We start from the raw sequence: 55,119 nt of genomic DNA, 5'->3' as shown, positions 1-55,119 counted from the left end.
TACCGCCTCCGCATGCTCCTCATCACCGGTGGACTCGACGCCTCACCCCACACTCAACTCTGAAGAGCCTCTTTAGCGGACAGCCCAACTCCCCGTTCTCCCAGGCGACCGAGTCAGTGATGGGCCTAGGATAGTTGCGCTGGCCACAACGCATCTCGCGTTCATCAATTTCGAGGAGAACCATGTCTGTCAACGCCTCCACTACTGTCAAGGCTCCGTTGGAGACCGTGCTCACGACCTTCGTCGACGAGGCATTCGTTCGTCACGTGAGCGACCGCGCTGGTACACAGCTCGAGTCTTTCGAGGTTTCCGGTGACGTCAACACGGCTTTCACCGTGACCACCGTGCGCACCATGTCTCCGGACAAGCTGCCCGACATGGTCAAGAAGTTCGTCAAGGGTGCCGTCAAGCTCAACCAGGTGGACACCTATGACGCCCCGGCGGCGGACGGTTCCCGCACGGTCCGCACCGAGATCAAGGCGCACGGGCTGCCCGTGGGTGCCAACGCCACTCAGACACTGAAGCCCGCCGGTGAAGAGACCGTGATCGACGTTGTCGGTGACGTGGTCGCCAACATTCCGCTGGTCGGTAAGAAGATCGCTGCCGCAGCCGAGCCCTACATCGGTAAGGCACTGACCCTGCAGGCGCGCGCGGCCGAATCCTGGATCGCCAAGCACTGATCGCCAAAGCACGGTATAAGCACCGGGGGTCGCTCATGCGGCCCCCGGTGCTTAGTTGGTGAGACTATATGATGACCCAAGACATTCGCAGATCGATAGGAGTTTGGCATTGAATGTGGCCATGAATAACCCGTCACGGGCGGGCAGTGTGGGATCGTTTCTGCGCCGTGACACCACCGGCGGTTTGCTGCTGCTGATCGCCATGGTGGCAGCTCTGGTCATCGCCAATTCACCGCTGGGTGACTTCTATTTCGGCGTGCGTGACGCCCACGTGGGCATCGGTGTTCCCGGCTTCGATCACACCGTGGGCGAGTGGGCTGCCGATGGGCTGTTGGCGGTGTTCTTCTTCCTCACGGGCCTCGAGCTCAAGACCGAATTCGTCAATGGTGAGCTCCGCAATATCCGCAAGGCCATGCTGCCGGTGGTGGCCGCCGTTGGTGGAGTCATCGCACCCGCGTTGATTTATCTGGGTATCAACATCGCCGCCGGTGCCGAGTCCACAGCCATGCATGGCTGGGCCATTCCCACGGCAACCGACATCGCCTTTGCCGTCTCTGTCCTGGCAGTCGTGGGTTCGGCGCTGCCCACCGCCATGCGCACCTTCTTGCTGACCCTGGCCGTGGTGGACGATCTGATCGCGATCCTCATTATCGCGTTCGTGTACACGGAGTCCGTGCGCGTCCTGTTCCTGGGCGGTGCCGCGATCCTGCTCCTCATCTACTGGGTGCTCACCCACAAGTACGCCAACTGGTTCATGGCCAAGCACTGGGCCGCTTGGGTCATTCTGCTGCCCATTGGTGTGGCCACCTGGTGGTTCGTGTACGAGGCCGGCGTGCACGCCACGATCGCCGGTGTGCTGCTGGGCTTCATGGTCCCCGTCATGAAGACCACGCCTCACGTGATCCGTCACGAGGACCCCGAGATGGGCCTGGCTCCAGCCCTTGAGCACCGTTTCCGTCCGCTGTCCAACGGTCTGGTCATTCCGATCTTCGCGTTCTTCTCCGCCGGTGTGGCCGTGGGAGGCATCGACGGCATCAAATCTGCGGCCGCAGATCCCGTGGCCCTGGGGATCGTTGCTGGCCTGCTCATCGGTAAGCCCGTGGGTATTTTCGGCGCTGCATGGCTCATGGACCGGTTCAGTCCGGCGGTCAAGGACAAGGACTACACCTGGTTCGATCTGTTCGGCATGTCCTTCGTGGCCGGTATCGGATTCACGGTGTCCCTGCTCGTGGCCGAGCTGAGCTTCGGCATTGGCAGCCCCCACAACGATCATGCCAAGGTGGGCATCCTGTTCGGTTCCATGCTCGCGGCGGTTATCGGTGGCGGCATCCTGCTGGCCCGCAACGCCAAGTACAAGAAGGTTCGCGCTCACGGCGTGGACCCGGACGTCTACGACGACTAGTCGTCCCGCCCCTCGTGGGCGGGTGGCAACACGGAAGAACGGCCGGTCAGAACCTCAAGGGTTTTCACCGGCCGTTCTTCATTCTCGGGTCGTGGAGAGGGTCTCGACCCTCGGTCCAGTCAGCTCGTCTGAGCCTTCGACGCCGCCTGGTTCACCGCATCCTCCAGGGCCACCCAGCTGAGCATTGCGCACTTCACGCGCGCCACGAATTTTGAGACCCCCGCGAAAGCAGCGGCATCTCCCAGGATTTCCTCATCCGGAGCTACCTGCCCACGGGATCGGAGCATCTCACGGAAGTGCTCAATCATGGCCTCCAACTCGGGAAGACTCATGCCGGGCGCCATTTCGGACAGAACCGACGCCGCCGCCATGGAGATTGAGCACCCTTCACCGTTCCATTCCACGGACTCCACGGTCGGGTTCTCGCTCGTAGTCACTGCCACGCGCACCGTGATCTCGTCACCGCACGTGGGGTTGTACTGGTGGGATACCCCACTGTGGTCACCGGCTGAGGAAACATCCTGCTCGGTTTCCCCGCTGCGCTTGTGGGAATGTTCCAGGATGATCGTTTGGTACAGCTGGTCCAGCTCTGCGCTCATGCGCCCTCCGCCCGGAAGTAACCGCGAACGCGCGAGAGCTCGTCAAGGAAGCGATCGACGTCGTCGGTGGTGTTGTACAAATAGGAGCTCGCGCGCGTGCTGGCCGTGAGGCCCAACTCGCGGTGCAACGGTTGGGCGCAGTGGTGCCCCACGCGTACGGCGATGCCTGCCACGTCCAGAAGCTGCCCCACATCGTGAGCATGCACTCCAGCCACGTCAATGCTGACCAAGCCCACGCGTTCAACTCCCGGCTCGGGCCCGAGGAGACGGACACCATCGATGTCTGCGACGCCACGGGCCAATCTGGCGCCAAGCTCGGCCTCCCAGGCCTCGGTCCGATCCATACCGATCTTCTCGAGGTAGCGGACTGCCTGGGCCCATGCCACGGCCTGGCTGATGCGTTGGGTGCCCGCCTCGAAACGGACCGGCGAATCGAGGTACTGGGCGTGCTCCGTGGTGACCTTGGTGATCATGGAACCGCCCGTGAGGAACGTGGGCAGCGCATTGAGCAGCTCACGACGTCCGTAAAGGGCGCCGATGCCCGTGGGGCCCAGCATCTTGTGGGCAGAGAACACAGCGAAGTCCACGCCGAGCGCCGGGAAGTCAATGGGCATGTGGGGCACGGACTGACACGCGTCCAGCACCGTGAGCGCGCCGACCTTCTGCGCCTGAGCCACGATGGCGGGCACATCGGTGATTGCCCCGGTCACGTTGGAAACGTGGGTGAACGCCACGAGCCTGGTTCGGTCCGAGAGGACGTTGGCAACGGCTTCCGGGGAGATCAGGCCCCGCTCGTCCACCGGGACCACGCGCAGGGTCGCACCGGTTCGTGCCGCAAGTTCTTGCCACGGGATCAAGTTGGCGTGATGCTCGGCCTGGGTGGTGACGATCTCGTCACCGGGGCCTACCCTGAAGCGCTCAGAGTGTTCGGCCCCGTTGGAACCCGCGGTCGCGTTGGACATCGCGTAGCTCAGCAAGTTGAGGCCCTCGGTGGCGTTGGAGGTCCACACCAATGAATAAGGGTCGGCACCGACAAACCGCGACACCGTGCTACGGGCATCTTCGAAGAGGTCCGTGGCCTCCACGGCCAGCGTATGAGCCCCGCGGTGTACGGCCGCGCGGTGACGCAACGTGAAGTCGCGTTCGGCATCGGCGACCGCCAGCGGTACCTGCGAGGTGGCGCCGGTGTCCAGGTAGACCAGCGGGTGACCCGCCACCTGCGTTTCGGTGAGCAGCGGAAAATCCTGCTTCAGGTGCAGGACCTGCTCATTGTCCAGCGGGGTAGTGGTCATAACTCCTTCTCACGAGCTCTCGCTCATTGGCTAACGAACCGGCCGTCTCCACCGTAGTCGCGCGCGTGGGCGGTGACTAATGATCGTTACGCCAGGTTGAGCCCGCTGATTCTGCGGAGTTGTCCCGCCGCGTTGTATTTGCCGGGGGTGGAGATCTACCCGGCTGATCCGGTGGATCTGGCAGTTCTAGCGGTTCTGGCGGTTCTGGCGTCAGGACAACTTCGCGTGGAAATGCTGCTGGGTGTCGACCAGGCCCTTCTCCGTCAACATCTCCACTGCGTCAGCAGCGTCACTGATCAGCAGGGGCAGCTCCTTGGACTCCATTCCGGAGAAGCGCTTGAGCACGTAGTCCGCGGTGTCCATGCGTCCCGGCGGGCGGCCGACACCCACGCGCACTCGGACGTAGTCCTTGGTCCCCAACGCCTTGGTAATGTCCCGCAGCCCGTTATGGCCACCTTCTCCCCCGCCGCGCTTGAGCTTGACCGCACCGTAGGGAAGGTCGATCTCATCGTGGACGACCACCAGATTATCCAGCTCCAGGTCGTAGTACTTGAGCAGAGAGGACACCGGACCACCGGAAGTGTTCATATAGCTCATGGGCTGAGCCAAGACGAGGCGAGGCGCCCCGGGGCTCATCCGCGTTTCCGCCACTGCCGCGCGGGATTTGTGAGCGGACAGTTTGGCGCCCGCGCGGTGAGCCAGTTCGGCCAACACCATGGCACCCACGTTGTGTCGTGTCCCCGCATAACGGTCACCGGGGTTTCCCAGCCCCACCACCAATGTGCGATCAGCCACGAGGCGCCTCCTTCAGTTATCCGCAGCATTCCCGTGCTGCCCTCAGATGTCTCACCACAACGCTCATTCCACCGGGCACGATCGCCGTTCCCATGCGGCGCACTGTGGATCCGCGTTCAAAGAAACACGGCGGCAAGCACCCGTGGGTACCTACCGCCGTGTTCAATCACTTCACTGCGCGGACCAACAAGTCAGCGCCGTCAAGGAAATACTTACTCTGCGTCCTCGGCGGGAGCCTCTTCAGAGGATTCCGCACCCTCGGCAGCCTCTTCGCCCTCTTCCGGCTCCTCGCCCAGGTCCTGCTGGACGGGCTCGGAGACGTTGACCACGAGCAGCTCATCCTCGGAAACAAGGGTGATGCCGCTGGGCAGGGTGATGTCCTTGGCGTAGACGTGCTCGCCGGGCTCGAGGCCCTCGATGCTGACCACAACGGACTCGGGAACCTTGAGTGCGTCCGCCTCGATGACCAGAACGTTTTCTTCCACGTTGTGCACGGCGGTCGGAGCGACCTCACCTTCGATGTGCACGGGGATCTCAACCTCGACGCGCTCGCCGCGGCGGACGGTCAGCAGGTCGATGTGGAGGATCTCGGGACGCACAGCGTGACGCTGAACTTCCTTGATCATGGCCAGGTGGCCGTCACCGTCAACGTTGATTTCGAGCACAGCGTTGGAGTTACGGGAGGCCAGCATCATTTCGTGGCCGGGGAGAATCACGTGCAGGGGCTCGGCACCGTGGCCGTAGATCACTGCGGGGATCTGGTCGTTCTGACGCACGCGGCGGGCGTAGCCCTTGCCGAACTCGGTGCGCAGCGTACCGGGAATGTTGATGATATCCACCATGGTGGAACTCCTTCGATTGTGGGGTATCGGTTCGTCACCACACTGACCGCCGAAAGGTACTCGCACCATTCGTTGAACCGGTCAGCAAACCGACGTGGTGCGGTACCGCATGGCACTCCCGATCCGCCATGTCACGGGAGTTCACGATCCCACCAGCCGTCGTCGATAACGGGGCAGCAAAATAGCCGCCCCCTCGCCTTGGCAACCTGGACAGAATACCACGAGCACTTATCCCCCGAACCGCTCACAGGCTCGTCCCCCGTTATGTACTTATTTGCCCCGGACAGGGGCCGAATGAGCAAAAATCACGCTATCGTGGGGAGCATGAATCTCGGGGGAGATTCCAAGGTGCGGCCGCCTCACATTCACGGTCGCGCAGACGTGGTGCGGAACATCATGCACTCTCGTCGACCGTTTTAGGGGGAGGGAACGACGATCATGTTCAAGGAGCCAACAGTGCGCCACACGCAAGCGATGTGGCGTGAGAAATACCAGCAGACTCTGCGGATATCCGATGCCTTGGCGTTGGCACTGGCATTGGCGCTGAGTCAATTGATCCGCTTCGGTTTAGGCGATGGTTTTCTCCCGCTCGAATCAATTCCCGTTCCGTATTGGCTGGTCGGTGTCATTCTCGGACTGGGTTGGTGGTCCTGGCTGGAACTGCACGGCACCCGCGGTGTGCGACTCATCGGTAACGGGGTTGAGGAGACCAAGCAGGTGGTGACCTCCACCCTGGTCCTTTTCGGCGCCATTGCCATCGTCTCTTACGCCTTCGACATCCCGACGGCGCGTGGTTACGTCCTCACAGCCCTCCCGGTCGGCCTGCTCACTTTGATCAGTGGCCGATTCGTAGCACGACACAACCTCATGCAGCGGCGGTTCAAGGGGCAGGCAATGTCCCGCACCATGGTCATCGGCCGCTTCTCGGGCGCGATAGAGATGGTGGATCAACTGCAGCGCCGCCCTGACGCCGGCTTCAAACCGGTGGCCGTGTACATGCCGCGCTCCCGGCGAGAGCTGCCTGAAGACCTGACGCACGTGGAGCTTCCCGTCAACACGTTGGAGGAAGGCGTGCGCCCCAGCGTGGCCGGTATCGTGCAGGCTTGCTGCGAGAACCGCATCGAGACCTTGGTCATGACCGCCTCGGTACCGCTGAGCACCCGCGAGATCCGACACCTCGGTTGGGCTTTGGCGGACGAGCACATCCGGCTGGTCATGAACACCGGCCTGACGGACGTAGCAGGCCCCCGTATCCACACTCAACAGTTGGCCGGCCTCCCGCTCATTCACGTGGCCACACCACGCTTCACTCGCTCCAAGAAGATGATCAAGCGCGGCATCGACATTGTGGGAGCCTCGTGTACATTGCTGATTCTGTCGCCGGTGCTGCTCGTGCTCGGTCTGATCGTCAAGATGCACGACGGCGGTCCCGCATTCTTCGCCCAAGAGCGCGTGGGTATCGACGGCACTCGGTTCAAGATGCTCAAGTTCCGCTCCATGTACACGGATGCCGAGGAGAGAAAAGCCGCGTTGCTCGCAGCGAACGAGTCAGAGGGAGGAGTTCTGTTCAAGATGAAGGACGATCCGCGCGTCACCCGTCCGGGAAAGTGGATGCGGCGTTACAGCCTGGATGAGCTCCCCCAGTTCCTCAATGTCCTGGGTGGTTCCATGTCACTGGTGGGCCCACGCCCGCCCCTGGCCTCAGAGGTGGACCAGTACGAGAAACACGTCTACCGCCGGCTTCGGGTACGTCCGGGAATCACCGGCCTGTGGCAGGTCTCTGGTCGCTCCGACCTGGATTGGGAACAATCGGTCCGGTTGGACCTCTACTACGTTGAAAACTGGTCCCCGGTTCAGGACATGATCATTCTGCTGCGCACTTTCAAGGCGGTTTTCGCCTCCGACGGCGCCTACTGACCTTGAACTGATACCTCGCCCACCGCATTCATTGACCGCTGGCGTTGCCCGTCATCTCTCACGAGGTGACGGGCAACGCCAGTTAAGCCCAAGAGAATTGTCTATGTCCGAAATCGAAAGTTTGCTGCCTCGAAATGCTCTCGTGACCGGGTCCCCATGATTAATCCCGTTAAATTCCTGAAAGTTGTCTAGAATCCTTATGCCCCCCTTTGCCCGAGCGCCCCCGCGCACCATCCCCCAGTTAGGCCATTCGTGTGATCTCCCCCAGTAAGACAGCCCTGCCCGCTGCCGTTACGGCCGCCATTCTGACGTTCACCTCATTCATTCCGGCAGTTGCCGCGGAAACTCCTTCAGAGAATCTCGACCCCGATCGCGGAAACGTGGTTTCGGTTGAGACCGAGGAACTTGAAACGGTCGTCGAAGATCCCAAACTCCCCAGCGCACCACCCAAAACCGGAGACAAGAATCCCGGCGCGACCATGGGTCAGCGCATGAAGTCAATTGAAGAAACCACCAACCTCTCCCCCGAGTCAGAAGCTGAACTCGAGGAGGTCGAGAAGGAACTCGACATCAAGCCCGCGCCGGCGGCGTCGGCTTCGGTCGGGGCCGTGACCCCGGAAACCAGGGAAAGCGCGGAGGCCGATCCGTCCAGCACCCAGACTGTGGGCCCGGCCGGTTCGATGTCTCTGATGATCCAGGCCAACACATGGCGCCCCGCGGGCATCATGGGCATGGACGTCTCCGGTTGGCAGCCCACCGTGAACTGGAGCGCCGAGTACTCCAAGGGCGCGCGCTTCGCATACGTGAAGGCCACTGAGGGAACCGGGTACAAGTCCCCCTCGTTCGCATCGCAGTACCGCGGTTCGTACAACGTGGGCATGATCCGCGGCGCGTACCATTTCGCGTTGCCCAGTGTGTCCTCCGGGGCGGCTCAGGCCGACTACTTCGTGAACAACGGTGGTGGCTGGTCCGCGGACGGCAAGACCCTGCCCGGGCTGTTGGACATCGAGTACAACCCCTACTCGAGCCTGGGCAATACGTGCTACAACATGTCCCAGCCTCAGATGAACTCGTGGATCAAGTCCTTCTCGGACCGTTATAAGCAGCGCACCGGGCGCTTGCCCGCGATCTATACGACCACTGATTGGTGGCGGACCTGCACGGGTAACACCGCCCAGTTCAACACTCACCCGCTTCACATTGCTGCTTACAACACCACCAGCGCGGGCACCATGCCCAATGGCTGGTCCACGTACGACATCTGGCAGTTCTCGGCCTCCGGCCCGTTCTCCGGTGATTCCAACCAATACCGCGGTTCCTGGGCACAGCTTCAATCCATGGCCAGTAATCGCAATTACAAGCCCCTGGGCGGACGTGCTCCGAGCACCAACGCCGGCAGCCAGTCCTACACGGTCAAAGGCGGCATCGGTTCCATCTACCGTGCCACCGGAGGCGCAGCCAAGTGGGGCCAGCCCGTGACCCCTGAACGCGCGGCAGCTTCTGGCGGTCGATACCAGGAGTTCCTGCGCAACGGTGTTAAGGCCACCGCGTACTGGCACCCCCGCACCGGCGCGCACATGGTGCGCAACACTTCGAGCATCGGCAACAAGTTCATCCAGAGCGGCCGCGAACGCGGACTCGGGTTCCCGAGCATCGAGGAGCGTTCGATCTCCGGTGGTGCCTACCAGAGCTTCACCACGACCGCCGGTCGCACTCACAAGGTCATGTGGAGCCCGGCCACCGGTTCCAGGACCATCAAGGAGTACGGGGCTATCGGCAAGCACTGGAGCCAGCGCGGCTATGAGCGCGGATATGGCTTCCCCGTGACTGACGAGTACCGCGTGGGCAACGAAGTGCACCAGCGCTTCTCCAAGGGCTACACCGTGCGTTGGTCCTCCGTAACCAACCGCGTGTGGACCACTCGCTAAGAGGTCCGTACGCAAGCGATCAAAAAGCCACCCGCCAGATTCTGGCGGGTGGCTTTTTCATGGGGCGGTTCAGGGGAACCGGACCCCGGTTCAAGTGTTCAGGAGCGACCGTTGAACAGGCTGGTCACCGAACCGTCCTCGAAGACTTCCTGGATGGCACGCGCGATCAACGGTGCGATCGAAATGACTTCCAGGTTCTCGAACTGGTGTTCCTCCGGAACCGGGAGGGTGTCGGTCACGACAACCTTCATGGCACCGCAGTTGGCCAGCCGCTCCACGGCGGGGTCGGAGAACACGGCGTGGGTGGCGGCAATAATGACATCCTTGGCGCCGTTGTCCCGCAACACCTTCACGGCGCCGGAGATGGTTCCGCCGGTGTCGATCATGTCGTCGATGAGCACGCAGGTGCGCCCATCGATATCGCCCACAACCTGCTTGGATTCAGCCTGGTTGGGGACATTGATGTCGCGGGTCTTGTGCACGAACGCCAGCGGGGCACCGCCCAGGCGCTCGGCCCACTGCTCAGCCACGCGTACACGGCCGGTGTCCGGGGACACCACGGTCACGTTGGACTCGTCCACCACGGAGCGCACGTAGTCGCTCAACAGCGGAATGGCCATGAGGTGGTCCACGGGTCCGTCGAAGAAGCCCTGAATCTGCGCGGTGTGCAGATCCACGGACATCAGACGGTCAGCGCCGGCGGTCCTGTACAGGTCAGCCAGCAGGCGGGCCGAGATGGGCTCGCGGCCGCGGTGCTTCTTGTCCTGACGGGCATAGGGGTAGAACGGGCTGACCACGGTGATGGACTTTGCCGACGCTCGCTTGAGCGAGTCAAGCATGATCAGCTGTTCCATGATCCACTGGTTGATGGGCGCAGGGTGGGCCTGGATGAGGAACGCATCCGCACCTCGCACCGACTCGCCGAATCGCACGTAGGTCTCGCCGTTGGCAAAGTCGTACGCGTCGGTGGGGACCAGCTCGGTGCCCAATTCGCGCGCGATGTCCTGCGCCAGCTGCGGATGTGCACGACCCGAGAGCAGAACCATGCGGTTCGACCCTGTATTCGTAATTCCGGTCATGTGAACTCGCTTTCCTCGAAATGCTTGGTGGAGCGCTGGTCGCGTGTCTCGTGCCCGATGTGGACCTGGGATGCGCGGTCAGGATCTTAGGAGCCGTTGGACGCTTCCGCAGCCTTGGCCGCATCGGTTCCGGGACGGTGCTTCTGCACCCATCCTTCCACGATGACCTGGTTTCCCTCAGTGAGCGCGAGCGCACCGGCGGGCACATCCTTACGGACGGTGGTACCGGCACCGGAGTAGGCGCCGTCGCCAATGGTCACAGGCGCAACGTACATGTTGTCCGAGCCCATGCGCACGTGGTTGCCCACCACAGTGCGGTGCTTGTTGACGCCGTCGTAGTTGACGAAGACGGAGGCCGCGCCGATGTTCGAGTGGTCGCCGATCGTCGCGTCACCCACGTAGGAGAGGTGCGGGATCTTGGATCCTTCGCCGATGGTCGAGTTCTTGGTCTCCACGAACGTGCCGATCTTGCCCTTGGCGCCCAGAACGGTTCCCGGACGCAGGTACGCGAACGGTCCCACGGAGGCGCCCGCGCCCAGTTCGGAGTCACTGCCGTGGGTACGAACCACGGTTGCGCCGTTGCCCACGGTCACGTTGGTCAGGGTGGTGTCCGGGCCGACGACGGCGTCCTCAGCGATTCGCGTGGCACCGTGCAGTTGGGTGCCGGGCAGGATGGTGACGTCCTGCTCGATCTCCACGGTGTCGTCGATCCACGTGGTGCGCGGATCAACAACCGTCACCCCGTTGGCCATGTGCGTCTTGAGAGTGCGCTTGTTGAGGTACGCGCCGAGCTCGGAGAGCTGCTCGCGATCGTTGGCGCCCTCGAGCTCCATGTAGTCCGCCATCTTCAGGGCGTCCACGCGGTGGCCCGCCGCGCGAGCCAGCTTGGGAACGTCCGTGAGGTACTTCTCGGCCTGGGCGTTATTGGTGTCCACCTGGGCCAGGGAGTCGCGCAACACGGCGGCGTCGAAAGCGAAAATGCCGGAGTTGACCTCCACGACCGCGCGTTCTTCCTCGGTCGCGTCCTTGAATTCTTTGATCTCCGCGAGCTGACCATTTTCGTCGCGCAGGATGCGGCCGTACTTGCCCGGAGTGGGGTGATCCGCGGTCAGCACCGTCACGGCATTGCCGTTGTCACGGTGATAGGCCACAAAGTCCTGCAGGGTCTGCGCGGTGAGCAGCGGAACGTCGCCGTAGGTTACGACCACAGTGCCGGATACCGGAGCCTCACGGTCCAGAACCTCCAGACCAGCATCAACGGCACTACCGGTGCCGGGAACATCTGACTGATCCGCGACCAGCACGCTGGAGTCCAGCTCGTTGATGTGTGCTTCCACGAGATCCCGCTGGTGCCGGATAACCGCCACGAGCTGTTCCGGGTTCAGTTCCCGCGCAACCCTGAGAGCGTGCCCGACCATGGAACGACCCCCGATCTCATGCAAGATCTTGGGGGTCTTGGACTTCATGCGGGTGCCCTTGCCTGCGGCCAGGACGATGATTGCTGCGGGGTTGGACCCGGCGGTCGCGGCGTTCTGATCGGCCGCGGTATCGACGATGCTCACTGAGCTAACTCCTCGTGGTTGCTCGTCAGGTGGGGGAACCCATCTGCACCTGGGTGGTTCGTGCGTTCCGCCACTAGGACTCGAACCTAGACTCACGGCTCCAAAGGCCGGTGTGCTGCCGATTACACCATGGCGGAGCGTTGCCTTGTGGGCACCGCATTCTCGTGCGCACGTGTGACGCACGAGAAATTACTTTAGCATCCACTCGACCGTGCGTAGACGCTCGACTCCCTCGCGAAGAGCCAGGTATCCGAAGGTTCCGATCACACGCGAGAACGCGCTTCCGACATTCCCCGGCGTTCCAGTTTGTGGCCCTGCCACACGCAGAAGAGCGAGAACATCAACATCCCCGCGACACTGACGTCGAAAACATCCAACAGATATCCCAAGGTGGCGACGGCGATTCCCGATAGTGGCAACCACGGAAATTTCTTCCATTTCTGAATGGACATGATGGAGCCGAGAAGAACGGCCGCGAGCACGGTTCCGACAATGAACGTCACCGTGAAGCTCGGAGAGGTCGGCGTCAACGCGGCAATGAGAACCCCGAGCGCGCCGATAGCCAAAACTAGAAGGCAACCAGTGAAGAACTTGTTCCTCAGTGAGTTCCGGAGCAGTGTTCTACCGCCACCAGGCGACCGTTGGCCATGGCTTCCTCGAAACCAGGCAGCGCCTGTGCGAGATGGTGGGTCTCCCCCGATTTCAGGCCACGTACCAACACGGGAGCGCGTTTGGCAGCGCGCTGCACGAACTCCCACGCTTGGGAATCGGATTGACCCGCGCCGCGAGAACGCGACACGTCCCATGCCAGTGAGGTGACCTCGGGCTCGGTCACGTCCAGGGTGCCCTGATCGAATTCGCGATCCAGGAGTACCAGGAGCATGACCACCTCGTCCACGGTGGTGTGGTTCTGCACGAGCAGGCGAACGTCCTGAGCCGAGGCGGCTTCCGCGAGCGCGGCAACCATTGAATACAGCCGTTGCCGCTGCCGGCCACGGTGGGTGACTCCTCCCAATGCGAGCACGAGCGCTCGCGCGCCCACGCCGTGGGCAAGGACCAGTGCGGAATCGGACTCGGCAATCACGCCTTCATCGGGCATGTCCTCATCCACGGACACCGGTGCGCGCAGGATCAGCGGATCGGCACCGGCCTTGTGCAGCTGTTCGCCTGATTGACGCTGCACCATACTTCCCATGTGCAGGCCTACCGGGCGGTCCGCGCCCAGCGTTATTTCCACGGGCCCCGGGTGCTCGCGCACATGTTCGACGGCGCCTGCCAGATCCTGGGGTGTGTCCAAAACCGTCCCGGCCACGGGGGCGGTCACGTAAGTCTCTTGCATGGGTCAAGTCTCCCACGCCAATCTGACACTTCTCCCGGATGACTCCGTCGCTTGTATCCTGGCCAGCGTGGCACATCTGATTGGCGGAGAGAATCTGCACCTCGAGTATCCGACCAAGACCGTTTTCGACGCGGTCTCCATAGGCATCGATCAGGGTGACCGGATTGGCATTGTCGGGCGCAACGGCGACGGCAAGTCAACGCTGATGCGCCTGCTCGCCGGCCGTATCAAACCAGACAGCGGGCGCGTGACCGTTCGCTCTGGAACCACCGTGGGCATGCTGGACCAGGCGGACACTCTGGACCCGAATCAAACGGTGGGGCACGCCGTGGTCGGCGATGTCCCCGACCACGAGTGGGCCTCGGACGCCAAGGTGCGGGACGTGATTTCCGGCCTGGTCTCTGACGTTGACTGGGACACCGACATCAGCGAGCTCTCCGGCGGTCAACGACGCCGTGTGGCCCTGGCAAGCCTGTTGGCCCAGGACTGGGACGTGATTTTCCTGGACGAGCCCACCAACCACCTGGACGTGGACGGCATCACCTGGCTGGCCAAGCACCTCAATAACCGCTGGTCCAAGAACTCTGGTGCGCTGGTGGTCGTGACTCACGACCGCTGGTTCCTAGACGCCGTGTGCACGGACACCTGGGAGGTGCACGACCGCATGGTCGAGCCCTTCGAGGGTGGTTACGCGGCCTACGTGCTGCAGCGTGTGGAGCGCGATCGTCAGGCAGCGGTGGTCGAGCAGAAGCGCCAGAACCTCATGCGCAAAGAACTTGCATGGCTGCGCCGTGGTGCTCCCGCCCGGACCTCCAAGCCCAAATTCCGCATCGACGCCGCCAACCAACTGATTTCCGACGTCCCCCCGCCCCGTGACTCGGTCTCGCTCTCACGCATGGCCGTGTCCCGGCTGGGCAAGGACGTGGTGGACATCGAGAACGTCTCCGTGTCCTTTGACGGTGCCAACGGCGAAACTACGGTACTCAATGACGTCACCTGGCTCATTGCTCCCGGCGAGCGCACGGGCATCCTGGGCGTCAACGGCGCGGGCAAGTCCACGCTCTTAGGGCTGGTGACGGGCGCGGTGTCCCCCACCTCGGGACGGGTCAAGCGCGGCAAGACCGTGAAGATCTCCACGCTCACGCAGCAGCTGGCCGAACTCGACGATGTGGCCAACGACCGCGTTTCGGACGTGGTCGCCAACAAGAAAACCAGCTACGTGACCGAGGGCAAGGAAATGAGCCCCACCCAGCTTCTGGAGCGACTGGGGTTCACCTCCGCCCAGCTCAAGACTCCGGTCAAGGATTTGTCCGGTGGTCAGAAGCGACGACTGCAGTTGCTCATGATCTTGCTGGACGAGCCCAACGTGCTGATCCTCGACGAACCCTCCAACGATCTGGACACGGACATGCTCGCCGCCATGGAAGACCTCCTGGACACCTGGCCCGGCACGCTCCTGGTGGTCTCCCACGACCGGTACCTGCTGGAGCGCGTGACCGACCAGCAGTACGCCGTGATCAACGGCCAGTTCCGCCACCTACCCGGCGGGGTGGAGGAATACCTGAAGCTCTCGGCCTCGTCCGATTCGGGATCGGCCGCTGGCTCTGCGGGTGCCTCCAACCCAATGGCGGCTACTTCTTCGGGTTCCGGGTCCGACGACGCCGCGACCTCGCCGTCTGAGCCCAAGCTCTCCGGCTCCGAGGCGCGCGCCGCGCAGAAGGAACTGGGCGCCGTCGAACGCAAACTGCAGAAGCTCAACAAGGAAGCCGAGGCTCTGGACGAGACCATGGCCTCCGCGGACCCTTCCGATTTCGAGGGGCTGGGCAAGCTGGCCGCGCAGAAGTCCGAGCTGCAGGAACAGATGGACGAGCTCGAGATGCGGTGGCTGGAGTTGGGTGAGGCGCTCGAGTAAGCCTCGGTTCCTAACCGGTAACCTTGAGACAGAAGACACACAGGGGTGTCTTTACATGCGACGAACGCATCTCAGGGGGAGATATGTCAGAGCACGCGCCCAAGCGACCGGAACTCACCGATGAGCGCCATGAATTCGGCATCGAGGAAATGTTCTTCTCGACCACTGATGCCAAGGGCGTGATCACCAACGCCAACGATGTGTTCGTGCGTATCAGCCATTACGGCGAGGATGAGCTTATGGGCGCGCCGCACAACATTTTGCGCCACCCCGAAATGCCCGCGGCCGCGTTCAAGTTCATGTGGGACGAGCTCCAAGCGGGCCGCAAGTTCTGCGCGTACGTGCGCAACCTGGCCGCCGACGGCGCAACCTACGACGTGTTCGCCACCGTGGTTCCCGTGGGCGATTCCTACCTCTCGGTGCGTACCCGGCCGCTTCGCCAGGATCTGTGGGACGTGGTGTGCGAGCAGTACAAGGCCACCTTGGATGTCGAAAAGGCTCACAGGGATGGCAACTCACGCCATCAGGTAGCCGTTTTGGGCGCCCAAGACCTGGGCGCTCGCGTTGGTTCCTTGGGATTCAGCGGCGTGGCGGATCTGTGCGCTCAGCTGCTGATTGCCGAGGTCCAGGAACACAGCGCGCAGTCCTCGCTCCTCCCCGACCGCCCCGATGCGACCGGCGCGGTAGGACAGCTACTTCACATCACGCGCAACATCGAAGGCCAGGTCACGGGCCTGATCTCCCGACTCGAAGAGTACGGTGCCTTGGTCGCGCGGCTGCGGGCCGCCCATGACGACGTCGCTCCGACCGTTCAGCGCGTCCGCGACCTGCGCGATGCCGTCCACACGGGCACGGACAAATTGGCGCCCGATGCAACCGAGAACCCAACCCAGGACTCGGCCGGTGACGCAGCGGCGTCGTCTTCGGAGGAGACCGCTGCGCTGCAGGAAACCCTGCGGCACCTGGCCGAGGTCATCGATGACCGTGTGGCGACCGCGCTGACCGGATATGAGAATCTGCCGGATCAGCTGGCAGAGTTGGCCGGTGCGATCGACGAGATGCGCGCGGACATTGCCCTGCTGCGACTGCACAATTCGATGGTCGGGCGACTTGCCCTGGAGCTCCTGGACGGCAAGTCCACGCAGGCATTCACCGCGGTTCCGCTGCTGTGTGACGCTCTGACGGAAGGTGCCAACCGAACTGCGTCGCGGGTGGCCAAGGCCCGCGAACTGACGCAGGCAATTCCGGAGATCCTGTCCTCCGCAATTGCCGGTGTGGACCGTTCGCGCCGCCAGCTCAACAAATGGGCGGGGACCACCGAACGCTTCGACAATGCGCAGGACGTGGCCGAAGAACGTGAGTACGTGGAGACGCAGTCTCAGACGGGCTTCGATGAGTTGAACGAGCTGTCCGCGTTGGGTGCCAAGTGCACGTTCCTGACCATGCCGTTCGATGCGGACTCCATGACCGCGAACGTAGCGGGGATCCGTGGGGCTCTGGAGCAGCTGAAGTAGCGAGGCCTTGAGAGAAAGAGGCCGTCCACTTCCGCAATGAAGTGGACGGCCTCAATCAGGCCGCAGCAATGGCGCTGCCCCGAGAGATCACTCGCTCCAGTCGTTGCTCTTGATGATCTCCACGAAGTTGTCGCGCTTAAAGTCCGGGTTGAAATGTTCCAGGACATCCGCGTTCATGTTGCCGAACGTGGAGTGCGGGCGGTGCACGTTGCCGTCATTGAAAGCATTGAGGATCCGGTTCTTGAAGTCCGGACGGGGGTGGGCTTCCACCACGGCGTTGCGCTGTTCGTCGGACAGGTCATCCAAGTGCATACCGAGCACATCGGTTTCCACTCCGGCGCTGACCAGCGCGATCTCCGGAGAGAGGAACTCAGGAACGCCCGGGGTGGTGTGCAGGGCAATGGCCAGCCACGCGTCATGGGCACGCTGCGCGGAAGTGCCGTGATCCAGCAAGAACTCCTTCACAGCGTTCGCGCCGTCGACCTCGAAGCGGAGCTTGGAGTCCATGTAACCGTCGGTCAGACCCATGTCGTGGAACATGGCGCCCGCGTAAAGCAGCTCGTGATCCACGGACAGATTGCGCACCTGTCCCTGGAACGCACCGAAGAAAAACACGCGACGGGAGTGGTGATAGAGCAGATCGTTCTCGGTGTCACGGATGTACTCGGTGACCTCACGGGTCAGCTTGGTATCGGGAACGGAAATGCCTGCAATGGTGTCAGTCATGGTGATGCTCCTTTTCGATAGGTTCATTGATCAGTCTGGTTTCTTTTGCTCCACGAAGCCATGGACATGAAGCCACCAATCCCTGAAATTCGGACATACTGGGGTGCATGCCCCACAACCACCGAGTCGTTTTCCTCGCTTTTCCCGGCGCCAAGATGCTGGACGTAACCGGCCCCGCCGAGGTCTTCGCGGACGCGAATTTGCACGGCGCACAGTACTCACTGAGCTACGTTTCACCGCGCGGCGGCAACGTGCTGACCACGGTGGGTACGCCGCTGGTCACCGAGGCGGCGTCGGCAGCGATGGACAGCGGTCCGATCGACACGCTGATTGTGGCCGGCGGCGAATGCCTGGTGGATCAACCGATACCGGATGAGTTGATCGCCACGGCTCGTGAACTGGCCAACCGTTCCCATCGCGTGGCGAGCGTGTGCACGGGCGCGTTCGTGCTGGCCAAGGCGGGCCTGCTCAACAAGCGGCGCGCGACCACCCACTGGCTGCATACCGATCGGTTGGCTCGCGAGCACCCGGAGATCAATGTGCTCCCGGATGCCCTGTACACCCAGGACGGTCCGGTGTTCACGAGCGCAGGGGTGTCCTCCGGGATCGATCTGGCGCTGGCCCTGGTCAACGCTGATCACGGCGAGGAACTCGCGCGCAACGTGTCTCGCGGCCTGGTGGTCTACATGCAGCGTGCGGGTGGACAATCCCAGTTCTCGGCTGCCCTGCGTTGGCCGAGCCCATCAACGCCAGGCCTGAAGAAAGCCGTCGACGCCGTGACATCGGACCCGGGTGCCGAGCACTCCGTGGGATCGCTGGCCGCGTTGGTGAATGTCAGCGAGCGCCACCTGACCAGGCTGTTCAAAGCGGAACTGAACCTCACGCCGTCGAAATTCATAGAGCACGTGCGCCTGGACTCGGCCAAGGCGCTGCTGGATGCCGGGCACACCGTCACGGAGACGGCGCGGCTCGCGGGCTTCGGCAGCGACGAGAATCTGCGGCGGTCGTTCACCCTGCGCTACGGCCTGGCGCCCAGCTACTACCGCGGCCGGTTCAACACCGCCCGCTGACCCTCTACAGGGCCAGCGGGCAGTGGTTCCATCGTCAGTTGGTTAGAGCTCGACGACCTCGAACTCGAGCAGACTGGCTCCGGTGGCAACGGGCTTGCGATCCTGACCGGCGTGAGCCTGACGAGCGTTACCGTCGCGCCACGCCGCGAAGTCTTCCTCGGTGGCCCACGTGGTCACCACGAAGTAGCGGTTGTCCCCCGCCACCGGGCGCAGCAGCTGGAAGCCTTCGAAGCCCGGCTCGGAATCCACGGAATGCTTGCGCGCAGCGAAGCGCTTCTCGAGTTCGGGGCCGGCACCTTCCGGGACCTCGATGGCATTGATCTTGACGACGGACATTCGCGCCTACCTTTCGGTTGTGGATGTACTTCCGACACTAGCTGCGCCTGATGAACCGGTGCTGGACGACGGTGCCAATTCGCTGGGTTGGAGGAGTTCGAATCGCGATTGACCGTTTCCCGTCTCGGCCGCAACAAGTCGCACACGAATCTCCTGGCCGAACGGTAAATCGACGCCTTTGATGCCGGCCTCGACCGCGGGTTTCCTGATGATGAACCGTCCCTTCTCGCCGGTCTCGTCGACCTCGACCACGGTTCCCGTGAACTCCTGCCCCACGTGCGGGGACAGCATGAACGTCTCCACCATATTCACGATGCCCCGCTCGTAGGCGGACGCCTTCCGGTTGGACGCCTCCATCTCCTTGGGCAACTGCGGCAAGGCAGCCGTGACCCATTCGGGAACCAGTTCTCCTGCGCTCACTGCCAGGCATACTTCACTCGCATAGCGATCGACGAGCCGCCGCAGCGGGGCCGTCACGTGCGCGTAGTGCGTGGCCAGGGCTGCGTGTTGGGCGTTCTCCGGGGTTTCACCGTTGAAGCCCAAATACCCAGCCCCGCGGAACAGCAGGGTGCACGAGTACAGCATGGCAGCGTGGTCGGGGCGTTCCGGGTCCAGGGTGCGCACGAACTCGGGGTAGTCCATCTCGGACGGCCACTCGATGCGCAGCGCCTTGGCGGTTTCGCGAAGTTTCCGCAACGAGGCGTTGTCGGCGGGTGGCAAGGTGCGGAGCAAGCCAACGCCGGCCTCGAGCATGATCTCCGCGGCGGCCATGCCGGTGAGCAGCGAGATCTGAGCGTTCCACCCCTCGACCGGCAGCGCGGAACGATGCACGATGTGCCACTCGCCGTTGGTGGTTTCGACCTCCTGTTCGGGGATCTGCAGGCTCACGCCGCCGCGCTCGTGCTCGATCTGCTCACGGAGTTGCCCCACGGTCTTGAGAAGTTGGAGCGATTCGGAGGCGGTGCCGTGATCGAGGGCCTCCTGCACCTCGCGATAGGTGAGCTGTGCGCGGCTGCGGACCAAGGCCCGTTGGACAGTGCGGGCTGTCTGATGCCCCGTGGCATCCAACGTGAGCTGCCACAGCACCGCGGGGCGCGTCTCGTTCTCGAGCAAACTCGCTGCGTCTTCCGAGAGCTCCGGCGGATGCAGCGGAGTGCGCTGATGAGGTCCGTACAAGGTCTGCCCGCGGACATGGGCTTCCACGTCAATGGCGTCCCCTGGGTTCACGAATGCAGCGACATCCGCGATGGCGTACCAAACGGTGAAACCCGTCTCTGTAGCCTCGATGAACACCGCCTGGTCCAGGTCCCGAGACCCCTCGGGGTCGACGGTCACGAACTCGAGATCGGTTCGATCCAGCTCAGGAAAGCGAGGATTGCTCGCGGCGTGGCGAGCGGCGTCGTGAACCTCGGGCGAAAAGTCCTCGGGGATGTCGAGGTCTTGGCGAAGTTTCTCCAGGCCCTCAACGAGTGGCTTGGGCACGGCTTGAACCTGGTGGGGACGGATGGGCATGCTGTCTCCTCACGTCAGGGGCCGCGTGCGCGGACGCATTGGTCTAGATTGTGCCCCACTCAGGGATCAGTTGGGCACCCTCCACCGGCCCGGAGGTCGAAAAGGCGTGTCGGTGCTCGCGGCGCAGGCCTTTGACCAGGTCCTCCGCAGCGTCAGCGGATTCCGCGAGGAAACACACCGTGGGGCCCGACCCGGAGATCCAGCCTGCGAGCGCCCCCAGGTCTACGCCGTGGTTGAGCAGCGTGGCCAATTCAGGCAGCAGCTCCAGGGCGGGCGACTGGAGGTCGTTGCGGACCCAGGTGGCCACTCCGGGAGCGTCACCGGCGGCCGCCGCGCGCACGAGGGCTGGGTTCAGGGGGTTCGGTTGGGCACTGGCCACTTGGACCTGGGTGCCCCTGCTCGCACGGTCCCATTCCCGGAACACCGCCGGGGTGGACAGCCCCTGATCCTGGGGCACGAAGACCAGATGCAGCTGGTTCGTCGATTCGACGGCACGGAGGTCATCACCCTTGCCCCGGCCTTCGGCCATGCCGCCAAGGTTCATGAAGGGGACATCGGCCCCGAGGTCCGCACCGAGGCTCATGAGCCGATGGTTGCCGAGCCGCGGCTGATCGAGGTGCTTGGCCAGCAGAGCGTCCACGGCAACGAGGGCCGCCGCGGCATCCGCGGACCCGCCACCCATGCCACCGGCCACTGGCACGGCCTTGTCGATACGCAGCTCAATGCCAGGATTGCCGCCGTGGGCAGCACACACCGCCAGCGCAGCGCGCACCGCGAGGTTCGAATCGTCGAGGGGGATATCCGACAAGCGTGCTGCACCGGACTGGATCATCTCCGCGTACTCGCTACCCGGAGCCGGAGACACCGTGACAGCAACGCCACTCCCCCGCCGGGCCACGTGTGTGTTGATCGCTGCGGTCACAGTTTCGCGTACGTCCACGGCAATGAACAGGGTTTCCAGCGGGTGGTAGCCGTCCGGAGTGGGATCGCCGACGTGCAGCGCCAGGTTGGTCTTCGCGGGGGCCGTTGCCGAGGCCCTCAGTCCGACGGGGCTCATGCCTGATTCTCCGTGGTCGGCTCGGCCGGGGCTTCGTAGGATGCTGATTTCTGCTGCTGGCCTGGCTGTTGCTGTGCCCGCGCTTCGGATGCCGGCACCGTTGCCGCGGCCTGCGCAATCCGGGCGAAGGCCTTCTCGTCCAGCTTCTCTCCGCGTTCGATCGGTTCGATTCCGGCGGCGCGCAGGATCTGTTCCGCCCTCGCGCCGGAGCCCGCCCAGCTGCTCAACGCCGCTCGCAGTGTCTTACGCCGCTGGGCAAAGGCCGCATCGATCACCGCGAAGACCTCTTTGCGCAATGACTCATCAACCGGCGGATCACGGCGTTCGAACCGCACCAGCCCCGAGGCGATCTTGGGCGCCGGCCAGAACACGTTCTTGCCGATCACCCCCGCCTTGGAGACCTCCGCGTACCAGTTCGCTTTGACCGACGGCACCCCGTAGACCCGCGATCCCGGTCCCGCCGCGAGGCGATCCGCGACCTCGTCCTGCACCATGACCAGTCCATGGCGCACGGTGGGGAACGTCTCGAGGATGTGCAGCAGCACGGGCACGGCCACGTTGTACGGCAGGTTGGCCACGAGCGCCGTCGGCGGGGTGTCCCCCGGCAGGTCGGTGACGCGCGCGGCGTCCTCGAGCACAACGTTGAGGCGAGAGGCGGCCTCGGGATAGAACCGCTCCACCGTTTCCGGGAGCTGCGCGGCAAGCGGCGGGTCGATCTCCACCGCAGTCACTGCCGACGACGCCGCCAGCAGACCCAGCGTCAGCGACCCCAACCCGGGCCCCACCTCCAGGACATGTTCGTCCGAGGTGAGGTGCGCCGTAGCCACGATCCGCCTGATGGTGTTGGGATCGATCACGAAGTTCTGACCGAGCGTCTTGGTGGGGCGAATGCCCGCTCGCTCGGCCAGCTCTCGAATTTCTGCGGGGCCCAGGAGGGGGCCGTCAAGGCTCTGGTCGGTCACCGGTTCATCCTACGTTGATTGGGTGGTGATCATCCCTCAAGGGAAGTCGAGTGACCGGTGGATTGACGGGGTCCATATGAGGATGAGGGGGGCAATGGGACACCGGTGACATTTCGGGCAGAGGTTCGCATGATCTCGGCGGCCGTGAACATATAGGAAAGAGTTTCGTAGAAATAACCGGGGTTTTAGCGCGTATCTCTTCCTCAAATGTCAGTGGCACTAGGGCCTCATACGTAGGCGTTCACTTGGGCGGTTGGACTCTGTGGATAACGCCCATGACAGTGGCTCACTCAGTAGATTCTGGTCATGTCTGGACCCACTCCCGCATATCGTCCTGATGCGACCACTCTGTATCGCGGCCCTCGACCACTCGTGGCGGAAACAGCCCGCTGGTCCAACCGCACAGAACGGTTGCACCGAGATCCGGAGATGCATCAGCTCGTCTACGGCCATTGGTTCCGAGCGGACGCACCGGTAAGTCACCTACAGCGGACCGTTCTGCTGCAGAGGCAACTTGGTACCCCGAGTTCCATCGTCCGGATCACCGGCACAGCGGCGCTCAAATTGTTGAATCTGCCCGATGGGGACCACTACAAGTGGGCCAACCGAATTTTCGCTCATCCTGAGCCGCCGCGCGGTGGTGAACTTCGACACCATCAGAAACGCGTCCATCAATTGTCATGGGACGGTGATCGAAGGCGTACTTCCCTTGATGACGTGAAGTTGACCAAGTCGTATGGCCTGAATTCGTTTCAGGGACCGTGGGAATCGGTGCTTGTTCACCCCATTGAGGCGTTGGTAGTTGCCGCGCCAATGATGGATCGATGGTCGATCACCGCCGCTCTTGACGCGATGCTTTGCAGCGATCGACTGAAGCGAGTTGGAGCATCCGACCCGGAGGTGTTCACGGTCGAATCCATCCGAGAGGCGTTGGCGTTACTGCCGCCAGCCTCACGAGCAGTCCGAGAAGTTCATCGAGCACTGGCTGATATTCAGTACCCGACCTGGTCAGCGATGGAGACGCTGACGCGTATGCTCGCGCTGGCGTGTGGGATTCCTCGGCCCATCATGAACTTCCGAGTGGAGACTCCTAAGGGCCATAGCATTCTGGATTCCGCCTGGCCCGAGCACATGACCGCGGTTGAGTTCAACGGCCGCGATCACAGCCAAGATCACGCGACGTATAAAGACGAGATGTACCGGAACGAAGTTCTCCGAGATCTTGGGTGGAAGTTGAGAATCGTGTCCTTCGACGACCTGCGCGTTATGGGTCGCCTCGCCGAGTGGCTGACGTGGCTCGGTGGACACCTCGGCGTCGAGCCGGATCTGAGCCGAGTGATCGGTAGAACCATCGAGCCATTTGAGCCGTGGTAACCGCCGCCCAGTGACGTTGGCGTCAGGAGATGGTGGCTCGCACGTACGGAAGCCCTTGCACAACGTGAACATCTAGCGCAGAGGTTCGCGCTTTACACGGGTCAGAAACATCCCTGGCAGAGGTTCGCACCAAAACTGCGGAGATCGCTACGAACCTCGTCCTCAAATGTCAGCGGCCCGGAATCCCTGCGAAACTCTGCCTCAGATGTCACCCGCGTCCGAATTCCCTAGACCGGCCCCTAGAACTGCCCGTACACCTTCTCCGAGTTGGCCCAAATCTGCTGGCACAGCTCCTCGAGATCCGCGGAGAGGATTTCGGCCATGCCGCGCACCGTGTAGTTGACCATGTAGGGGGCATTGGGGCGTCCGCGGAACGGGTGCGGGGTGAGGAACGGAGCATCCGTTTCGGTCAGGATGAGTGAACGGTCGGCTTCGAGCAATGCGGCTTTCAAGGACTTGGCGTTCTTGAACGTGACCGTGCCCGCGAAGGACATGTACCAGCCGTTCTCATTGCAGATCCGCGCCAATTCGGGATCGCCGGAAAAGCAGTGGAACACGGTGCGTTCGGGTGCCCCGACCTCGCGTAGAACGCTCACCACGTCGTCGTGGGCTTCTCGGTCGTGGATCTGCATGGCCAGGTCATACTTCTTGGCGAATTCGATGTGTGCCTTGAAGGATTCTTCTTGCGCCGCATACCCGTCTTCGGAGGTGTGCACATGGTCCAGTCCGGTCTCCCCGATGCAGCGCACGCGATCCTCGGTAGCCAGTGCCTCGATCTCCGCCAATGCGTCGGACAGAGAACCGGAGGCGGCGAGCGGGGGCGCCTCGTTCGGGTGCAACGCCACAGCAGCCAACACACCCGGTACGGACTGCGCGGCGGAGACGGCGAAGCGCGACGATTCGACATCACAGCCGGCCTGGACAACGCCGCGAACGGAAGCGGTCTGCGCGACATCCATCGCGTCCATGACCGACACCCGAACCAGTCCGTCCTGCATATCCAGGTGGGTGTGGTTGTCCACCACCGGGTGCGCCAGTGGCTCGGGTAGTGCGGGGAACTCGACGTTGCGGCGTCGACCGTCGCGGTCGGTGAGCGCACGACGCTCGGTTCCTTCACCGCTCTCCACCGAATCCGGCAATTGGTACCACTCGGACGAATAGGCCGCGGGAGTGGTTCCCGGTTCGGGCTGAGGGCGCTGCTGGGTGTCCCACAACGTGGTGGCAATAGGCGTTTCGATCACCCGCCCACGATACGTCGGGCACGGCCGTTGAAACACCCCGATCGAGGCACGCCCGTTCAACATGGCCCATGGGCCGGTTCTATGCGAGAGAATAAGAACCAATCACTCAACTTACACAGCGATTTCTCACGAGACGAGGAACCATGGAGCAGTTCTCCACTTACACCCAGGCCATTCTGGACCGCATGAATTCGGTGATCGATGGCAAGCCCACCGAGACCCGCACCGCGCTCACGGTTCTGTTGGCCGGAGGGCACCTGCTCGTGGAGGACGTCCCCGGTGTGGGTAAGACCATGTTGGCCCGTACTCTGGCGGGCGCCATCGGCGGCTCGGTGAGCCGAATCCAGTTCACCCCGGACCTGCTGCCCACCGACATCACGGGCGTTTCGGTCTACGACCAGGTGCGGCGTGAGTTCGAGTTCAAGCCGGGCCCGGTGTTCGCGAACCTGGTGATCGGTGACGAGATCAACCGTGCTTCGGCCAAGACCCAGTCCGCGTTGCTGGAGGCCATGGCCGAATCTCAGGTGACCGCGGACGGCACCACTTATCAACTGGCCACCCCGTTCATGGTGGTCGCCACGCAGAACCCGGTCGAGATGGACGGTACGTTCCCGCTCCCCGAAGCCCAGCGCGACCGTTTCACCGCCCGTATTTCCATGGGCTACCCGGACGCTGACGCCGAGGTGCACATGCTCGCCGGCCACGGCTCTGGGTCCCCGCTCAAGGACCTGCAGCCGGTCGTGGACATCAATCAGGCCACCCAGTTGGTCGAATATGTCCGTTCATTGCACGTCTCAACCGCTGTGCGCCGCTACATCGTGTCCCTGTGCCAGGCCACGCGTCACCACCCGCACTTGCGCCTGGGCGCCAGCCCCCGCGCGGCACTCCAAATGCAGGCGGCAGCTCGCGCCGAGTCCGCTCTGGCCGGCCGCAACCACGTGCTTCCGGACGACGTCAAGGCCATTGCCGTCCCCGTGCTCGCCCACCGTCTGCTGCTCGAGCGCCGTTCCGGTACCGACAGCGCCCAGGACGTGGTGCGCGCCATTCTCGACGACGTCCGCGTACCCACCGAAGACGGCTCCGGCACTCGATGAGCAACGCCGCCCCCACTGCCGAGGCACGGGTCGATTCCCGCGCCAAGTTCACGGTGCGCGGCTGGTGTTTCCTGGTCGCGGCCGTCGTGTGCCTGGCCGCCGCCACGTGGCTGGGCCGCAAGGACGTGCTCGCGCTGTCCTTGTTCCTGGGCATGCTCCCCCTGTTCTCCTCCCTCGCGATGTGGCTGATTAAACCTCGCGTACTGCTCAAACGGTCCGTGGATCCGGCCCTTGTCACGGTCGGCGACGCCGCCTCGGTCGCCTTGCGCGTGCGGCGTCGTTCGCAATTCGGTTCCCGACGCCGCGCTGCCGCCTCCGGCTCGACCACTCACGATCGCGCGGCGGTTGAGGTGCACGAGAAGGTGGACCCGCAGCTGGGCAAGGACCAGGATTTCTCGGTTCCCGTCTCTGGCGTGCCCGTGGAGTACACGGTGCGCCCGCGGCGTCGTGGAATGCATGAATTGGGTCCGGCGACCGTGCGGGTCCAGGACCCCTTCGGCGTGGTGACCGAGCTGCTGGATGTGGCCGAACGCACCACCCTGCAGGTGGCCCCGGACACCGAAGACCTCACCGAACTGGGCGCGTCCCGGGTCCGCGAGACCGGTGGTGACCCATCCCGCCGCGCCATGCCACAACCCGGTCCGGACAACGTGACCACCCGCGAGTACCGCCACGGCGATCCCATGCGACGAGTGCACTGGGCGGCGTCGGCAAAGCACGGCGAGCTCATGGTGCGCCAGGAAGACCCGCGCAGCACCCGCAAGGCCGTGCTCGTACTGGACATGGCGCAGGAACACTGGCCCGGCGAGCGCGTCTGGGCGGGCATCCTGCCCTCCACCGAGCAGTTCGAATGGGGCGTTCGCGCCACGGCGTCCATCCTGGATCACCTGACCCGGCGCGAGACCGTGGTCTACGCACTGGATGATCAGGGCCGGGCGCTGCCGCACGGTGACATGGAGAGCACCGATCAGCGTGACACGTCCGTCACGGACAACACCGCCATCGAGGTGGTGCACGGTTTGGCGCAGGCCGCACTCGTGTCCCGTCCCGAACCGGATGCCGCGACCGATCCGCTGACCACCCGCTTCGAGCGTGAAGCACTCACCCACCCCCTCTTACTCATTACGGGCAAGCTGTCCCCAGAAGCTGCGCGCCGCTACGTGACAGCGGCCAAGGCCAACGTGGCCGGTTCAGTGATCATGGTGCTCGATTCGCCCCTGACTCGTCCCGAGAGCGCTGACATTCTGGAAACCTCCGGTTGGTCCGTGGTGCTCGTGAGCCGCTGGACGGACATCGACGCCGCGTGGACCTCCATCCTGGACGGCGCCACCCTTCTGGACCCGCCGCCCTCCGCGCCCGGGGTCGAACAGTTGAACATGGACCACGTGATGGGGCACTTCCGATCGAGGACAACCGCATGAGCCACACCGCCGCACCGGCCACACCACGGGGTAATCACGAACCTGTCGGGCAGGTCGAATCTCCGGAAGCATCCGCCGCATCGACGGGCCCCGAACAACCCCGGAACCAACGTGCACCGCGCATGTCGATCATCCCGCTGCACGTATTGCTCTTGGCGAGTATCGCCCTGGGTTGCGTGGGCATGGCCGGGGCGCTCGCCGGTTTCTGGTGGGTCCTGCCCGTGGCCGTCACCGTGGTGATTGTCCTGCTGGTCACCGCGGCCGCACGTTGGCTCCGACTGCCCTCTGCCGTGGTGACCGTTCTGGGCCTCGCTGCCCTGCTGCTGGCGCTCACTGTCATGCACGGGAGCGATCACGCTCTTCTGGGGTTCATTCCGACTCCTGAGACGTTTTCCGCTGCGGGGCAGCTGTGGAGCGAGTCCGGCTCGTTCGTGTCCCGACAGTCCGCGCCGTACGGGCAGAATGCCGGTCTCGCCCTGGTCCTGAGCGCTCTGGTCGGCCTGGTGGCCGTGTTCATGGAAACTGCTTTGCTGGGTCTGCGCATGGCAGGCCTGGCGTGTGTGGGCATCTTGGCACTGCTCGTGGTGCCCGCGCTGACCCTGCCTGGCAGTGTTTCGATGTGGGGCCTGGGTGCCGCGATCATCGCAGCACTGGCCCTGCTCGCGGGTTCTCGGTTGTGGGGTGCCACCCGGCAACAGCGCATCGCTCCGACTCCCGGCGGCCTGCCACGGGCATTGTTGGTGATTGTGGGTGTCCTGGGCGTGACCCTGCTCGTTCCCACCGTGATGCCCGGCTTCTTCAGTGGCGCGTTCCCACAGGGCAGCTCGTTCAATGCCGAACGCGCTGCGGGCGTGGGACCGTTGCGCGCGGTCGGACAGGATCTGCGCGACAGTGAACGAGTTCAGCGCTTCAGCTACACCACCTCGGACGGCCAGCCCAAGTACATGCGCCTCATGGCCCTGTCCGACTTCTCACAGTCCGAGTTCTTCCCTCAGACCGACAACCTGGAAGAGGGTCTGGACGGCATTGCTGACCCCGAAACCAATCCGGTCTCCCGCGAGAACTCCGTCACGACCAAGGTCACGTTCGAGGACTACAGCGAGCACTGGCTCCCGGCCCCGTACGCACCTACCGAGTTCTCCGGTATCGGCAACGAGGGCTGGTCCTGGAACCCCCGTGTCCTGTCGGTCTACAGTGCGGCGTCGGACATGTCCGGGGGCACGTTTACTGTGACGTCCTCGGCGCCGCAGGCGACACCCGAAGCGATGCGTTCCGCCGCGTCTTCGGGCGCCAACGATGAGATGGCCGACTACATGCGGCTCCCCAACGACATGCCCGAGTCGATCAGCGATGCTGCCCGCCAGCTCACGGACGGCGCTGAGAACGACTACGACCGGGCTCTTGCCCTGCAGAACGGACTGCGCGACAGCTTTCAGTACGACGTGAACGCCCCGCTCGCCCAGGGCTATGACGCCGGGGGCATGGACAGCATGGAGCAGTTCATGGAGACCCGCACGGGGTATGCCGGTCATTTTGCCCCCGCAATGGCTTTGATGGCGCGCGAGGTCGGTATCCCCGCACGCGTAGCGGTCGGCTACTTGCCTACCGCCCCGGTCGAGGACCCGCAGGGGGGCGAGCACTTCGAGGTGGGAACCGGCGATGCGCATGCCTGGCCCGAGCTCTACTTCCAGGGTGTTGGGTGGGTGCGTTTCGAGCCCACTCCCGGCATTCCCACGACACCTGAGTACGCCCCCGAGTCCGGTAACGAACCCGGCGAGGATGCGTCCGGTCAGCCTGATGAGACACCCAGCGAAGAGCCTTCGCAGCCGCAAGAGCCGACCTCGGAATCCACTGACGAGCAGAGCCAACCACCCGCTCCGGAGACTCCTGAACCGGAGGAGGCCCAGCAGGACACCAACACGGGCCTCATGATTCCGATCTGGGTTCTGGTACTCGGCGGCGTGCTGCTGCTTCTTTTGCTCCTGGCGGCACTGCCCCGGCTTGTGCGCGGACGACGCCGCCGGGCTCGGTTGGCAGACATGGCCAACACCTCGCTCTCGCCCCAGGATCGGGCGAATGCTGCCTGGGACGAATTGGAGGACCTGTCCGTGGACCACGGCGGCTCGCCCAAGGACTCGGACACTCCGCGCGTGCGGGCCCGTCGTATGGCGGCCGGTATCCCGGCGGCGTCGGAGGCGGTGGATCGGATCGTCTCGGACGTGGAACACGCCAGCTACGCAGCCCCGGACGCCTCGTGGAAGCCTTCAGCTTCTGCAGCGGACCTCGGCAAGGTGCACGACGAACTCATGCACCGCGCCAGCGGCGGTCAGCGGTTCCGCGCCACGTGGTGGCCTGCCTCGGTTTTCCGGCGCTGATGATCCGTTGCTGATACACAGAGAGCCGCCCGTAGACGGGCGGCTCTCTGTGTATCAACCTGCGGGAAAAACGTCCGTGGTTTACTGGCCTCTATCGAATCATCGTGCTGTTTCTAGCCTCCGATGAAAGGAGGTCGAATGTCAGCGTTCGCCACCATTCTCATCGTGACGTCCGTGATCTTTGTTGTCGTGATGACAGCCGTCATCGTGTTCTTGATCAAGTTGCGCCGTCAGAAAACGTCCGGAACCGGCGCGGCAACGCGGGCCCCCTACGGCCGCGACTTCGGCCACCGGGCAGATCGAACCCAGGATGGGCATCACAGCTGAATCACGGACCCGTTGCCGGGTGAGCGCAGGGACGATCGTCAGCGCTGACCGCGGGCCGCGATCACCGCGTCATAGAGCTGACGTGTGCTCACGCCGGCGTCCGTGGCGATTTGGCGAGCGGCGGCCTTGAGTTTGATGTCGCTGGTAGCCACGAGTTTTTCGACATCGGCCACCAGGTCCTCGGGTTCCGGGGCTTCTGCGGCGGCGGCACCGTGAACGACCACCGCGATTTCACCCCGCACCTGATTGTTCTGGGCCCACTCGGTAAGACCGGCGAGATCATCGCGCAGCACTTCCTCGTGAAGTTTGGTGAGTTCACGGCACACGACTGCCTGGCGATCGCCGCCGAGTCCGTCTCGCAGCGCTTCCAGCATCGCTGCCAGACGATGCGGTGATTCGTAGAAGACCATGGTCCGGCGTTCTTCGGCCAGCGTCTTGAGGTGGGTGGCCCGCTCCCCCGCCTTGCGCGGCAGGAACCCCTCGAACGTGAAACGATCCGTGGGCAACCCCGATACGGCAAGCGCAGCCAACACCGCGGAAGGCCCGGGGATCACGGTCACCCGCAGTCCGGCTTGTGCCGCGGCGCGCGTGACGGGGAAACCCGGGTCGGACACCGTGGGCATGCCGGCATCGGAGAGCACGGCGACAACGTTTCCCGCGCGAACCAGATCCAGGATCTCTGCGACCCGCTCGTTCTCATTATGCTCATGGTGGGTCATCACGCGACCGGTGAAATGAACATCCAGTCCCGCGGCCAGACGGTGCAGCGTTCGGGTGTCCTCCACGGCCAGCACATCAGCGGTGCGGAGGATCTCCAACAAGCGCGGGGACGCGTCCGAGAGGTTCCCAATGGGCGTGCCCACGACCACCACTGCGCCCCGGTCGGAGTGCGCCGGAGAAGACTGGGGGGATTCTTGAGGCGTTGATTCTTGCGAGCTCACACCCAGTACTCTACGAACCCTGTCCAATCGGCGGCTGAGAACCGCCGAAAACCCCGCCGTGAACAGGGGGATTCAGTGTCAGCGCCTACCATGATTGAGTGCATCTGACTGCTTCCCAGCCGGTGACCCGCGGCCCCTCCACAGACCTCCGTGGTCTCTTGCTGCCCGCGGTGACTCAGTTGCCCAGGCTGTGGTGGGTTCCTTTGCTCATCGTGACCGTGTTGGGAGGCGTGCTGCGGTTCGTCAACCTGTCCTGGCCGCCCGCCGTGGTCTTCGACGAGACCTATTACCTCAAGGATTCTTACTCACTGCTGCTCAATGGGACGGAGCAGCAGTGGCCCTCCGATGCGGACGAAGCCTTTGCCGCTGGCAAGCCGCCCGCCAACCTGGATGAGCCCTCTTTCGTGGTGCATCCCCCGGTCGGCAAATGGCTGATTGCCGGTGGTCTCTGGTTGTTCGGCGCGGACGACCCCTTCGGATGGCGTTTCTCCGCCGCATTATTCGGCACACTGTCCATCGCGTTGATCTTCACCGCTGCATGGCTGCTTTTCCGCTCGATCACTTTGGCGACCGCCGCCGGCCTGCTGACGAGTTTGGACGGTTTGCACCTCGTCGAATCCAGGCTGGCCCTGCTGGACATCTTTTTAATGTTCTTCGTGCTCCTCGCCTTCGTGTTCCTCCTCCTCGACCGCAATCACGGTCGACGCCGTCTGGTCGCCCGGTTCTCGCCCCACGGGTTAGGTCCCTGGCTGGGTATCCGATGGTGGCGGATCGCCGCGGGAGTGGCCTGCGGTCTCGCAGTGGGTGTGAAATGGAACGCCCTGTTCATGGTGGCCGCCCTGGGAATTATCACGGTTCTGTGGGACATGAACGCCCGCCGGATCGCCGGTGTGAAGCACTGGTTCTGGGGAGCTGTGATCAAGGACGGGCTGCCCGCCTTCGTGGCCATGATCGGTACGGGCCTGGTGGTTTACGTGATCACGTGGACCGGCTGGCTCACCACTGCCAACGGATATCACCGGCAATGGGCCGAGCAGAACCCCGGCGAAGGCCTCCAATGGCTGCCGCCCGCGTTGCGCTCACTCTGGGAGTACCACGTGGCCGCGTACTCGTTCCATGCAGGCCTCGACAGTGAGCACATGTACATGGCCGGCCCAGCGCTGTGGCCTATCTTGGCTCGGCCCACTTCGTACTTCTACGAATCCCCCGAGCGCGGTGTGGACGGGTGCACCGTGGACTCGTGCTCGCAAGCCATTTTGAATCAGGGCAACCCCGCCATCTGGTGGGTGGGCATCGCCGCGGTCCTGTTCGCGCTGGTCCTGTGGATCGTGAAGCGTGATTGGCGCTTCGGAGGTCTCCTGGGGATGTACGCGGCCGCGTACCTGCCGTGGTTCTTGTACCCGGATCGCACCATGTTCTACTTCTACGCGCTCGCGTACTTCCCGTTCATGGTGCTCATCATCGTGGGGGTCTTGGGCGTCCTCACCGGTCGCGTGGGTGTCGCGCCGTTCGGAGACACCGCTGGAACGCCCACCGCCCGCAATCGCTTCATCTCCCGGGTGTGGGGCCACCGCTGGACCACCGTGGGGCTCGTGTTCATGAGTCTGGTGGTCGTGTGCGCCGTCTTCTTCTGGCCCGTGTGGACCGGGCAGACCATCCCCTACGACCACTGGCGGTGGCGCATGTGGTTCGATTCCTGGATCTAGGCGCTCGCTGATACTCCTCCATCTGGTGCGTCCATTTGGTGCGCCGTGAGAACCCTCGGACGCGTCTGGTGCAGTGTGGGGACCTTCTCGATCCGCTCCAGAGGCTCTAGCGGCACCTCATTCGTCATGCAGGGGCCTTGGGACGCCTCGGGTGCAAGAACGCCGCCCGCCAGTGTCGGCGGGCGGCGTCCTGATGAGAATAGAACGACTAGGCCCAGGGGGCGGAACGGCCCTCGGGATCGCGGTTCGCTCGGCCCTCTGCAGACGGTGCGCCTTGGTTGTCGTGATCCTCACGATCAGCACCCTCGCCAACGGCGGCACGCTCACCGCGGGACGCAGAACGCATCCTCGGACGTGTGATCAGCATGGTCACGAAAGCACCGATCACGGCCAACAAGGCAACGGCTATCGCGGCGTCCATCCAGAACTGCGTGGGGTACAGGCGTATGAGGGTGTCGGTGATCCGGAACGTCCATGAGCCGGCGTCGAAGAACAGCGAATGGAACAGGGCGAAGAACGTCTCCCACGCCAGCACCGCCACAACCAGCAGAACCACCAGTAAGGCAACGGTCAACCATGCCCCGAAGAACAGCGCACCGGAGGCGGCCCCGGGGGCCCGGCGGCGCAGGTAGAGGCAGCTGATCACGCTCAGCACCAGGAGGATCAACGCCACCAGGAAGCCCCACTGGATCACGTGTTGCACGTCGGTCATGTGAGAGACCTCTTGGTCCTGGAACAGCATGCCACCTTCATCGCTGAGCAGACCGCCCAGGTATTCGGGCGGGGCGAAGTTCATGATGTAATCCAGCCCGTAGGACCCGTAGGTCATGCGCTGTTCGGTGCTCATCCCCCAATGATCGGCGGGGAAACCCGGGCGGTGGTACTCGATCCACAAGAACAACGGGGTGGCTACGAGCCGTACCCCCAGGGCGATCAGGAGAATCGGGAACGCCAGCGCCAGGAAGACTTGTTGGATGCGGGGAAATTTCGCCTCGCGGGGACGCTTGACCGCCTTGGTGGAAGAGCTCACCGGGGATATCACCAGTTTCCGTGCCAGTTTTCGTCTGAGTACTTGTCAAAGGGAATGTTCCAGTCACCGTAGCCGTCGTCCGGATCGGCCTGCGGGTAACCGGTGTTGACCACTTCCACCATGTCACCGGGGCGGAACGTGTCAAAAATGTACTTGGCGCCATCAACGGGCATGCCCACGCAGCCGTGGGACACGTTCACGACGCCCAGCACGGGCATAGCCGAGGGCAGCGCCTGGTGAATGAACTCCCCGCTCCACGTCAAACGGGCCACATTCGAGGCGTTGAAGGGTTCGTAGTAGTGCGGATCCCCGGGTGAAAGGTCCAAGGATGAGGGCTTGAATTCATAAGATTCTGCCTGCTCAATGATGACCTTCTTACCCGTTGTTGACGGCCATTCCGGGTTGCCCAGGGTCACGGGCCATTCGCCGGTCTTCTTGCCGTTTTCGTAGGCCACCAATGTCTTGGTGTTGTTGTCCACGTACGCGCGGTGCTCGGGGCCGGTGCTGAAATTTACGGTCTGGTTCTCGTTACCGATCATCCCGTTGCCCACGTCCTTGCCGAGCAATTCGATGGCCACCTTCACCTTGGAATCAGGAGCCCACGGTTCGGTGGGCCGGTAACGGAGTTTGGTGTCCGAGTACCAGCGGAAGGCTCCGTCTTGGTCCCCGCCCCCGTTGACCGTCACGGCCTTCTCGATCTCTTCCTTGTTGAGGATGGGTTCGGATAAATCGAATTCGACGACCTGCCAGAGTCCGTAGGTACCGCCGTCCCGAACGTTCATCCGAACATCCATCTCGTGGGCGGCGTCCACCGTGGAGAAAGCGGAGGTGCCCTCCGCAGTGCGGCCGTTGTTGTCCGCCGAGTACGTCACGGTGTAGGCGGCGTCGAACTCCAGGGGCTTGTTGGAGGTCCATGTGGTGCCGTCCTCGGACAGCTCCCCCGCGGCTTCTTCACCCTCGTCGGAAACCACCGACACGTCCGTCAGCTTGCCCTGTTCCGCTGTCACGGTGACCGGGTCCACGGGGTTGACCATCGCGGTATCCGCCGCCGGGGCCACGGTCACGGTGGGTTCCGCAGCCGCTTCAGTGGCAGCAGAGGCTCCATCAGATGACGAAGCGGAACCTACGCCGTCGCCCCCGGATCCTGTACCGCACGCGGCCAGGGTCAACACGCTGAAACCGGCCAAACCGGTGATGGCGCGCGTGCGCCACGTGCTCTTTCGGTGGGATTGGGGGGCCATGGTGAACCTCACTTCGCGTGGCTGGATCTCATCCAGACTGCCCGGTTACCGCCCCAACAACAAGTTGACTTCGGATGGACTACGGGCGGCGTAGATGGGCGCGCCGCATACTGGGCGGCATGGGTGCGGACCTGAATTCCGGTGCGGCTTGCGGCTTTGCTGAGTGATCCTCGCCGGGCTCTTGGGTTTCACCGGACTCTGCGGGCGCGCGATTGAATGAAACGTCTCGCAACACACGTCCGGTCGTGCCCATTCCGGGGCGTTGCGGTGAGGGAGAGCGACGCCGCGCGGCCGGTTCATCGTCACGCACGGCCTCGACCACGGCGTCCAGGTCGTCGCGGTTCCAGCCGTCCGGGGATTCCAGACGCACTACACGCCATCCCCGAGGTGCGGTCATCCGGTCAGCATGAAACGCGCACAAGTCATATGCGTGCGGTTCGGAACGGGCGGACAACGCCCCGATCACAGCGGTGGAGTCCGAGTACACGTAGGTCAGGGTGCAGACGGCCGCCCGGGAACAGGTCTGGCGGCTGCAGCTGCGCTGAGGAAGATCTTCGCTCATGCGCTTGCTCAGCGTCCCCGGCGGCGCAGCCTGCGGCGTTCGCGTTCGGAGAGCCCGCCCCAAATGCCGAACTTCTCGTCATTGGACATCGCGTAGTCCAAGCATTCTCCGCTCACGGGGCACGCCTCGCACACGCGTTTGGCGTCACGGGTGGAGCCACCCTTTTCGGGGAAGAACGCTTCGGGGTCGGTTTGAGCGCACAGGGCATCGGTCTGCCAGGCGAGTTCACCTTCGGCATCGCCCTCGCTCACGGAGTACAAGCCGGCAACGGCCTGCCATACGGAAGCGTCCACACTCTGCGGATCGTGAACGTCCACGTCGGTGAGGTTCTGGGGAACCGGCGGCTGCGCGGGGGTCTGCGCCACGGGTTCAGAGGGGTCGGCGCTACGGCGATCGGAACGCAACATGACGTCGCCAGCGGATTCGGGGTGAGCGGCCAAGAAGGCGCTCGCAAGATCATCCAAGGTAGTGACTTCCATGGCGGACCCGCCACGTGCCTGATCCACGGGATCAACGAACCAATCCGCGGGGATCACCTCGTGTGCGTTTCCACGGCCCTGCTCGGCGGTGTCCTCGTGATCGTTGAAGTGGCGGCGTGCGGCCTCTCCCATGTCAGTCCTTCCGTCCGACGCAAAAGCGATGTGGTGCCCGTGGCCTGCCCATTCGAGCCGCAGGGAACCAACCGCTTCAGGCGAGGGATTGGTCCGCTCGGCCCGAAGCGGACCCCCTAATTACACGCGTGTAAGTCCCATGTAGTCAAGCTGGGTTCGGAAGACTTGCAGATTTGACCGGCGTGCCGTCAGTGTGGTCAAAGGACCGTCACTTACCCTAAGGAGTTTCCGCGTGAGAAGCACACCGACTACGTTCGCCCAGGCCCTGGGGCAGCTTTCCGAGCGCCCCACACCGGCCCTCATCTGGCGGGACGGACACGATCGCGTGGAACTCTCCGGCCGAGTACTGGTCAATTGGGTGGAGAAATCCGCGAGCCTCCTGGTCGACGAATTGGACGTTGAATCCGGCCAGCTCGTCACCATTTCCTCGCGCCAACACTGGCGCCTCGTGGTTCTGGCCCTCGCAGCGTTGCGAGTGGGCGCCTCGGTCCGCTTCACCGAGAATTCCGCCGACGACGCCGCCGTCCACGCGGCGCTCGAGGGTCACCTCAAGGTCGACGTTCCCGCGGAACACGTCATGGCTGTGGCGGCCCCCGCACTTGCCTTCGCATGTGAACAGCCCACTCCGGATCCGGTCATCGACTTCTGTGCCGAGGTCCGATCATTTCCTGATGTGTACATGGGCTTGGAAGAACCTGAGGACGGCGATCACGCCTTGCCAGAGGTCGGAATCACGCACGGTGAGCTGCTTGCGGAGGCCGCGGGAGCGGCGTCGGCGACCGAGGACTCCACGGTGTACCTGCCGTTGACCGGCGGATGGGACGATCGAGCGCTGCTGACCACGCTCGGGGTATTGCTGCGCGGTGGTGCAGTGCTGCTGGCCGCGAATGCAGCGGATGTTACGCCGGATGTCCTGGCACAGGAAAAGGCTGTCCCGCTGCTGGCCGATTGAGCGAACGAGCCGGTCGTGTGACCCCGTAGATCGACCGGAGCAGACTCAGCCCTGGCTGTGCGGAGAGTCGGGATCGGTGCGGGACCTCGTTGTGGCGTCCGATTCCGCCCGAGCGGTCTCTTCCTTGCGCTGAACCACGGGAATCTGACCCGTAATGAACGCGAACTCCTCTTCGCGGCTGCCCGCGAAATCCGGATCATCATCGAGCTCCTGGCGGAACACCCAGAATCGATACGCGAAGTAGCGGAAAATGGTGCCCAGGATGGTGCCGATAATCGTGCCGGAAATGAAGGATGCCGTGGCCGACTGCAGGCCCAGGATGTAGTAGCTGAAGAACAAGCAACCCATCTCGATAGCCAGACCAATGCCGTTGGCGACCAAGAACTGCACCAGCTCGCGGCGCTTGTTCTCCTGGCGCTTCTCACGGAAGGTCCACAAGCGATTGGCGATCCATGAGAAAAGAATGGCGACCACGGTGGCCACGAACTTGGCCTTGATGTGACTGTCTTCGAACCACGGGGTGTGCATCAGGATCCACGTGAGCGACGCATTGATAACGAACGCCAGGGCGCCCACCACGCCGAACTTCATCAGCTCTTTGACGAACAGGTGCCACAGCGCGTCGGCGCGTTCCATGATGCGATTCACGTATAGTTCTCGGTTTCCGTAGCTCGGGGAAGTCACGCGCGCACTGGGTCTTGCACGCTCATGGGCGATCCGCAGATGTGCGTGATCTACCCGCATATTGAGGTGCATCCTACTCCTAAATAGCTGGTGGCCCGCTGTGGCGATACCCTGGGGAGCGTGAGTTTCCCCATTACAGGTCCTGTCATTGGTGTTGTCGGAGGCGGCCAGCTGGCCCGCATGATGGCACCCGCCGCTACCGAGCTGGGCGTGGAGTTGCGCGTCCTGGCCGAAGGCCCGGATGTTTCGGCCGTTGCCGCCGTCCGTACCGCCCCGGTTGGGGACTACAACGATTTAGATGCCCTGCGACAGTTCGCAGCCGAGGTGGATGTGGTCACCTTCGACCACGAGCACGTGCCCACTGAGCACCTGCGGGCCCTCCAAGAAGCCGGGGTCTCGGTGCAACCGGGCCCGGATGCGCTGGTGAACGCGCAGGACAAGCTGGTCATGCGTCAGGCCGTGGAAAGGCTCGGACTGCCCAACCCGCAGTGGGCCCAGGTGCGCTCCGTCGATGAATTGCTGGCTTTCGGTGAGACCGCGGGCTGGCCCCTGATTCTCAAGACGCCGCGCGGCGGCTACGACGGCAAGGGCGTGTTGAAGCTCGACGACGCCCAGGCCGTTCACGAGGACCCCGTTCCGGCGTGGTTTGCCCAAGCTTCCGAGGACGGACTGTTGGCCGAGGAGGCCGTCCCGTTCACACGAGAGCTCTCCGCTCTGGTGGCGCGCACGCCGTCCGGTGAGACCAAGGCGTGGCCCGTGGTGGAGTCCGTACAGGTCAACGGTGTGTGCGATGAAGTGATTGCTCCGGCACCCGGATTGGACCCGGACGTGGCCGCGGCGGCGTCGGCAGCGGCTATCATGCTGGCTCAGGAACTGGGTGTCACCGGTGTCATGGCCGCTGAACTGTTCGAGATCCCCGGCCACGGTGCCGGATTTGCCGTGAACGAGCTGGCCATGCGCCCGCACAACTCCGGGCACTGGACCATGGACGGCTCTGTCACCAGCCAATTCGAACAACACCTGCGCGCGGTCTTGGACTGGCCGCTGGGCGCTACGGAGCTCAATGCGGACGTGGCCGTGATGAAGAACTTCCTGGGCGGCGACAACCAGGACCTCTTCGCCGCCTACCCCGCCGCCATGGCAGCCGAACCACGCGCCAAGATCCATAACTACGGCAAGTCGGTGCGTCCGGGACGCAAAATCGGCCACGTGAACGTGGTCGGCTCCGCGGATGAGACGGCAGAACTGCGCCGTATCGCCACACGTGCCGCGGGGATCATTCGCGACGGCGAGGACCGCTCGGAGGAGCCCACCCACATTCGTTCCGAGGGCAAGGCCCTCCCCACGTGGGGAGCCACTCCCATGTCCCAGGCCCAGGCCCCGGTGGTGGGTTTGGTCATGGGGTCGGACTCGGACTGGTCGACCATGCACCTGGCCGCGGAAGCCCTGGAAGAACTGGGGATTCCGTACGAAGCAGACGTGGTCTCTGCCCACCGCATGCCGCACGAGATGCTCGAATACGGTCAGACCGCCCACGAACGCGGACTGCGCGTGATCATTGCAGGAGCCGGCGGCGCGGCACACCTACCGGGCATGCTGGCCTCGGTCACGCCCCTGCCGGTGATCGGTGTGCCGGTCCAGCTCAAGACCCTGGACGGCTTGGACTCACTGCTGTCGATCGTGCAGATGCCCGCGGGTGTCCCCGTTGCCACGGTGTCGATCGGCGGCGCACGCAACGCCGGTCTGTTGGCCGCCCGTGTGCTGGCCTCTGCAACGGACACTTCCGCAGCACACCTGCGAGATAATCTTCAGAGCTTTGCGCGGGAACTGTCGGAGACAGCTCACCGCAAGGGCCAGGCACTACGCGACACCGTGCTGCGAGGTGCCAGCACCCAGGAGTAGCAGTACCGCGACCGGTCAATTTTCGGCCGGGATTCAGCCAGGACCGGCACAATGACCGCTGTGCGTCGTGACTTGTCTCAGAGAGGTTCCCAGAATCATCTGATTGAGCCGACCGCAACACCGCCTTCCCCATCAGCACGGAGTTGCACGTGAACGGATCATCCTCCAGCGATGTAGGGGGTACCCCCTACCCGCCCTCGGTCGGGACCTCTCACCCGGAAGAGGTTGAAGCAGAAGAAACCTTCTACGGTGCTTCCGCGAGTCGCAATCCGGGCAGTGGCCCTCGCAAGAAACGGTCCAACGTGGCTGATCCGCTGATCAACCCCAAGTTCGCGGCACCGGCCGATCGCACCAAGCGCGCGTGGTGGCTGCTGGGTGCCACGGCGCTGGTTCCGGGTTCGGCCCAGTTGGTCGCGGGACGCAAAGGTCTTGGACGCCTGGCACTGCGGGTGACCGTGACCGTGTGGGCGCTCATTCTCTTCGCCGCCGTGCTGTGGCTCGTCTGGAAGACAGCCCTGATCTGGCTACTGACCAACTCGATCACCTCGTGGATCCTGATGTTCGGTCTCCTGGCCCTCGCCCTCGGGTGGGTGTTCCTGTGGTTCGACACGCTCCGCTTGATCAGACCGGGGCTACTGACCGACAAGGTACGCCGCGCCGTGGTGATCGTGACCGTGCTGGCCATGCTCATCACCGGCGGCGGCTTGGCCTACGCCGCTCACCTGGTTTCCGTAGCTCGAGGCGCGGTGTCCAATATCTTTGCCGGCGGTTTGCCGTTCGCCCCGGATAACGGGCGCTACAACATCCTGCTCATGGGCGGTGACGCCGGAGACGACCGCGAAGGCCGCCGCCCTGATTCCATGACCGTGCTCAGCGTGGACGCGGATTCAGGGCGCACAGTGACCGTCTCCCTCCCCCGCAACCTGCAGAACGTGCCGTTCCCGGACGACTCTCCGATGAACGACGTGTATCCCAGAGGGTTCAGCTGCGGCGACGAGTGCATCATGAACGCGATCTACACGGATGTGATGCAGAATCACCAGGACCGTTACCCGGACGTGGCCGACCCCGGCGCAGAGGCGACCAAGGACGCCGCCGAGGGTGTGACCGGTCTGGAGATTCACGGCTATGTGCTGATCGACATGGACGGTTTCGAATCTCTGGTCGATGCCTTGGGCGGCATCACCCTGGACGTGGGTGGACGCGTTCCCATGGGCGGTGGCACCAACATGAACACCGGCCTGCCCAACCCGATTCTGGGGTGGATCGAACCCGGGGTACAGCACATGGACGGCCACCACGCCCTCTGGTACGCCCGTTCTCGTGAGGGGGCCACGGATTACGACCGGCAGGCCCGCCAACGTTGCGTGCAGGCCGCGATGCTCAAGCAGCTCAATCCCGTCAACGTGGCCACCAAGTTCGAGGACCTCGCCAATTCGGGTGAGGAAATCATCGAAACGGACATTCCGCAGTCCTCGATCGGTTCGCTGGTCAACGTGGCCATGAAGGCTAAGAACCACGAGCTCGAGTCCTACGCGGTGGGCCCGCCCTTCTACGACCAGTCCTTCCCCACATACCCGGATTTCGAGCTCTTCCAGTCAGATCTCCAGGGCGTGCTCGACAGGGCCACCGACGACGGCGCTGACGCAGCGGCGTCGTCGAACGTGCCGGCGCGTGGCGTGGCCGGGGCGCCGGGCGGAGTGGGCGTGGGCATGTCGGTTCCCGTGCCGGCCTCCCCCGCAATGGTGACCACTGCCGAGGAGCTGTCTCCCAACGGCACCTGTTCCGTGCCGTGACCGAATCCGCGCTGCGCGTTCTGACCTGAGCCGCAGGTCGGTACAGTGGACGCGTGGCAAATATCCTGCAGTCCCAGGAATGGGCAGACTTTCAGCGAAGCATCGGACACCAGGTCGTTCAGGCATCCGGCGACGGATGGCGCTACCTGGCCACGGTCGAGGGCGGGCGCACCGGGCGGTACCTGTACTGCCCGTACGGTCCCGAGGCGGATTCCCCTCAGGCTTTCGACGCCGCCCTGGCCGACCTCACGCGCGTGGCCAAGGAGCACAAGTGCTGGTTCGTGCGCGTGGAACCGGCCAACGCGAATTTCGTGGATGGGCTGGAGACCGAAAAGTCCTCGCTGCGCCGCCGCGGCATGAAGGTGGCCCCGCGCCAAGTTCAGCCCTCTCATACGCAACTCATCGATCTCAGCAAGGATGAGAAAGAGCTGCTCAAGGACATGAAGTCCACCAACCGGAATCTGTACCGGAACATTTACAAGAAGGGCGTGGTTATTGAGCGCTCGTCCAACCCGGAGGACGTCAACTACCTCTTGAAGTTCCTGGACGACACCGCCAAGCGCAAGGACTTCAATCGCCAGCATGACGATTATCTGCGCGCCGTGGCCCGCTCGCTCATGCCGGCCGGTGCCGCCGCCATGTACCTCGCCAAGCTCGAGGACGAACCCATTGCAGCCTCACTCGTGTACGACTCCGCGGATACCCGGACCTACGCCCACGCGGCCATGGATCAGCGCCACCGCAAGTTGTCCGCGGGCATCCCCCTGGTGGTCACCATGATCATGGACGCCAAGGAGAAGGGGCTCGCGTGGTTCGACCTGTTCGGCACCGCACCGGAGGGTGCCGGGCCCCAGCACGAGTGGTACGGATTCACGTCCTTCAAGAAGTCCTTCGGCGGCTCCCCTGTATCTTTCGCCGGCACGTGGGACCTACCTGTGTCCACCGGTGGTTACGCCGCCTACACCGGTGTGCGCCACGCCCGAGAAGCGGCCATCAAGGCTCGGAAGAAAATCCGCGAGCGTAACATCGGGGCATGACTAAAACTGCTCTGATCACCGGTGCCACCGGAGGAATTGGCCGCGCCTTCACCGCTGAATTGCACCGGCGCGGTTACCAGGTGATCATCACGGGTCGGAGCACCGAGAAGTTGACCGAGCTGTCGCAAACTGTCACTGACGGTGCAGCCCAGATTGTCGCCGCAGATCTCGGGACGCAGACGGGCATCGAGACACTCGTGGATGTCATTCGTTCCAACCCGTTGGACATCCTGGTCAATAACGCCGGATTCGGTACGCACGGAGCTTTTAGTGACCTGGACATCGACCGTGAACTCGAACAGGCCACCGTCAACATGACCGCGCTGATGGCGTCGACGCACGAGGCCCTGCAGTCCATGACCGCGCGGCGCACCGGTGCAATCGTCAACATCGCGTCCGTGGCCGGATTCCAACCCCTGCCCTACATGGCCACTTACGGCGCCAGCAAGGCGTTCGTGGACAAATTCTCGCTGGCCGTGGGCGCCGAGGCCCGCAAGTCCGGTGTACTGGTCACCAGTGTGAACCCCGGCCCCGTGGACACCGATTTCTTTGACGTGGTCGGATCGGATGCCGTGAATCTCGGCCGCGCCCTCTCCCCGGAGCAAATCGTGGCTTTCGCCATGACCGCCGTGGACAAGCACCGTTCCCGCGTAGTGGCTCCCCGCGCTTTCCGGGCCATGGAAGCCCTCACCCGTGTACTGCCCGCGCCGTGGGTAACCAGGGCGGCCGCGATCGTCGCCGGGCGCTAGGTCGATGCCGCGCTCACCGCGCGTGAGGTTGCGTTAGAACCCATGGTTACGCCTGAGGTGCCATTAGAACCATGCACGCTGGCCAAAAGGGTCCTGACGGCCCCTGAGATGTTCCCGATGGCCCTATCGACCCGTCAAGTGTCTCGTCCCAGGGTGGCGAGTATTACCAGCGCGCGGCGTCGCGGATGGCTGCGGCACCCTCATCCACAACTCGACGTGCAAAACCGCGGACCTTGCCGCGCTCTGCAGGAGTGGTGCCGTTGGAATCGGTACCGGCGTCGGCGTCGTCCTTTTTCATGAAGGACGGGCGCGTGGGCACGGACACCTTGGGGGCCGAGACCTTGAGCAGGCCCCGAGATTTCTTCTTCTTTTGAGCGGGCTGCTCGCCAGTGTCAGCAGAAGCCTTCGTCTGGGCAGCTGCGGGTTTGGCCGACGTCGGTTGCTTCTTTTGCTGGGGTGCGGCGGGCTGGCGTGCGAGGTCCGGATCGGCGTCGACGGCACTATTGGCCTCTTGGGCCGCGAGGGAACCGGTCTCGGGCGCGACGGGATCACCGTCGCGAGCGGGCTGCGCGGACAGTACCTTGAAGCGGCGCTTCTTCTTGGGTGGGCGCTCCCCGAAAATCTTGTGCCGAGTCTTCTCTGCGCGACCAGCCAACTGATAGGCGCTGACCAGCGGGTATTCCCAGACGCCCAGAACTTCGCGCTGCTCTTCAGCGAGCTCACGCAGTACCACGGACGCGTTCTCGGAATCCGGGTCGCCTGCCACCACGTTGTGAACGCGGCGCTGCTGAAGCTGGACCAGGCCGGTGAGTAGCAGGGCATCGTCCACGCCCAGTTGCCGAGCGCGGTCGGTGAACCCCACGCGGTACAGCATCGCGGACTCGCCGGTGTGAACGAACCATAGATAACCCAGAGCGGTTTCCTGCTCGCCCTCGGCCTGTTCGGTGGCCACGAGGAACACGGAATCCTGGCCCACAGCCTTGAGCAGATCGTCGATGTGTGCGGTGCGCAGACCCACGTTGGCCAGGCTCTGGGTGTTGGCGGAAACGCGGCGCACCTTGACACCGGCTACCTTCAGGCCCGCACGGCAGCGTTCGAGAGTGCCGCTGGACAGTCGCTTCGACAGGTCGCTCTCTGTTTCGCCCAAGCGCACGATCAGTTCGCGCGGGCCGGCCTCGCCCTTGCGGATCTTGTCACGACGGCGATAACCCGCCTCTTCGAGATCGGACAACAACTGCGGGTTGACGGCGGTATCGGGGCTCAAACGCAGTACGGCGCCGCTGTGCTTTTCGCGGGCGTAACCCTGCAGGGCGCCGAGGACCTTGACCAGTTCATGGGGGCTCTTCACATGCAGTGATCGAGCGTCCACCACGGTGTGCTTGTCTTCGGGGTAGATCAGGAGCTGGCCGTAACCGATGGTTTGATTGGCGCGGTTGATCATCACGCGCTCCACGCTGATCTGCTCATCCGTGAGGGCTTCGGCTTCACCGATGCCCCACAGCAGCTGGGGATTCCCGCCGGTCACGCGAACCCTGGCGTCCCACGTTTTCCGGTTGTCACACGGGTTCACGCTCAATGACACGGTGCGTCCTTTCATCAGTCCCCAGCAAACCGTCATACAGCTTAGCTGCGGACAGCACTCGCGCGTGACCACCCGGTGGGGCAATCACGCGCGAGTTCTCGTTTACTCCGAAGAGATCAGTAGGGCAGCGGCGAATCAGCTGTTGCCACGCTCGTACTTCTCCCACTTCTTGGCCACGTGCTCGGCCTCGACCATGCGTACGGTGCCGGACTTTGAACGCATCACGATCGACTGGGTGGTGATCTGGGGACCGCGGTAACGAACTCCGCGCAGCAGGTCACCATCCGTGATGCCGGTGGCTGCGAAGAAGCAGTTGTCCGAGGTAACCAGTTCATTGGTGGTCAAGATGCGGTCAACATCCAGCCCGGCCTCAGCGGCCTTTTCGCGTTCGGCCTCATCGGTGGGTGCCAGACGCCCCTGGATCACACCGCCGGTGGCCTTCACGGCGCACGCGGTCACGATGCCTTCCGGCGTTCCGCCGATGCCCATCATCACGTCCACGCCGGTTCCCTCGCGGCACGCGGCAATGGCGCCGGCGACGTCGCCGTCGAGAATCATGCGCGTACGCGCACCGGTCGCGCGGATTTCCTCCACGAGGCCCTGGTGGCGGGGGCGGTCCAGCACGCAGACGGTGAGCTGGTTGGTTTTCACGCCACGAGCCTTGGCCACGAGGTGCAGGTTCTGCTTGACGGGCAGACGCAGGTCCACCATGTCAGCGGCCTCGGGGCCAACCACGAGCTTGTCCATGTAGAACACGGCGGAGGGGTCGAACATCGAACCGCCATCGGCCACGGCGATCACGGCCAGGGCGTTGTTCATGCCCAGTGCGGTGAGTCGGGTTCCGTCAATGGGGTCCACGGCCACGTCCGAGGCGGGGCCGCTGCCGTCGCCCACCTGTTCGCCGTTGTAGAGCATGGGGGCTTCGTCTTTTTCGCCCTCGCCGATCACCACGGTTCCGTTGAAGCTCACCGTGGACAGGAACGAACGCATGGCGTCCACTGCCGCGCCGTCCGCACGGTTCTTGTCGCCCGCGCCGACCCAGTGACCGCCGGCGATTGCGGCAGCCTCCGTAACGCGGACCAGTTCCAGGGCCAGATTTCGGTCCGCCGCGTTACCTGAAGCGCTACCTGCGGTTGTTTGAGTCGCCATGTTCCTCACCTTCGAGTCAGCTGCGCTCGTGTGTCTCGCGACGCACGTTTTCGCGGGCGAGCACACAAGCCTTGCGTGCGTTTCCAGCATATCCCCGGCTTTGTCCGATTGGGCGGGTATGTCACGGCACGGCACAATAGAGGGGTGAGTGATTCAGCTACGACGCCGCCCCGCAAGCCTGACGAGTCTCAGGTCACCTCCGCTACCCCGGAGGAAGGCGCCCCGCTGCCCCAAATCACCACCAAGCAAGCGGCCAAGATCAACGCGCCCATCCGCGGCATGGTCATCTCCATGGCGGTCTTGCTCATGTTGATCCTGCCGTTCCTGTGGCTGGCGCCCAAGCCTGACGCCCAGCCCTACCGCGCTGATGTGAATGTTTCCGAGGAAGCCGGCTTCGTTGCCGAGCAGGCGGAGTTCACCCCCGCGGCACCCGAGCTCGGCGAAAATTGGACCGCTAACTACGCCCGCTGGGAGGCCAACTCTCAGGACGGCGTTCCCACGTGGAGTGTCGGATACCTCTCCCCCGACTACCGGTTGGTCGAAATGGTGCAGACCGCCGAGTCCAACCCCACGTGGTTGGCTCAGCGCACCGAGTTGATCCCCGTGACTGATCAGAAGGATCTGGGCGGAATCTCCTGGGACATCCACCACCGCGACCCGTCAGGCAAACAAGAAGAATTCACCGCCTGGGTAGGCACGCTCGACGACTCCACCGTGATCCTCACCGGAAAGGCCACCGAGGGCGAGTTCGAGCACGTCGCTAAGACGCTGGCCGAAGGGCGCTGAGGTTTAAGCTAGGAACGCGCCACCGGGGCACGCTCCCGTGACGCACCAACCGTGAGTCGAACCGGGAGCCACCGTGAGCGAAAAGATCCAGCCAAAGATCAGTGACGCAGATAAGCCGACCAGCACGCCCAAGACACCGCAGGATGCTTGGCAGCGTTTGAAGGACGGCAATGATCGATTCATCGCCGGTGAGACCCTGCATCCTCATCAGGATGCACAGCGTCGTAAGGAACTGGAGCACAAGCAGAAGCCGTTCGCGGTGATCTTCGGTTGCTCGGACTCGCGCCTGGCTGCCGAAATCATTTTCGACCTGGGCTTGGGTGACGCCTTCGTAATCCGCACGGCCGGGCAGGTCATCGACAACGCTGTGCTGGGAACCCTGGAGTACGCCATCGATGTACTGGGTACTCCCCTGATCATGGTGCTCGGCCATGACTCGTGCGGCGCCGTGACCGCGACCAAGAACGCCGTCGACTCCGGCGAACTCCCGCGCGGCTTCCAGCGCGACCTGGTGGAGCGCATCACGCCGTCGGTCCTGGAATCCAAGCGCCAGGGCCTGAACTCCGTGCACGAAATGGTCATCGAACACACCAAGCAGACCGCGGCACGCATGTTGGACCAGTCCCGCTCGATCGCCGCCGCCGTCTCCAAGGGCGACGCCGCGGTAATTGGCGTGTTCTACCACCTGGACGCGGGTAAGGCCGAGCTCGTCTACGGCCACGGCCCGTGGTTCCCTGAGCGCGACTGACAGCACCAATAGAACTATGAGGTGGCGGTGGCGTGTCACGGCACGCCACCGACAGCCCGGCCCCGATCCGAGCGCATAAGCTAGGGATCATGGCAGAAAATACTGAGTACCGCATCGAACACGACACCATGGGTGAGGTCCGCGTTCCCAAGAACGCCCTGTACCGTGCCCAGACCCAGCGTGCAGTGCAAAACTTCCCGATCTCCGGCTCCACCCTGGAGCGCCAGCACATCAAGGCGCTTGCTCAGGTGAAGAAGGCCGCAGCCACCGCCAACGAGGAACTGGGTGTCCTGGATGCCCAGCGTGCCCAGGCCATTCGCGACGCCGCCGACGCCGTCGCCTCGGGTGACTACGACGACAACTTCCCCATCGACGTGTTCCAGACCGGTTCCGGCACCTCGTCGAACATGAACACCAACGAGGTCCTGGCCACGCTGGCCACCCGTTCACTGGAGTCTGAGGGCGTGGAGGTCCACCCCAACGACCATGTGAACGCCTCGCAGTCCTCCAACGACGTGTTCCCCACGTCCGTGCACGTGGCCGTGACCAACGCGCTGATCAACGATCTCAAGCCCGCTATGGACGTGCTCGCCACGTCCCTGGAGAAGAAAGCTGAAGAGTTCAAGAACATCGTGAAGTCCGGCCGTACCCACTTGATGGACGCCACCCCGGTGACCCTGGGTCAGGAGTTCGGCGGTTACGCCGCGCAGGTTCGCTACGGCATCGAGCGCATCGACGCTTCCCTGCCCCGCGTGGCTGAGGTTCCTCTGGGCGGCACCGCCGTGGGCACCGGCATCAACACCCCGGACGGTTTCTCCGCCCGTGTGATCGAGCTGCTGGCGGAGGAAACCGGCCTGCCGATCACCGAGGCCCGCAACCACTTCGAGGCGCAGGCCAACCGTGATGGTCTGGTCGAGGCTTCCGGGCAGCTGCGCAACATCGCGTACTCCTACATGAAGTTCATGAACGACATCCGCTGGATGGGTTCCGGCCCCAACACCGGTCTGGGCGAACTGCACATCCCCGATCTGCAGCCGGGTTCGTCCATCATGCCGGGCAAGGTCAACCCCGTGATCTGCGAGGCCGCCATCCAGGTCTCCGCACAGGTCATCGGCAACGACACCACCGTGGCACTGTCCTCCACCAACGGCGCCTTCGAGCTCAACGTGGGTATCCCCGTCATGGCCGCGAATCTGCTCGAGTCCATCCGCCTGATCGCCAACATCTCCCGCGTTGCCGCGGAGAAGATGATTGACGGCCTGGTCGCCAACGAGGAACGCTGCACCTTCCTCGCGGAGGCTTCCCCCTCCATCGTGACCCCGCTCAACAAGGCCATCGGCTACGAGGCCGCAGCCAAGATCGCCAAGCACGCCGTGACCAATAAGGTGACGGTCCGCGAGGCCACCATTGAGCTCGGCTACGTTGACGGTGACAAGCTCACCGAGGAGCAGCTGGACAAGGCTCTGGACGTCACCACGATGACCGGTAACTACTGAGCAAGTAGCCAATTACCGGCTCACAGCTAAAACTTCGGCCCCGCACGATCCGTGCGGGGCCGAAGCATTTTAAAGGTTAGGTCAGGCTTTCCAGCGGGACCAGGCCGCTTGCCGGGAGGTTCCGGCCGCACCGGCCACGGCCGTCCACGACGACGCCGCCGCCACGTTGCGGGCGCTGATCCCCAGGGACTCACCCACGGTTCCGCTCAGTCGCAGCAAAGCTTGGAATGCTTCCGGGTCACCGCTGGCGGCGAGTTGGCGCACTGCTTCCATGGCTGCGCTCTCCAACCGGGCCACGGGTGCCGGTCCGCCACTGGGTTCAGGAATCTCTGTACTCACGAGTCCATCATGGCACCGAGGATCAGCGGCCCACCAGTACGACGTCCAGGGAGTCGTCCGCGTCCTCGAAGCCACGCTTCCAGGACACACCCGGCCAGCGGTACTCAACGTGCCCCTCGTCCGGGCGGTAGTGAGCGGTGAACAGAGTGCCGAAGCCGCCGGAGAAGTTGTCCTGATACAACGGATCGGTCAGGAACTGATCGCGCATCTCATCCGCGGTGATCTCGGTGTCCACGGTGCGGTCCAAGTGCTCGAGACGTTCCTTGGAGAAGAACTGCGCGGCCTTGGCCGGGTACTCGGGCTCCTTGCCGCGGTGGTTGGTCGCGGTGCAGGCGTCGAAGAACTCGGCCTGCTGGCCGGGAGCTACGAACGCGGTGAACTTGTTACCTGAGGTGTCCACCACAGTGATGTTGTAGGACATGGACACCGGCAGATCCCGCAGCCGCTCGCGTGCCTGTTCCGCGGTTTCGGCCACTTCCAGCAGGTAGCGGATCACGATCGGGATTGCGAAGCCCGGGCCCGATCCGGGGCGGCCACCGAACGTCAGGGACACGGCCAGACCGGCGTCGTTCATGCCGTCCAGCAGACCCCACAGGCAGTCACCGGTGCCGATGACCTTGCGCCCGGTGAACTCGCTGGAGTAGACCGTGGCCTCCCACAGGCTGGGGACATAGTCGTAGTTGCGGGTCAGCGAGGTCTCCTCGCCGGTGAGCGCTGCCTGCGAGCAAGCCGGTGCGAATGCGGGAAATTTCCACATGGTCAGGAAGCGTGCCGCGACATCGTCATTGCCGGTCAGCTCCACGAGCTTGCGCCACGTGGGCATCAGCTCGGGCATGTACTTCTCGAGCATCCCGCGGGCCTCTTCCAACTCGGGTCGCGCGTCCGGACCGGACTGGTAGAAGGCGCGGTAGGCCGGCCAGGTCGCGTCGAACAAGGCCTTCCATCGCGGACCCGGCTGGGGCTCGCGGATACCGAACACGGTCACGGGGAATTCGCGCTGGGCAGACCACGACGACGCCACGGCGCCGTAGTTCTCGCCGTTGGTCTCCGTTTCTGTGGCCCGGGTAGCGGTTGCGGTGGAGGTGCCACGAGCCGGGCGGGTGGCGCCACCGGCAAAGTCAATGGTGGGTGCTGTGCGGTAGAAATCGACCCAGTTGATCCGAGGTGAAGCGGTCTCGGCCCAGTTGACGGCGGCCCAGTCAATGGCCGCCCAGTCGATGTCGGTCCAGTGAGCATGGGTACGGGGTGCGGTGGTTTTCTGTTCGCAAGTCATGTGTCAAGGAAACATTGACAAGGGGTGGTCTGTCAAGTTTTTCTTGACGCCGGGTTCATGTGATTCACCTCACGACTCACGGTCTCGCGCCTCACAAACCCCTCCACGAGGCGCGTTCATAGGCCTAGGCTGAGACGGAAGCAACCTTTCTACCGGGCCGTTCGCGGCCACACTCATTCAGCAGGAGCGATTCGTGAAACTTGCAGAACAAATCATCCAGCAGCTCATGGACGCGGGTGTCCAGCGCATTTACGGCGTGGTGGGTGACAGCCTGAACCCCATCGTTGATGCGGTGCGGCGCACCGGAGGTTCCGCCAAGGGCGGCATCGACTGGGTTCACGTCCGCCACGAAGAGGCCGCGGCATTCGCTGCGAGCGCCGAGGCCCAGCTCACCGGCCAGCTGGCGGTATGCGCGGGTTCGTGCGGCCCGGGCAACTTACACCTGATCAATGGGCTATACGACGCCAACCGGTCCGGCGCCCCGGTGCTGGCGATCGCCTCCCATATCCCGTCGCAGTACATCGGTTCTTCATACTTCCAGGAAACCCACCCGGACCGACTGTTCAACGAGTGCTCGGTGTACTCGGAGTTGATCAGCACCCCCAAGCAGTCCCCGGCCGTGGTCAGCTCGGCCATCCAGCACTCCCTGACGGTTCCGGGCGTATCCGTGGTGACCCTGCCCGGCGATCTCGCGGAATCCGAGACCGAAACGGATGCGCGCCCGTTCTGCGTACCGGAACCGGGTGCCGTCGTCCCCTCGGACGCGACCATCGAGCGCATGGCGGCCGCCCTGAACAACGCGAAGGATATTGCGATCTTCGCGGGCATCGGTGTGGCCGGCGCTCACGACGAGGTGATTGCCCTCGCGGACACCCTGGGCGCTCCCATTGGTCACTCACTGCGCGGTAAAGACCAGATCCAGTACGACAACCCGTTCGATGTGGGCATGACCGGCCTGCTCGGCTACGGCGCAGCCGCCGAAGGACTGTACGGCGCAGACGTGATGGTCATGTTGGGCACGGATTTCCCCTACGACCAGTTCCTGCCGGACGTGACCACGATTCAGGTGGACACTGACGCTTCCGTGATCGGGCGCCGCACGGGCGTGGACATTCCCGTGCACGGTGACGTGAAGTCAACCATCCTCAAGCTGCTGCCGGAGCTGAAACGGAAGAAGAACCGTTCCTTCCTCAAGAAGACCCTGGCCAAGCACGACAAGCTGATGAACAAGGCCGTGGGTGCCTACACCCGCAAGGTCGAGAAGATGACGCCCATTCACCCGGAGTATGCGGCGTCGATCCTGGATCAGGTCGCGTCCGACGACGCGATCTTCACAGCGGACACCGGCATGTGCAACGTATGGACGGCCCGCTACATCAACCCGCTGGGTACCCGGCGTGTGATCGGCTCCTACCTGCACGGTTCCATGGCCAATGCACTCCCCCAGGCCATGGGCGCGCAAATGGCTTACCCGGACCGCCAGGTCATTTCGGTCTCCGGCGACGGCGGGCTGTCCATGCTCATGGGCGAGCTACTCACGCTGGCGGCCTACAACCTGCCCGTGACCGTGGTGGTCTTCAACAACTCCTCGCTGGGGATGGTCAAGCTGGAGATGCTCGTGGACGGGATGCCCGATTTCGGGGTGGACGTACCCCAGGCGAATTACGCAGGAATCGCCCAGGCCATTGGTTTGCAGGGCATTCGTGTGGAGAAGCCCAAGGATTTGGAGGGTGCCTTCACCAGTGCCCTGGCACACCAGGGCCCCTCGCTGGTGGAGATCATCACGGACCCCAACGCCCTGTCGATCCCGCCGCAGATCGAGAGCTCCCAGGTCTTCGGGTTCGCCACGGCCATGTCCAAGATGGTCTTCAACGGCGGCGCGGGCGAGGCTGTCTCCATGGCGCGCTCCAACCTGCGCAACATCCCGCGCGGCTGACTCACGCGGGATGTTCCTCCATCCGATGGTGAAAAGGGTGGCGGTTATCACATGAGTTTCGCTATGATCTCATATGAGAGTGGCCCAGGTCACTCTCGCCATCCTTTTCTCCTACGGATCGTCCGGCACGTGCCTGCCGGGAAAGAGGAACTACATGTCCAGCGTGCGCTACGATCACGTCACCTGTCAGTACCCCGGGGCCGAGCGCCCTTCCGTCTCTGACCTCAGCCTCGACATCGCCGACGGCGAGTTCCTGGTTCTCGTGGGCCCCTCCGGTTGCGGTAAATCCACTACTCTGCGCATGCTCGCGGGCCTTGAAGACGTCACGGGCGGTGCCATTCACATCGGCGACGACGAAGTGACCGATACCCCCTCGCGTGATCGTGATATCGCCATGGTCTTCCAGAATTACGCCCTGTATCCGCACATGACCGTGCGCGACAACATGGGTTTCGCGTTGAAGATCGCCAAGGTGGGCGAGGCCGAGCGCAATAAGCGCATCGAGGAAGCCGCCAAGATCCTGGACCTCACCGAGTATTTGGACCGCAAGCCCAAGGCTCTGTCCGGTGGTCAGCGTCAGCGCGTGGCCATGGGCCGCGCTATCGTGCGCTCGCCCCAGGTATTCCTCATGGACGAACCCCTGTCCAACCTGGATGCCAAGCTGCGCGTACAGACGCGCACCCAGATCGCTTCCCTCACCCGCCGCTTGGGCGTGACCACGGTCTACGTAACCCACGACCAGACCGAGGCTATGACCATGGGTGACCGCGTGGCCGTGCTCAAGGATGGTCGGCTTATGCAGGTGGACACGCCCCGTGAGCTCTACGACCGCCCGGCCAACGAGTTCGTGGCCGGCTTCATCGGCTCCCCCGCCATGAATCTCTTCCGTACCACCGTGACCGAGGAAGGTTCGGTGGAGCTCGGGAGTCTGAAGCTTCCGCTCAGCGCTGCCGCTCGCGAAGCACTCACGGGTTCCGAGGTCACGGTGGGCATCCGACCCGAAGACCTGGTGCCCTCGGAGAACGGCCATGGCTTGGCTGTCATTGCCGACATCGTGGAGGAGCTCGGGGCGGACGCGTATGTCTACGGCCACCTCGACCACAGCGCCGATCAGCACGTCACCCCCATTGCCGGTGTGGCCGGCCAAGAAGAAGACACCGTTCCCAACACCGGAACAAGCGAGGACGCGGATGCGAGTCCCATCGTGATCCGCGTGGACGGTCGGCAACCACCGGCCGCGGAGTCCACCGTGTGGGTCAGCACCCATGGCGACCGAGTTCATCTCTTCGACGCCAGCACGGGCGAACGGCTCCCGGACTGATCTCCCGCGTTCATGCCTGTCAACGTCACGCGCTCTCGTGGGGAGCGCGTGACGTTTCTTTGTTTGATGCCTCACCCGTCCACTCGATCAGCCCCTATAGAAAGGCCGCCGACATGACAACAGCCAGCCCCGCCGACATCCCCGTGATCCCTGCCACCATGAAAGCCAGTGTGCTGCTGGCTCCTCATGAACTGGAGCTTCAGGAGCGGACCGTCCCGCACCCCGGCCCGCACGAGGTACTGATCCGCATCACCTCGGTGGGTGTGTGCGGTTCCGACACTCACTACTACGAGCACGGCCGGATCGGAGACTTTGTGGTGGAGAAACCCATGATCTTGGGTCACGAACCCGCCGGTGTCATCGTGGCGGTCGGTTCGGACGTCCATGACCGTCAGGTAGGCCAGCGCGTCTCGCTGGAGCCCGGTATCCCCCAGCCGTTCTCACCCCAAACATTGCACGGGCAGTACAACCTGGATCCGGCCGTCCGCTTCTTTGCCACCCCACCCATCGACGGTGTGTTTTGCGAGTACGTGACCCATCCCGCCCCCTTCGCCCATCCCGTTCCGGACGCGCTCTCCGACGACGCCGCTGCCCTCCTCGAGCCGCTCTCCGTGGGCATCAGCGCGGTGCGCGCCGCTGGAGTAACCCTGGGCGACCGAGTCCTGATCACCGGAGCCGGCCCGGTCGGCCTACTGGCCGCACAGTGCGCCCGATTGGCCGGCGCATTGGACGTGGTAGTCACGGACACCCGCGACGACCGCCTGGTAACGGCCATGAGCTACGGCGCCACCGAAACATTCCGTGTGGACAACGCTCCGTCCCCGGACGAACCTTTCCCCGGAAGCGGTTACACGGTGCTACTCGATGCAAGCGGGGCCGAGCCCGCGATTCTCTCGGGAATGCAGCGGCTGGTACCCGAGGG

48 protein-coding genes, 1 tRNA gene and 1 pseudogene (1 of these 50 cut by a window edge) are annotated in these 55,119 nt (G+C 63.8%); 25 read left to right on the top strand and 25 right to left on the bottom strand.

Going from position 1 to position 55,119, the window contains the following annotated elements; translation table 11 throughout:
• Positions 1-182: 182 nt before the first annotated feature.
• Together ABD283_RS09285 and nhaA are read left to right on the top strand one after the other, a co-directional pair.
• Entirely contained in the window at positions 183-680 is a 498-nt protein-coding gene (locus ABD283_RS09285) for a DUF2505 domain-containing protein (protein ID WP_344224708.1), read from the top strand.
• 121 nt (positions 681-801) lie between these two features.
• Positions 802-2,082, top strand: a complete 1,281-nt coding sequence (nhaA, locus tag ABD283_RS09280; protein WP_344224707.1) for a Na+/H+ antiporter NhaA — start codon at positions 802-804, stop codon at positions 2,080-2,082.
• Between the two features lie 119 nt (positions 2,083-2,201).
• On the opposite strand, the gene sufU is transcribed toward nhaA, so the two are convergent.
• The 4 genes from sufU to ABD283_RS09260 all read right to left on the bottom strand — a co-directional run bounded on the left by sufU (position 2,202) and on the right by ABD283_RS09260 (position 5,610).
• A complete protein-coding gene (sufU, locus tag ABD283_RS09275; protein WP_344224706.1) occupies positions 2,202-2,681 on the bottom strand; it encodes a Fe-S cluster assembly sulfur transfer protein SufU in 480 nt (159 codons plus the stop codon).
• On the bottom strand, positions 2,678-3,973 hold the full coding sequence (locus ABD283_RS09270) for an aminotransferase class V-fold PLP-dependent enzyme (protein ID WP_344224705.1): 1,296 nt from the start codon (positions 3,971-3,973) through the stop codon (positions 2,678-2,680). Before ABD283_RS09270 ends, sufU begins: the two co-directional genes overlap by 4 nt.
• Before the next feature lie 210 nt (positions 3,974-4,183).
• Complete coding sequence (gene pth / locus ABD283_RS09265; protein ID WP_344224704.1) at positions 4,184-4,768, bottom strand: aminoacyl-tRNA hydrolase; 585 nt, start codon at positions 4,766-4,768, stop codon at positions 4,184-4,186.
• Positions 4,769-4,980: 212 nt separating this feature from the next.
• Entirely contained in the window at positions 4,981-5,610 is a 630-nt protein-coding gene (locus tag ABD283_RS09260; protein WP_344224703.1) for a 50S ribosomal protein L25/general stress protein Ctc, read from the bottom strand.
• A 456-nt stretch (positions 5,611-6,066) separates the two neighbouring features.
• Here ABD283_RS09260 and ABD283_RS09255 point away from each other — a divergent pair, with 456 nt between their 5' ends.
• Positions 6,067-7,527, top strand: coding sequence for a sugar transferase (locus ABD283_RS09255; protein ID WP_344224702.1), 1,461 nt, complete (start codon positions 6,067-6,069; stop codon positions 7,525-7,527).
• A 254-nt stretch (positions 7,528-7,781) separates the two neighbouring features.
• Positions 7,782-9,455: a GH25 family lysozyme gene (locus ABD283_RS09250; protein ID WP_344224701.1), complete on the top strand. Its 1,674-nt coding sequence runs from the start codon at positions 7,782-7,784 to the stop codon at positions 9,453-9,455.
• Between the two features lie 98 nt (positions 9,456-9,553).
• Here the strand turns inward: ABD283_RS09250 and ABD283_RS09245 are convergent, their stop codons facing one another.
• The 5 genes from ABD283_RS09245 to ABD283_RS09225 form a co-directional block, all read right to left on the bottom strand.
• Entirely contained in the window at positions 9,554-10,534 is a 981-nt protein-coding gene (locus ABD283_RS09245) for a ribose-phosphate diphosphokinase (protein ID WP_344224700.1), read from the bottom strand.
• Between the two features lie 86 nt (positions 10,535-10,620).
• A complete protein-coding gene (gene glmU, locus ABD283_RS09240) occupies positions 10,621-12,096 on the bottom strand; it encodes a bifunctional UDP-N-acetylglucosamine diphosphorylase/glucosamine-1-phosphate N-acetyltransferase GlmU (RefSeq protein WP_344224699.1) in 1,476 nt (491 codons plus the stop codon).
• Between the two features lie 65 nt (positions 12,097-12,161).
• Positions 12,162-12,233: transfer RNA gene (locus tag ABD283_RS09235), tRNA-Gln, on the bottom strand.
• 126 nt (positions 12,234-12,359) lie between these two features.
• On the bottom strand, positions 12,360-12,662 hold the full coding sequence (locus ABD283_RS09230) for a hypothetical protein (protein WP_344224698.1): 303 nt from the start codon (positions 12,660-12,662) through the stop codon (positions 12,360-12,362).
• 32 nt (positions 12,663-12,694) lie between these two features.
• The gene (locus ABD283_RS09225) at positions 12,695-13,435 is read right to left on the bottom strand and encodes a hypothetical protein (protein WP_344224697.1); all 741 of its coding nucleotides are present in this window, start codon (positions 13,433-13,435) and stop codon (positions 12,695-12,697) included.
• 67 nt (positions 13,436-13,502) lie between these two features.
• On the opposite strand from ABD283_RS09225, the gene ABD283_RS09220 reads away from it, so the two are divergent.
• Both ABD283_RS09220 and ABD283_RS09215 read left to right on the top strand, forming a co-directional pair.
• Positions 13,503-15,347 carry an ABC-F family ATP-binding cassette domain-containing protein gene (locus tag ABD283_RS09220; protein WP_344224696.1) on the top strand — a complete coding sequence of 615 codons (1,845 nt, stop codon included), beginning with the start codon at positions 13,503-13,505 and terminating at the stop codon, positions 15,345-15,347.
• Positions 15,348-15,430: 83 nt separating this feature from the next.
• Positions 15,431-16,861 carry a PAS domain-containing protein gene (locus tag ABD283_RS09215; RefSeq protein ID WP_344224695.1) on the top strand — a complete coding sequence of 477 codons (1,431 nt, stop codon included), beginning with the start codon at positions 15,431-15,433 and terminating at the stop codon, positions 16,859-16,861.
• 87 nt (positions 16,862-16,948) lie between these two features.
• Here ABD283_RS09215 and ABD283_RS09210 read toward each other — a convergent pair whose 3' ends face one another.
• Positions 16,949-17,587 (bottom strand): HD domain-containing protein, encoded by a 639-nt coding sequence (locus ABD283_RS09210; protein ID WP_344224694.1) that lies wholly within the window; start codon positions 17,585-17,587, stop codon positions 16,949-16,951.
• A 107-nt stretch (positions 17,588-17,694) separates the two neighbouring features.
• On the opposite strand from ABD283_RS09210, the gene ABD283_RS09205 reads away from it, so the two are divergent.
• The gene (locus ABD283_RS09205) at positions 17,695-18,657 is read left to right on the top strand and encodes a GlxA family transcriptional regulator (RefSeq protein ID WP_344224693.1); all 963 of its coding nucleotides are present in this window, start codon (positions 17,695-17,697) and stop codon (positions 18,655-18,657) included.
• A 42-nt stretch (positions 18,658-18,699) separates the two neighbouring features.
• Here ABD283_RS09205 and ABD283_RS09200 read toward each other — a convergent pair whose 3' ends face one another.
• Genes ABD283_RS09200 through rsmA form a run of 4 tightly spaced genes read right to left on the bottom strand, consistent with a single transcriptional unit; the run spans position 18,700 to position 22,524 of the window.
• Positions 18,700-18,993 (bottom strand): antibiotic biosynthesis monooxygenase family protein, encoded by a 294-nt coding sequence (locus tag ABD283_RS09200; protein WP_344224692.1) that lies wholly within the window; start codon positions 18,991-18,993, stop codon positions 18,700-18,702.
• Between the two features lie 6 nt (positions 18,994-18,999).
• Positions 19,000-20,505 (bottom strand): RNB domain-containing ribonuclease, encoded by a 1,506-nt coding sequence (locus ABD283_RS09195; protein ID WP_344224691.1) that lies wholly within the window; start codon positions 20,503-20,505, stop codon positions 19,000-19,002.
• A gap of 43 nt (positions 20,506-20,548) precedes the next feature.
• Positions 20,549-21,562, bottom strand: coding sequence for a 4-(cytidine 5'-diphospho)-2-C-methyl-D-erythritol kinase (locus ABD283_RS09190; RefSeq protein ID WP_344224690.1), 1,014 nt, complete (start codon positions 21,560-21,562; stop codon positions 20,549-20,551).
• Positions 21,559-22,524, bottom strand: a complete 966-nt coding sequence (rsmA, locus tag ABD283_RS09185) for a 16S rRNA (adenine(1518)-N(6)/adenine(1519)-N(6))-dimethyltransferase RsmA (RefSeq protein WP_344224689.1) — start codon at positions 22,522-22,524, stop codon at positions 21,559-21,561. Before rsmA ends, ABD283_RS09190 begins: the two co-directional genes overlap by 4 nt.
• A 372-nt stretch (positions 22,525-22,896) precedes the next feature.
• Here rsmA and ABD283_RS09180 point away from each other — a divergent pair, with 372 nt between their 5' ends.
• Positions 22,897-23,898 (top strand): hypothetical protein, encoded by a 1,002-nt coding sequence (locus ABD283_RS09180; RefSeq protein ID WP_344224688.1) that lies wholly within the window; start codon positions 22,897-22,899, stop codon positions 23,896-23,898.
• 239 nt (positions 23,899-24,137) lie between these two features.
• On the opposite strand, the gene ABD283_RS09175 is transcribed toward ABD283_RS09180, so the two are convergent.
• Positions 24,138-25,139 carry a TatD family hydrolase gene (locus ABD283_RS09175; protein ID WP_344224687.1) on the bottom strand — a complete coding sequence of 334 codons (1,002 nt, stop codon included), beginning with the start codon at positions 25,137-25,139 and terminating at the stop codon, positions 24,138-24,140.
• Positions 25,140-25,282: 143 nt separating this feature from the next.
• On the opposite strand from ABD283_RS09175, the gene ABD283_RS09170 reads away from it, so the two are divergent.
• From ABD283_RS09170 to ABD283_RS09155, 4 genes are all read left to right on the top strand, one after another.
• Positions 25,283-26,233: an AAA family ATPase gene (locus ABD283_RS09170; RefSeq protein WP_344224686.1), complete on the top strand. Its 951-nt coding sequence runs from the start codon at positions 25,283-25,285 to the stop codon at positions 26,231-26,233.
• Complete coding sequence (locus ABD283_RS09165) at positions 26,230-27,654, top strand: DUF58 domain-containing protein (RefSeq protein ID WP_344224685.1); 1,425 nt, start codon at positions 26,230-26,232, stop codon at positions 27,652-27,654. Before ABD283_RS09170 ends, ABD283_RS09165 begins: the two co-directional genes overlap by 4 nt.
• On the top strand, positions 27,651-30,029 hold the full coding sequence (locus ABD283_RS09160; protein ID WP_344224684.1) for a transglutaminase TgpA family protein: 2,379 nt from the start codon (positions 27,651-27,653) through the stop codon (positions 30,027-30,029). Before ABD283_RS09165 ends, ABD283_RS09160 begins: the two co-directional genes overlap by 4 nt.
• A 138-nt stretch (positions 30,030-30,167) precedes the next feature.
• On the top strand, positions 30,168-30,356 hold the full coding sequence (locus ABD283_RS09155) for a hypothetical protein (RefSeq protein WP_344224683.1): 189 nt from the start codon (positions 30,168-30,170) through the stop codon (positions 30,354-30,356).
• A gap of 38 nt (positions 30,357-30,394) precedes the next feature.
• Here the strand turns inward: ABD283_RS09155 and rsmI are convergent, their stop codons facing one another.
• Positions 30,395-31,297: a 16S rRNA (cytidine(1402)-2'-O)-methyltransferase gene (gene rsmI, locus ABD283_RS09150; RefSeq protein ID WP_425552824.1), complete on the bottom strand. Its 903-nt coding sequence runs from the start codon at positions 31,295-31,297 to the stop codon at positions 30,395-30,397.
• Positions 31,298-31,395: 98 nt separating this feature from the next.
• Between rsmI and ABD283_RS09145 the strand changes: the two genes are divergently transcribed.
• Positions 31,396-33,003 carry a dolichyl-phosphate-mannose--protein mannosyltransferase gene (locus ABD283_RS09145; protein ID WP_344224682.1) on the top strand — a complete coding sequence of 536 codons (1,608 nt, stop codon included), beginning with the start codon at positions 31,396-31,398 and terminating at the stop codon, positions 33,001-33,003.
• Positions 33,004-33,211: 208 nt separating this feature from the next.
• Here the strand turns inward: ABD283_RS09145 and ABD283_RS09140 are convergent, their stop codons facing one another.
• From ABD283_RS09140 to ABD283_RS09125, 4 genes are all read right to left on the bottom strand, one after another.
• Positions 33,212-34,033, bottom strand: coding sequence for a TIGR01906 family membrane protein (locus ABD283_RS09140; RefSeq protein WP_344224681.1), 822 nt, complete (start codon positions 34,031-34,033; stop codon positions 33,212-33,214).
• A gap of 8 nt (positions 34,034-34,041) precedes the next feature.
• Positions 34,042-35,274, bottom strand: a complete 1,233-nt coding sequence (locus tag ABD283_RS09135; protein ID WP_344224680.1) for a L,D-transpeptidase — start codon at positions 35,272-35,274, stop codon at positions 34,042-34,044.
• A gap of 79 nt (positions 35,275-35,353) precedes the next feature.
• Complete coding sequence (locus ABD283_RS09130; RefSeq protein WP_344224679.1) at positions 35,354-35,836, bottom strand: DUF3499 domain-containing protein; 483 nt, start codon at positions 35,834-35,836, stop codon at positions 35,354-35,356.
• An 8-nt stretch (positions 35,837-35,844) separates the two neighbouring features.
• Entirely contained in the window at positions 35,845-36,447 is a 603-nt protein-coding gene (locus tag ABD283_RS09125; RefSeq protein WP_344224678.1) for a WhiB family transcriptional regulator, read from the bottom strand.
• 232 nt (positions 36,448-36,679) lie between these two features.
• On the opposite strand from ABD283_RS09125, the gene ABD283_RS09120 reads away from it, so the two are divergent.
• Positions 36,680-37,399: a TIGR03089 family protein gene (locus ABD283_RS09120; RefSeq protein ID WP_344224677.1), complete on the top strand. Its 720-nt coding sequence runs from the start codon at positions 36,680-36,682 to the stop codon at positions 37,397-37,399.
• 45 nt (positions 37,400-37,444) lie between these two features.
• Here ABD283_RS09120 and ABD283_RS09115 read toward each other — a convergent pair whose 3' ends face one another.
• A complete protein-coding gene (locus tag ABD283_RS09115; protein ID WP_344224676.1) occupies positions 37,445-38,035 on the bottom strand; it encodes a GtrA family protein in 591 nt (196 codons plus the stop codon).
• 228 nt (positions 38,036-38,263) lie between these two features.
• On the opposite strand from ABD283_RS09115, the pseudogene ABD283_RS09110 reads away from it, so the two are divergent.
• From ABD283_RS09110 to ABD283_RS09090, 5 genes and pseudogenes are all read left to right on the top strand, one after another.
• A pseudogene (locus ABD283_RS09110) lies at positions 38,264-39,373 on the top strand (5-(carboxyamino)imidazole ribonucleotide synthase); the annotation flags it as partial.
• A gap of 72 nt (positions 39,374-39,445) precedes the next feature.
• Positions 39,446-39,985, top strand: coding sequence for a 5-(carboxyamino)imidazole ribonucleotide mutase (gene purE, locus ABD283_RS09105; protein ID WP_344224712.1), 540 nt, complete (start codon positions 39,446-39,448; stop codon positions 39,983-39,985).
• A 149-nt stretch (positions 39,986-40,134) separates the two neighbouring features.
• Positions 40,135-41,781 carry an LCP family glycopolymer transferase gene (locus tag ABD283_RS09100; protein ID WP_344224675.1) on the top strand — a complete coding sequence of 549 codons (1,647 nt, stop codon included), beginning with the start codon at positions 40,135-40,137 and terminating at the stop codon, positions 41,779-41,781.
• Between the two features lie 53 nt (positions 41,782-41,834).
• Positions 41,835-42,818: a lipid II:glycine glycyltransferase FemX gene (locus tag ABD283_RS09095; RefSeq protein ID WP_344224674.1), complete on the top strand. Its 984-nt coding sequence runs from the start codon at positions 41,835-41,837 to the stop codon at positions 42,816-42,818.
• Complete coding sequence (locus ABD283_RS09090) at positions 42,815-43,567, top strand: SDR family NAD(P)-dependent oxidoreductase (protein WP_344224673.1); 753 nt, start codon at positions 42,815-42,817, stop codon at positions 43,565-43,567. The genes ABD283_RS09095 and ABD283_RS09090 overlap by 4 nt, the downstream gene beginning before the upstream one ends.
• Positions 43,568-43,730: 163 nt before the next feature.
• Here ABD283_RS09090 and ABD283_RS09085 read toward each other — a convergent pair whose 3' ends face one another.
• Both ABD283_RS09085 and glpX read right to left on the bottom strand, forming a co-directional pair.
• Positions 43,731-45,149 carry a hypothetical protein gene (locus ABD283_RS09085; protein ID WP_344224672.1) on the bottom strand — a complete coding sequence of 473 codons (1,419 nt, stop codon included), beginning with the start codon at positions 45,147-45,149 and terminating at the stop codon, positions 43,731-43,733.
• 135 nt (positions 45,150-45,284) lie between these two features.
• Positions 45,285-46,298, bottom strand: coding sequence for a class II fructose-bisphosphatase (glpX, locus tag ABD283_RS09080; RefSeq protein WP_344224671.1), 1,014 nt, complete (start codon positions 46,296-46,298; stop codon positions 45,285-45,287).
• Between the two features lie 144 nt (positions 46,299-46,442).
• Between glpX and ABD283_RS09075 the strand changes: the two genes are divergently transcribed.
• The 3 genes from ABD283_RS09075 (at position 46,443) to ABD283_RS09065 (ending at position 49,328) form a co-directional block, all read left to right on the top strand.
• Positions 46,443-47,084, top strand: coding sequence for a DUF4245 domain-containing protein (locus ABD283_RS09075; protein ID WP_344224670.1), 642 nt, complete (start codon positions 46,443-46,445; stop codon positions 47,082-47,084).
• 73 nt (positions 47,085-47,157) lie between these two features.
• Positions 47,158-47,832, top strand: a complete 675-nt coding sequence (locus ABD283_RS09070) for a carbonic anhydrase (RefSeq protein ID WP_344224669.1) — start codon at positions 47,158-47,160, stop codon at positions 47,830-47,832.
• Between the two features lie 89 nt (positions 47,833-47,921).
• The gene (locus ABD283_RS09065) at positions 47,922-49,328 is read left to right on the top strand and encodes a class II fumarate hydratase (protein ID WP_344224668.1); all 1,407 of its coding nucleotides are present in this window, start codon (positions 47,922-47,924) and stop codon (positions 49,326-49,328) included.
• Positions 49,329-49,409: 81 nt separating this feature from the next.
• On the opposite strand, the gene ABD283_RS09060 is transcribed toward ABD283_RS09065, so the two are convergent.
• Together ABD283_RS09060 and ABD283_RS09055 are read right to left on the bottom strand one after the other, a co-directional pair.
• Positions 49,410-49,667 (bottom strand): hypothetical protein, encoded by a 258-nt coding sequence (locus ABD283_RS09060; protein ID WP_344224666.1) that lies wholly within the window; start codon positions 49,665-49,667, stop codon positions 49,410-49,412.
• Positions 49,668-49,689: 22 nt separating this feature from the next.
• The gene (locus ABD283_RS09055) at positions 49,690-50,940 is read right to left on the bottom strand and encodes a C45 family autoproteolytic acyltransferase/hydrolase (RefSeq protein WP_344224665.1); all 1,251 of its coding nucleotides are present in this window, start codon (positions 50,938-50,940) and stop codon (positions 49,690-49,692) included.
• 193 nt (positions 50,941-51,133) lie between these two features.
• Between ABD283_RS09055 and ABD283_RS09050 the strand changes: the two genes are divergently transcribed.
• The 3 genes from ABD283_RS09050 to ABD283_RS09040 all read left to right on the top strand — a co-directional run.
• The gene (locus tag ABD283_RS09050; RefSeq protein WP_344224664.1) at positions 51,134-52,876 is read left to right on the top strand and encodes a pyruvate dehydrogenase; all 1,743 of its coding nucleotides are present in this window, start codon (positions 51,134-51,136) and stop codon (positions 52,874-52,876) included.
• A 154-nt stretch (positions 52,877-53,030) separates the two neighbouring features.
• On the top strand, positions 53,031-54,197 hold the full coding sequence (locus tag ABD283_RS09045; RefSeq protein WP_344224663.1) for an ABC transporter ATP-binding protein: 1,167 nt from the start codon (positions 53,031-53,033) through the stop codon (positions 54,195-54,197).
• Between the two features lie 113 nt (positions 54,198-54,310).
• A protein-coding gene (locus ABD283_RS09040) for an NAD(P)-dependent alcohol dehydrogenase (RefSeq protein WP_344224662.1) crosses the window boundary here: on the top strand, positions 54,311-55,119 show its 5' portion. The gene runs 250 nt beyond the window's last position; the window shows 809 of its 1,059 coding nt (coding positions 1-809); it begins with the start codon at positions 54,311-54,313; the stop codon falls past the right edge of the window.

Origin of the sequence: Kocuria atrinae (assembly GCF_039531425.1) — a bacterium.
GTDB classification, from domain to species: domain Bacteria; phylum Actinomycetota; class Actinomycetes; order Actinomycetales; family Micrococcaceae; genus Kocuria; species Kocuria atrinae.
Note: the sequence above shows the minus strand (reverse complement) of the source record. Positions and strands in the feature narration are given on the sequence as shown.

Coding starts and splice junctions, on each gene's coding strand:
- ABD283_RS09205 (WP_344224693.1), top strand. CDS start 17,695: ATGCCCCACAACCACCGAGTCGTTTTCCTCGCTTTTCCCGGCGCCAAG.
- ABD283_RS09090 (WP_344224673.1), top strand. CDS start 42,815: ATGACTAAAACTGCTCTGATCACCGGTGCCACCGGAGGAATTGGCCGC.
- ABD283_RS09130 (WP_344224679.1), bottom strand. CDS start 35,836: ATGAGCGAAGATCTTCCTCAGCGCAGCTGCAGCCGCCAGACCTGTTCC.
- ABD283_RS09210 (WP_344224694.1), bottom strand. CDS start 17,587: ATGACTGACACCATTGCAGGCATTTCCGTTCCCGATACCAAGCTGACC.
- ABD283_RS09055 (WP_344224665.1), bottom strand. CDS start 50,940: ATGACTTGCGAACAGAAAACCACCGCACCCCGTACCCATGCTCACTGG.
- ABD283_RS09225 (WP_344224697.1), bottom strand. CDS start 13,435: ATGCAAGAGACTTACGTGACCGCCCCCGTGGCCGGGACGGTTTTGGAC.
- ABD283_RS09215 (WP_344224695.1), top strand. CDS start 15,431: ATGTCAGAGCACGCGCCCAAGCGACCGGAACTCACCGATGAGCGCCAT.
- sufU (WP_344224706.1), bottom strand. CDS start 2,681: ATGAGCGCAGAGCTGGACCAGCTGTACCAAACGATCATCCTGGAACAT.
- ABD283_RS09115 (WP_344224676.1), bottom strand. CDS start 38,035: ATGGAACGCGCCGACGCGCTGTGGCACCTGTTCGTCAAAGAGCTGATG.
- nhaA (WP_344224707.1), top strand. CDS start 802: ATGAATAACCCGTCACGGGCGGGCAGTGTGGGATCGTTTCTGCGCCGT.
- ABD283_RS09165 (WP_344224685.1), top strand. CDS start 26,230: ATGAGCAACGCCGCCCCCACTGCCGAGGCACGGGTCGATTCCCGCGCC.
- ABD283_RS09260 (WP_344224703.1), bottom strand. CDS start 5,610: ATGGTGGATATCATCAACATTCCCGGTACGCTGCGCACCGAGTTCGGC.
- ABD283_RS09045 (WP_344224663.1), top strand. CDS start 53,031: ATGTCCAGCGTGCGCTACGATCACGTCACCTGTCAGTACCCCGGGGCC.
- ABD283_RS09065 (WP_344224668.1), top strand. CDS start 47,922: ATGGCAGAAAATACTGAGTACCGCATCGAACACGACACCATGGGTGAG.
- ABD283_RS09135 (WP_344224680.1), bottom strand. CDS start 35,274: ATGGCCCCCCAATCCCACCGAAAGAGCACGTGGCGCACGCGCGCCATC.
- ABD283_RS09170 (WP_344224686.1), top strand. CDS start 25,283: ATGGAGCAGTTCTCCACTTACACCCAGGCCATTCTGGACCGCATGAAT.
- ABD283_RS09190 (WP_344224690.1), bottom strand. CDS start 21,562: ATGAGCCCCGTCGGACTGAGGGCCTCGGCAACGGCCCCCGCGAAGACC.
- ABD283_RS09125 (WP_344224678.1), bottom strand. CDS start 36,447: ATGGGAGAGGCCGCACGCCGCCACTTCAACGATCACGAGGACACCGCC.
- ABD283_RS09160 (WP_344224684.1), top strand. CDS start 27,651: ATGAGCCACACCGCCGCACCGGCCACACCACGGGGTAATCACGAACCT.
- ABD283_RS09200 (WP_344224692.1), bottom strand. CDS start 18,993: ATGTCCGTCGTCAAGATCAATGCCATCGAGGTCCCGGAAGGTGCCGGC.
- ABD283_RS09270 (WP_344224705.1), bottom strand. CDS start 3,973: ATGACCACTACCCCGCTGGACAATGAGCAGGTCCTGCACCTGAAGCAG.
- ABD283_RS09285 (WP_344224708.1), top strand. CDS start 183: ATGTCTGTCAACGCCTCCACTACTGTCAAGGCTCCGTTGGAGACCGTG.
- glpX (WP_344224671.1), bottom strand. CDS start 46,298: ATGGCGACTCAAACAACCGCAGGTAGCGCTTCAGGTAACGCGGCGGAC.
- ABD283_RS09245 (WP_344224700.1), bottom strand. CDS start 10,534: ATGACCGGAATTACGAATACAGGGTCGAACCGCATGGTTCTGCTCTCG.
- ABD283_RS09155 (WP_344224683.1), top strand. CDS start 30,168: ATGTCAGCGTTCGCCACCATTCTCATCGTGACGTCCGTGATCTTTGTT.
- ABD283_RS09195 (WP_344224691.1), bottom strand. CDS start 20,505: ATGCCCATCCGTCCCCACCAGGTTCAAGCCGTGCCCAAGCCACTCGTT.
- purE (WP_344224712.1), top strand. CDS start 39,446: ATGTCCCAGGCCCAGGCCCCGGTGGTGGGTTTGGTCATGGGGTCGGAC.